This window comes from Mycolicibacterium novocastrense (assembly GCF_001570485.1).
Lineage (GTDB): Bacteria > Actinomycetota > Actinomycetes > Mycobacteriales > Mycobacteriaceae > Mycobacterium > Mycobacterium novocastrense.
This window is the reverse complement of the sequence record NZ_BCTA01000017.1, coordinates 55,005-98,518: the sequence shown is the minus strand read 5'-3', so window position 1 is coordinate 98,518 and position 43,514 is coordinate 55,005. Positions and strand designations below refer to the sequence as shown.

At 66.4% G+C, this 43,514-nt stretch carries 42 protein-coding genes, 1 pseudogene and 2 riboswitches (1 of these 45 only partly in view); of the genes and pseudogenes, 28 read left to right on the top strand and 15 right to left on the bottom strand.

Annotation, left to right across the window (positions count from 1 at the left end; translation table 11 throughout):
* Nucleotides 1-138: 138 nt before the first annotated feature.
* Together RMCN_RS05345 and RMCN_RS05340 are read left to right on the top strand one after the other, a co-directional pair.
* Nucleotides 139-984, top strand: coding sequence for a hypothetical protein (locus tag RMCN_RS05345; protein WP_067387726.1), 846 nt, complete (start codon nt 139-141; stop codon nt 982-984).
* Between the two features lie 28 nt (nt 985-1,012).
* Nucleotides 1,013-2,002, top strand: a complete 990-nt coding sequence (locus RMCN_RS05340; RefSeq protein ID WP_067387715.1) for a DUF2889 domain-containing protein — start codon at nt 1,013-1,015, stop codon at nt 2,000-2,002.
* Here the strand turns inward: RMCN_RS05340 and RMCN_RS05335 are convergent.
* Entirely contained in the window at nt 1,982-2,896 is a 915-nt protein-coding gene (locus tag RMCN_RS05335) for a crotonase/enoyl-CoA hydratase family protein (RefSeq protein WP_067387714.1), read from the bottom strand. The genes RMCN_RS05340 and RMCN_RS05335 overlap by 21 nt on opposite strands.
* A gap of 41 nt (nt 2,897-2,937) precedes the next feature.
* Between RMCN_RS05335 and RMCN_RS05330 the strand changes: the two genes are divergently transcribed.
* Entirely contained in the window at nt 2,938-4,281 is a 1,344-nt protein-coding gene (locus RMCN_RS05330; protein WP_067387713.1) for a cytochrome P450, read from the top strand.
* On the opposite strand, the gene RMCN_RS05325 is transcribed toward RMCN_RS05330, so the two are convergent.
* A complete protein-coding gene (locus RMCN_RS05325; protein WP_067387712.1) occupies nt 4,254-4,937 on the bottom strand; it encodes a hypothetical protein in 684 nt (227 codons plus the stop codon). The two genes, RMCN_RS05330 and RMCN_RS05325, sit on opposite strands and share 28 nt — an antisense overlap.
* A 262-nt stretch (nt 4,938-5,199) precedes the next feature.
* On the opposite strand from RMCN_RS05325, the gene RMCN_RS05320 reads away from it, so the two are divergent.
* Nucleotides 5,200-6,132, top strand: coding sequence for an EfeM/EfeO family lipoprotein (locus tag RMCN_RS05320; RefSeq protein ID WP_067387711.1), 933 nt, complete (start codon nt 5,200-5,202; stop codon nt 6,130-6,132).
* Nucleotides 6,129-7,385 carry a Dyp-type peroxidase gene (locus tag RMCN_RS05315; RefSeq protein ID WP_067387710.1) on the top strand — a complete coding sequence of 419 codons (1,257 nt, stop codon included), beginning with the start codon at nt 6,129-6,131 and terminating at the stop codon, nt 7,383-7,385. The genes RMCN_RS05320 and RMCN_RS05315 overlap by 4 nt, the downstream gene beginning before the upstream one ends.
* On the opposite strand, the gene RMCN_RS05310 is transcribed toward RMCN_RS05315, so the two are convergent.
* Nucleotides 7,378-9,375, bottom strand: a complete 1,998-nt coding sequence (locus RMCN_RS05310; RefSeq protein WP_084377157.1) for a prolyl oligopeptidase family serine peptidase — start codon at nt 9,373-9,375, stop codon at nt 7,378-7,380. The two genes, RMCN_RS05315 and RMCN_RS05310, sit on opposite strands and share 8 nt — an antisense overlap.
* Before the next feature lie 260 nt (nt 9,376-9,635).
* On the opposite strand from RMCN_RS05310, the gene RMCN_RS05305 reads away from it, so the two are divergent.
* The gene (locus RMCN_RS05305) at nt 9,636-10,511 is read left to right on the top strand and encodes a phytanoyl-CoA dioxygenase family protein (protein ID WP_067387709.1); all 876 of its coding nucleotides are present in this window, start codon (nt 9,636-9,638) and stop codon (nt 10,509-10,511) included.
* On the opposite strand, the gene RMCN_RS05300 is transcribed toward RMCN_RS05305, so the two are convergent.
* Nucleotides 10,501-11,988: an MFS transporter gene (locus tag RMCN_RS05300; protein ID WP_067387708.1), complete on the bottom strand. Its 1,488-nt coding sequence runs from the start codon at nt 11,986-11,988 to the stop codon at nt 10,501-10,503. The genes RMCN_RS05305 and RMCN_RS05300 overlap by 11 nt on opposite strands.
* A gap of 163 nt (nt 11,989-12,151) precedes the next feature.
* Between RMCN_RS05300 and adh the strand changes: the two genes are divergently transcribed.
* From adh to RMCN_RS05280, 4 genes are all read left to right on the top strand, one after another.
* Nucleotides 12,152-13,675 carry an aldehyde dehydrogenase gene (gene adh, locus RMCN_RS05295; protein WP_067387707.1) on the top strand — a complete coding sequence of 508 codons (1,524 nt, stop codon included), beginning with the start codon at nt 12,152-12,154 and terminating at the stop codon, nt 13,673-13,675.
* Between the two features lie 119 nt (nt 13,676-13,794).
* A complete protein-coding gene (locus RMCN_RS05290) occupies nt 13,795-14,259 on the top strand; it encodes a DUF779 domain-containing protein (RefSeq protein ID WP_067387706.1) in 465 nt (154 codons plus the stop codon).
* A gap of 36 nt (nt 14,260-14,295) precedes the next feature.
* Nucleotides 14,296-14,574 carry a putative holin gene (locus tag RMCN_RS05285; RefSeq protein ID WP_064399728.1) on the top strand — a complete coding sequence of 93 codons (279 nt, stop codon included), beginning with the start codon at nt 14,296-14,298 and terminating at the stop codon, nt 14,572-14,574.
* Nucleotides 14,567-15,052 (top strand): hypothetical protein, encoded by a 486-nt coding sequence (locus RMCN_RS05280; RefSeq protein WP_067387705.1) that lies wholly within the window; start codon nt 14,567-14,569, stop codon nt 15,050-15,052. The genes RMCN_RS05285 and RMCN_RS05280 overlap by 8 nt, the downstream gene beginning before the upstream one ends.
* Before the next feature lie 8 nt (nt 15,053-15,060).
* Here RMCN_RS05280 and RMCN_RS05275 read toward each other — a convergent pair whose 3' ends face one another.
* A complete protein-coding gene (locus RMCN_RS05275) occupies nt 15,061-15,738 on the bottom strand; it encodes a TetR/AcrR family transcriptional regulator (RefSeq protein ID WP_234787576.1) in 678 nt (225 codons plus the stop codon).
* Between the two features lie 189 nt (nt 15,739-15,927).
* On the opposite strand from RMCN_RS05275, the gene RMCN_RS05270 reads away from it, so the two are divergent.
* Genes RMCN_RS05270 through RMCN_RS05255 form a run of 4 tightly spaced genes read left to right on the top strand, consistent with a single transcriptional unit; the run spans nt 15,928 to nt 20,971 of the window.
* On the top strand, nt 15,928-16,347 hold the full coding sequence (locus RMCN_RS05270) for an MmpS family transport accessory protein (protein WP_064416526.1): 420 nt from the start codon (nt 15,928-15,930) through the stop codon (nt 16,345-16,347).
* Nucleotides 16,344-19,256 carry an MMPL/RND family transporter gene (locus RMCN_RS05265; RefSeq protein WP_067387704.1) on the top strand — a complete coding sequence of 971 codons (2,913 nt, stop codon included), beginning with the start codon at nt 16,344-16,346 and terminating at the stop codon, nt 19,254-19,256. The genes RMCN_RS05270 and RMCN_RS05265 overlap by 4 nt, the downstream gene beginning before the upstream one ends.
* A gap of 9 nt (nt 19,257-19,265) precedes the next feature.
* Nucleotides 19,266-20,660: a dihydrolipoyl dehydrogenase gene (gene lpdA / locus RMCN_RS05260; protein ID WP_067387703.1), complete on the top strand. Its 1,395-nt coding sequence runs from the start codon at nt 19,266-19,268 to the stop codon at nt 20,658-20,660.
* 20 nt (nt 20,661-20,680) lie between these two features.
* Entirely contained in the window at nt 20,681-20,971 is a 291-nt protein-coding gene (locus RMCN_RS05255; protein ID WP_082680703.1) for a hypothetical protein, read from the top strand.
* Here the strand turns inward: RMCN_RS05255 and RMCN_RS05250 are convergent.
* Together RMCN_RS05250 and ramB are read right to left on the bottom strand one after the other, a co-directional pair.
* Nucleotides 20,968-21,519 (bottom strand): carboxymuconolactone decarboxylase family protein, encoded by a 552-nt coding sequence (locus RMCN_RS05250; RefSeq protein ID WP_067387702.1) that lies wholly within the window; start codon nt 21,517-21,519, stop codon nt 20,968-20,970. The two genes, RMCN_RS05255 and RMCN_RS05250, sit on opposite strands and share 4 nt — an antisense overlap.
* Nucleotides 21,520-21,547: 28 nt before the next feature.
* Nucleotides 21,548-22,975 (bottom strand): acetate metabolism transcriptional regulator RamB, encoded by a 1,428-nt coding sequence (ramB, locus tag RMCN_RS05245; protein WP_067387701.1) that lies wholly within the window; start codon nt 22,973-22,975, stop codon nt 21,548-21,550.
* A 131-nt stretch (nt 22,976-23,106) separates the two neighbouring features.
* Between ramB and RMCN_RS05240 the strand changes: the two genes are divergently transcribed.
* The 3 genes and pseudogenes from RMCN_RS05240 to RMCN_RS05230 all read left to right on the top strand — a co-directional run.
* The gene (locus RMCN_RS05240; RefSeq protein WP_067387700.1) at nt 23,107-23,883 is read left to right on the top strand and encodes an acyl-[acyl-carrier-protein] thioesterase; all 777 of its coding nucleotides are present in this window, start codon (nt 23,107-23,109) and stop codon (nt 23,881-23,883) included.
* Between the two features lie 267 nt (nt 23,884-24,150).
* On the top strand, nt 24,151-25,437 hold the full coding sequence (aceA, locus tag RMCN_RS05235; RefSeq protein ID WP_064416531.1) for an isocitrate lyase: 1,287 nt from the start codon (nt 24,151-24,153) through the stop codon (nt 25,435-25,437).
* An 82-nt stretch (nt 25,438-25,519) separates the two neighbouring features.
* Nucleotides 25,520-26,395: pseudogene (locus RMCN_RS05230) on the top strand (3-hydroxybutyryl-CoA dehydrogenase); the annotation flags it as partial.
* Between the two features lie 17 nt (nt 26,396-26,412).
* On the opposite strand, the gene RMCN_RS05225 reads toward RMCN_RS05230, so the two are convergent.
* From RMCN_RS05225 to RMCN_RS05215, 3 genes are all read right to left on the bottom strand, one after another.
* The gene (locus RMCN_RS05225) at nt 26,413-27,252 is read right to left on the bottom strand and encodes an endonuclease domain-containing protein (protein WP_067387698.1); all 840 of its coding nucleotides are present in this window, start codon (nt 27,250-27,252) and stop codon (nt 26,413-26,415) included.
* A 95-nt stretch (nt 27,253-27,347) separates the two neighbouring features.
* On the bottom strand, nt 27,348-28,202 hold the full coding sequence (locus RMCN_RS05220) for a polyphosphate kinase 2 family protein (RefSeq protein WP_067387697.1): 855 nt from the start codon (nt 28,200-28,202) through the stop codon (nt 27,348-27,350).
* Nucleotides 28,199-28,906: a TetR/AcrR family transcriptional regulator gene (locus RMCN_RS05215; protein ID WP_067387696.1), complete on the bottom strand. Its 708-nt coding sequence runs from the start codon at nt 28,904-28,906 to the stop codon at nt 28,199-28,201. The genes RMCN_RS05220 and RMCN_RS05215 overlap by 4 nt, the downstream gene beginning before the upstream one ends.
* A gap of 103 nt (nt 28,907-29,009) precedes the next feature.
* On the opposite strand from RMCN_RS05215, the gene RMCN_RS05210 reads away from it, so the two are divergent.
* From RMCN_RS05210 to RMCN_RS05170, 9 genes are all read left to right on the top strand, one after another.
* Entirely contained in the window at nt 29,010-30,350 is a 1,341-nt protein-coding gene (locus tag RMCN_RS05210; RefSeq protein WP_067387695.1) for a DUF445 domain-containing protein, read from the top strand.
* An 89-nt stretch (nt 30,351-30,439) separates the two neighbouring features.
* On the top strand, nt 30,440-30,868 hold the full coding sequence (locus RMCN_RS05205) for a helix-turn-helix domain-containing protein (RefSeq protein ID WP_064416536.1): 429 nt from the start codon (nt 30,440-30,442) through the stop codon (nt 30,866-30,868).
* Nucleotides 30,869-30,925: 57 nt separating this feature from the next.
* Nucleotides 30,926-31,558 carry a heparin-binding hemagglutinin gene (locus tag RMCN_RS05200; RefSeq protein WP_067387694.1) on the top strand — a complete coding sequence of 211 codons (633 nt, stop codon included), beginning with the start codon at nt 30,926-30,928 and terminating at the stop codon, nt 31,556-31,558.
* Nucleotides 31,559-31,624: 66 nt separating this feature from the next.
* Nucleotides 31,625-31,909, top strand: coding sequence for a DUF2516 family protein (locus tag RMCN_RS05195; RefSeq protein ID WP_064351279.1), 285 nt, complete (start codon nt 31,625-31,627; stop codon nt 31,907-31,909).
* Nucleotides 31,909-32,343 carry a DUF2599 domain-containing protein gene (locus RMCN_RS05190; protein WP_409366033.1) on the top strand — a complete coding sequence of 145 codons (435 nt, stop codon included), beginning with the start codon at nt 31,909-31,911 and terminating at the stop codon, nt 32,341-32,343. Before RMCN_RS05195 ends, RMCN_RS05190 begins: the two co-directional genes overlap by 1 nt.
* A complete protein-coding gene (gene deoC / locus RMCN_RS05185) occupies nt 32,343-33,035 on the top strand; it encodes a deoxyribose-phosphate aldolase (RefSeq protein WP_067387693.1) in 693 nt (230 codons plus the stop codon). Before RMCN_RS05190 ends, deoC begins: the two co-directional genes overlap by 1 nt.
* A gap of 101 nt (nt 33,036-33,136) precedes the next feature.
* Nucleotides 33,137-33,433: a hypothetical protein gene (locus RMCN_RS05180; RefSeq protein ID WP_409366032.1), complete on the top strand. Its 297-nt coding sequence runs from the start codon at nt 33,137-33,139 to the stop codon at nt 33,431-33,433.
* Nucleotides 33,375-35,003 (top strand): S53 family peptidase, encoded by a 1,629-nt coding sequence (locus RMCN_RS05175; protein ID WP_064416540.1) that lies wholly within the window; start codon nt 33,375-33,377, stop codon nt 35,001-35,003. The genes RMCN_RS05180 and RMCN_RS05175 overlap by 59 nt, the downstream gene beginning before the upstream one ends.
* Before the next feature lie 65 nt (nt 35,004-35,068).
* Nucleotides 35,069-36,520 carry a zinc ribbon domain-containing protein gene (locus RMCN_RS05170; protein ID WP_234787575.1) on the top strand — a complete coding sequence of 484 codons (1,452 nt, stop codon included), beginning with the start codon at nt 35,069-35,071 and terminating at the stop codon, nt 36,518-36,520.
* 3 nt (nt 36,521-36,523) lie between these two features.
* Here RMCN_RS05170 and RMCN_RS05165 read toward each other — a convergent pair whose 3' ends face one another.
* The 3 genes from RMCN_RS05165 to RMCN_RS05155 all read right to left on the bottom strand — a co-directional run bounded on the left by RMCN_RS05165 (nt 36,524) and on the right by RMCN_RS05155 (nt 39,501).
* Nucleotides 36,524-37,450, bottom strand: a complete 927-nt coding sequence (locus RMCN_RS05165) for an LmeA family phospholipid-binding protein (RefSeq protein WP_067387692.1) — start codon at nt 37,448-37,450, stop codon at nt 36,524-36,526.
* A complete protein-coding gene (locus RMCN_RS05160; RefSeq protein ID WP_067387691.1) occupies nt 37,447-38,262 on the bottom strand; it encodes a carbon-nitrogen hydrolase family protein in 816 nt (271 codons plus the stop codon). The genes RMCN_RS05165 and RMCN_RS05160 overlap by 4 nt, the downstream gene beginning before the upstream one ends.
* 96 nt (nt 38,263-38,358) lie before the next feature.
* On the bottom strand, nt 38,359-39,501 hold the full coding sequence (locus RMCN_RS05155) for an agmatinase family protein (protein ID WP_067387690.1): 1,143 nt from the start codon (nt 39,499-39,501) through the stop codon (nt 38,359-38,361).
* A gap of 10 nt (nt 39,502-39,511) precedes the next feature.
* A riboswitch (guanidine-III (ykkC-III) riboswitch) is annotated at nt 39,512-39,575 on the bottom strand.
* Between the two features lie 117 nt (nt 39,576-39,692).
* Nucleotides 39,693-39,794, top strand: a riboswitch (guanidine-I (ykkC/yxkD leader).
* Between the two features lie 23 nt (nt 39,795-39,817).
* Here RMCN_RS05155 and RMCN_RS05150 point away from each other — a divergent pair.
* Nucleotides 39,818-41,356 (top strand): high affinity choline transporter 1, encoded by a 1,539-nt coding sequence (locus RMCN_RS05150; protein WP_067387689.1) that lies wholly within the window; start codon nt 39,818-39,820, stop codon nt 41,354-41,356.
* A 6-nt stretch (nt 41,357-41,362) separates the two neighbouring features.
* Here RMCN_RS05150 and RMCN_RS05145 read toward each other — a convergent pair whose 3' ends face one another.
* Both RMCN_RS05145 and RMCN_RS05140 read right to left on the bottom strand, forming a co-directional pair.
* On the bottom strand, nt 41,363-42,145 hold the full coding sequence (locus RMCN_RS05145; RefSeq protein ID WP_064351288.1) for a hypothetical protein: 783 nt from the start codon (nt 42,143-42,145) through the stop codon (nt 41,363-41,365).
* A 72-nt stretch (nt 42,146-42,217) separates the two neighbouring features.
* The gene (locus RMCN_RS05140; protein WP_067387688.1) at nt 42,218-42,724 is read right to left on the bottom strand and encodes a DUF2505 domain-containing protein; all 507 of its coding nucleotides are present in this window, start codon (nt 42,722-42,724) and stop codon (nt 42,218-42,220) included.
* A 26-nt stretch (nt 42,725-42,750) separates the two neighbouring features.
* Here RMCN_RS05140 and RMCN_RS05135 point away from each other — a divergent pair, with 26 nt between their 5' ends.
* On the top strand, nt 42,751-43,514 hold the 5' portion of the coding sequence (locus tag RMCN_RS05135; protein WP_067387687.1) for a UDP-N-acetylmuramate dehydrogenase. It continues 292 nt past the right edge of the window; only the first 764 of its 1,056 coding nucleotides appear in the window; the start codon lies at nt 42,751-42,753; its stop codon lies off the right edge, out of view.

Here is a 43,514-nt window from a genome sequence, read left to right as displayed (position 1 = left end):
CCCTGGGCTGGAAAACCCCGGCAGAAGCGCTCGACGAACTACTCTCGAATCCGTCCAAACCACCCGCTATTGCATCGATCGCTTGAAACCGCCTCGCGGTTCGTGTCAGAAACCGCAGTTTCGGGTAGGAGGATGCGCGTGCGCGTGGTGGTGACGGTCTTCTTGTGGCTCGTCACGACGGCGTTGCTGGCCGTCGCCGTCCCGACCATGTGGGCGCAGCGCAATGTGGTCGACGAGGGCGGATACGCAGCGCTGGCGCAATCAGCCGCCGAGGACCCGCAACTGCAGAAGGCGATGGCGGGGGTGCTGGCCACCGAAGTCACGTCGTACCTGGGCGACAACAGCTACGACGTGGACAACACCGTCATCAGCGGGGTGGCCTCGGCCTACACCGCGAACCCGACGTTCCCCGAACAGTTCGCCCTGGCCAACACCGTCGGTCACCGGTGGATGTTCACCGACGCGGCCCAGCAGGTCGAGGGCACCGACCAGTGGATCCTCGACCTCGGCCCGATGCTCGCCGACGAGTCGTTCCGAAAGACGCTGGGCAACGTCGGCGTCGCCACCCCCGAATCGCTTCCGGTCCCCGTGTCGATCTCGAAGGACTGGCGGCCCGGTCAACTCAAGCGCGCGTCGACGTGGGGACCGTGGGTCGGTATCGGCGCGAGCATCCTCACCGGGGTGTTCGCGCTGTTGACGCTCGCGGCGGCCCGCAGCCGCGGCAGAGCCCTTGCCGCCCTGGGTGTTTCGGCGCTCCTGGTGGGTGCCGCCGGGTGGGCGGGCCTGGAGGTGGCGCGTCGCTCTGTCAACGACGCGTTGAACCGACTGTCCGGGGACATCCGAGTGGTAGCCGACGTGATGGTGGCCCACGCCGAGGACAGCCTGCACCACTGGCTGAACCTGACATTGGCCGCAGGTGGAGTGCTGGTGGTGTTCGGCGTGCTCGTGGCGATGCTCGGCGGGTTGCGGCGACGCGACGTTTAGCCCACCTCGGCATTGCTACCGTCGAGCCATGCCGTTCGTCACCGACATCGTGGGCCCGCAGCGTCCCGTCACGACGTGGCCACCGTTGGAGGCGGGCGCCCTGCGGCGGACCAGCACCATTGACACGCATCCCGATGGCGCCGCTGATTCCGACGTCGACCTGAGGGCTCGTGACGTCGTCCGGCGCGGTGGGGTGGACGTGCTCGACGAGATCGCTGTGCGCGCCCACCTGGCCGACCGGACCATCGCGAAGATCGCCGCCGTTCCCGGCGACGACCGGCTCGATCACCTCGTCGGTAAGCGGGTCGGTCCGGGCTTTCGGTCCACGGTCGGTGAACTGCTGGGAGAGGAGGTCCGGCGATCGAGCCTGCTGCACCTGCTGCTCGACGACTGGGTCGGTGCGGCGCTGGTCTCGGGTTATGCGCTGCAGCACGCGGCGATCGTCGCCGGTGCCGAGGAGAAGTTGCCGCCCGGCACCGCCGATCGCATGGCCGGTATCTGTGCGGGTTTCGCGCCCGAGGCATCGCTCGTGGGCTACGGGCGACGCCTCGGCACCATCCCTTCGGTGCACGGGCCGCAGGCCCCGCCGATCGACATCGATGGCATGCACGCCGTCGAACCCCTTCGCGCACACGGGATGCGGCGGCTACGGCGACTCGACCTGCTGCCGGAGCTCCAGGGTGTGGCCCGCTTCGATGCGCACTTCCGCGACTCCCATGTCGACGGTGACGGGGTCGAGACGATCGTGCACGAATACACGCTCGCCGGCGCGGTCGACGTTGCGACGCGCACCATCGCCGCGATCAGTGCCGACGTCCGCGTCCTACCGTGGCAGGAATGCCCGGGCGCGATCGGGAGCGCGCAACGGGCGCAGGGGATGCGGCTCGTCGAGGTTCGCGACCGGGTCCGGGCAGAGTTCGTCGGCACCAGCACATGCACCCATCTCAACGACACGCTGCGCGCGGTCGGCGACCTCGAGGCACTGTTCGAGCTGCGCTCAGGGCTCGATGACGTGTGACGGGTCGGGCCGCTTGTCCGGCGGGGCTTGGCTGTAGTCGCCCCATGGGCCGTCGCGCTGCTCGACGGCAGACCGAACCCCCTGCGCCGCAGCGGTTTCGATGAAGGACAGCGCGTCGGGGGTATTGCGCATCAGCCCGTCGAGGATACCGCCGAGGGTCTGCGTGGAGGCCAGGCCCATGTTCTCGTAAGCCTGGTTGACGATCAGCTTCTGCGCCTGTAGTTGCGACAGCGGAATCGCGGCCAGCTTCAGCGCGATCTCTTTGACGCGGGCCTCGAGGTTCTCGAACGGCACCGACTCGTTGATGAGTTCGACTGCGGCGGCTTCCTTTCCGGTCAGCGGCTCACCGGTCAACGAGTGCCACTTCACCTTCGCCAGGCTCAGCCGGTACAGCCACATCCCGGTGAGGTAGGCACCCCACATGCGGGCGTAGGGAGTGCCTATGACCGCGTCGTCGCTGGCGATAACGAGGTCGGCGCACAGCGCGTAGTCGCTCGCGCCGCCCACACACCAGCCGTGCACCTGGGCGATCACCGGCTTGGATGCCCGCCAGATCGCCATGAACTTCTGGGTGGGCCCGGTTTCGCGGGCACTGACCATGGCGAAGTCCTTACCCGGATCCCAACGGCCGCCGGTGTTCATCGCTTCGCCCCAGTGCGTGAAGCCGCCGCCGAAGTCGTAGCCGCCAGAGAACGCGCGCCCAGCACCGCGCAGCACGATCACCTTGACGGCGGGATCCCGCTCGGCCACACCGATGGCCTTCTCGATCTCGTCCGGCATCGGCGGAACGATGGTGTTGAGGTGGTCGGGTCGGTTGAGGGTGATGGTGGCAACGGGTGGTTCGGCGGAATACAGCAAGGTCTCGAACTGCTGCCCCGATTCTGGCGGCGTCATGGCCTAAGTTTGGCAGAGAAGGCGCCGGGTAAACGAGGGCGGTGACGAAACGAGTGACCGGCGCTCGTGCTGCCACGACGCTGCTCGACCTCGGTGCGGCATCCATCGCCGCCGGCGTCATTTCCCGGCGCCGACCGGTCATCCGGGCCTTGGAAGCCGCGCAGGCCGACTCGCGGGCCCTGCTGCGCATGCAACGGCTACGACGCGAATTCGGGCGTGGGCCCGTGGAATTGGCGCTTCCGGGGCGGCGCATGGTGGTGATTTTGGACCCGGAGGACGTGGGAAGGGTGCTCGCGGAAGCGCCTACACCGTTTCACCCCGCGAACACCGAGAAGCGTAAGGCGCTGCAGCGGTTTCAGCCGCATGGCGTGCTGATCTCGCAGGGGCCGATCCGACAGCAGCGCCGTGAATTCAATGAGGCCGCGCTCGACAGCGGAGTCGAGGTGCACCGTCTCGCGGAGCCGTTCACGCGCGTCGTCGCCGAGGAAGCGCGCGAGCTGGTCGCAGACGCCGCCGCCCGCGGGAGCCTGGATTCAGCGCGGTTCATGACGACGTGGTGGCGCATCGTGCGCCGACTGGTGCTCGGCGACCGCGCGCGAGACGACGAGCTGATCACCGACGCGCTGATGCGATTGCGGAAGGCGGGCAACTGGTCGTTTCTGTCGCTGCCGCACTATCGCGCTCGCGCGAAATTCCTCGAGGGGCTGTATCGCTACGTCGAAGACCCCGAGCCGGGAAGCCTCGCAGCCGTCGTCGCCCAGACACCGTCGAGTGGAGCGGTGGATCCGGTCGGTCAGATGCCGCAGTGGATCTTCGCATTCGACGCCGCAGGTATGGCGTCGTTGAGGGTGATGGCGCTGTTGGCCACGCATCCGAGCGAGCGGGCGCTCGCCGTCGAGGACGCAGCAGAACCCGACCGGGTTGCGGTGCGGCCCTATCTTCGCGGCTGCGTGCTGGAGTCGGTGCGGTTGTGGCCGACCACGCCGACGATCCTGCGTGACACAACCGAAGAGACCCGGTGGGCTGACGGGTCGACCGTCGCAAAAGGTGCGGGACTAATGATCGTCACGCCGGCCTTCCACCGCGACGACGAACTGCTGCCGTTTGCGCATTCGTTCTCACCGCAGATCTGGCTCGACGGGACCGCGAAGAACCATCCGCAGCTGGTGCCATTCTCGGCGGGGCCGGCCGAGTGCCCGGGACGCAATCTCGTTCTGCTGGTGACGAGCACGCTGCTGGCGCAGATGTTCTCGGCATTGGAGCTCGACCTGACCTCGGAGCCGAAGCCCGTGCCCGAGCGACCGCTGCCGATGACGTTGAACCAGATGACGCTGGAGTTCGGCGCGCGGCGTGCGAGTCAGTCCGTGTCGTCTTCCGAGCGGTAGGTGAGCTGGAAGGATCCGCCCGCCGCCCAGTACGCCGCCAGATAGGCGAGCGGCGGTATAAGGAACATAGGAAACGACGCGATGACTAGAACGCAGAATTGAACGAATTGGCGTCGGGCGGGGGAAAAGCCCTGTCGGGCATCCATAAGCCCGATGAGAGCGCACATCACCGCCGTGAACGCTCCCAGCCCGATCGTGGCGGCGGTCAGCCCAAGCGCGATGCCGGCGTATCCGACGGCGCACGTCATCACGACTAGCGTCCACCACAGCTTCGCAGCCGTGAGGTAGTTGTTGTACGAATCGGGGGGTACGGGTGCAGCCGGTGGCTCACTCCCGTTCTCCAGAGGATCCGGCCGACTATCGGGGATGGTGTAAGCGACGATGCGGTCACCGAGCTTCACATAAGGGGTGCGAAGGTATGCGTACATCAACGCGAACGCCCCTGCCGCCACCGCGACTAGGCATGCAGAAGCCAACCCACGGTCCAACGTCGCCAGAGCCATAAGGGTGCCCGCCGCCAACCAACTGCACCAATAGAGGCGGCGTGCATGCCGAACCTTCCGAACGAAAGCCGTTGCGAGCATGCCGATAAGGCCGATGGCAACGCCGCCGAAGAACAATAACTCGTAGATCGTCAGTGCGGTGTCATTTGTCAAAGAGGCCTCCGAGGGCCGGCCTGATCGGTTCCTGGCTGAGTCGTCGGTTCCGTAGCGTCGCCGCATCCAGCTATCAGGCTGGAGGCGACGACCGCCAAGACACCGCCCACGGCGCTCGTTCGACACCACATCGCGCCGATTATCGCGTCGAGGCGTTCGGCGACCGTCGGCGCATCCGACACCGACGCCCCCGATTTAGGCTTGCCTCCCCTCTGACCAGCCAGAAGTGCTATGTTCAGCCTCTCCTAACTTCGAGGTGCTAATGAACCGGTATCTTGCCTGGGCAACCCCCATCGCCATCGTCGGCCTGATCTTGTCCGGATGCTCGAACGAGAGCTCGTCTTCCGGCAGTGGTACGACATCTGCCGCTGAAACCGCGGCCGAGACCACCAGCGCCGCTCCCGCGGTCGATCCCGCGATCCTCGACAAAGCCGCGGCCGACTACAAGGCCTACGCACAGAGCAACATCGACGAACTTCAGCGCGTGGTCAAGGTCTTCACCGATGCCGTGCGCGCCGGAGACCTCAAGGCCGCCCAGGACGCGTACGCGCCGTCCCGCCTCCCGTGGGAACGCATCGAGCCCATCGCCGGCCTTGTCGAGGAGATCGACGGCAAGATAGACGCCCGCGTGGACGACTTCGCCGGTGTCGACGACCCGAAGTTCACCGGGTGGCATCGCCTCGAGTTCCTGCTGTTCGAGAAGAACACCACCGAGGGCGGGGCACCGTTCGCCGACCAACTCGACAAGGACGTCGCCGACCTGAAGGCGCAGTTCCCGGCGGTCGAGGTGAAGCCGATCGACGTTTCCAACGGTGCGGCCGAGCTGATCGAAGAGGTGTCCGAAGGCAAGATCACCGGCGAGGAGGACCGCTACTCCAAGACCGATCTGTGGGACTTCGACGCCAACCTGCAGGGCTCGCGCGACGCCGTCAACACGTTGAGTGCTGCTCTGGTACAAGCCGATCCGGCGCTGCTGGGCAAGATCGAAGCGGGACTCAACTCGGTGTTCGACACGATGCGTCCGCTGCGTCGCGGTGACGGCTGGGTGTTGTTCTGCACCGAGAATGACCCCTACCCGTCGCCGCGCTGCCCCGAGGTCACCGTGACACCGGACGTCATCGACAAGCTCAAGGCCGAACTCGCCGGGCTGTCGGAGAACCTGTCGCAGGTGTCGGGAGTGCTGAAACTGAAGTGACGGAAGGTCACTCGGGTCTCTCGCGCCGGGGCTTCATCACCGGCGCGCTGGGCACGGGTGCCGCGGTGGGTGCCGGTGCGGCCCTCGCCGGGTGCTCGAAGCAGGACGACGCTCCGCCGCCTGCGACCGCGGGTGCGCTCGTCCCGTTCGAAGGAACCCACCAAACCGGCATCACCGCACTGCCCATCCCCGAACAGGGGCTGATCGCCTCGTTCAACGTGTTGTCGAAGGATCGCGACGGCCTCAAGCGCACCCTCCAGGAACTCACCGAAGAGATCCGCGGGCTGATGGCGGGCAGACCGCCGGAAGTGCGCGACCCGGAGTACCCGCCCGTCGACTCCGGCATCCTCGGCGAGCAGCCTCCCGCCGACAACCTGTCGGTCGTGGTCGGGGTGGGCGCGTCGCTGTTCGACGACCGGTTCGGGCTGGCCGATCGCAAGCCCAGGGAACTGGTCACGATGCCGTTTCTGGCCAACGACCGGCTGGATCCCAAACTGTCGTACGGTGATCTGTCGATCGTCATCGAGGCCGGGCACAGCGACACCGTCATCTTCGCGCTGCGCCAGCTGATGCGCCGCACCCGCAGCGATCTGGTGATGCGGTGGATGATCGACGGGTACGCCCGGGGCATCGGCGCCGGGCGGACATCGGAAGCGGCTACGCCGCGAAACCTGTTGGGCTTCAAGGATGGGACGTCCAACCTCGACGTCGACGACGGCGCCGTCATGGACCGCCACGTCTGGGTGGGCCCGCAGGACGGCGAACCGGAGTGGGCCGTCGGCGGCTCGTATCAGGCGATCCGCATCATCCGCATGTTCGTCGAGTTCTGGGACCGCACCCAGCTCGTCGAGCAGGAGGCGCTGATCGGACGCAGCAAGGTCAGCGGCGCACCACTCGGGCTCAGCGGCGAATTCACCGATCCCGACTATCCAGAAGACCCGGACGGCAAGCGAATTCCGCTCACGGCCCACATTCGGCTGGCGAACCCCCGAACACCGGAGACGGATGAGAACCTGATCCTGCGAAGAGGCTTCAACTACTCCCGCGGTTTCGACGGGGCGGGCCGGCTGGACCAGGGTTTGGCCTTCATCGCCTATCAGCGCAGCCTGGAGAAGGGCTTTTTGACCGTCCAGCGCCGCCTCGCCGGCGAACCGCTCGAGGAATACATCCTTCCGGTGGGCGGAGGTTTCTTCTTCATCCTGCCGGGAGTCACCGGACCGGACCGGTTCCTCGGCGATCAGCTGTTCAGCTGAGCATCGACCACAGGAACTCGTAGATCAACGCCGAACGGAACGCGGTCTGGGCGTTGTCGGCCGCGCCCGCGTGACCGCCCTCGATGTTCTCGTAGTAGTAGACCGGATGGCCCGCATCCTCCAGGGCCGCAGTCATCTTGCGGGCGTGTCCGGGGTGCACACGGTCGTCCCGAGTCGACGTGGTGATCAGCACGGGCGGGTACCGGCGGTCCGCCGAAATATTCTGATATGGCGAGTATTTCGAGATGAACTCCCAATCGTCGGGATCGTCGGGATCTCCGTACTCGGCCATCCAGGAGGCGCCCGCGAGCAGAAGGTGGAACCGTCGCATGTCGAGTAGCGGCACACTGCACACCAACGCGCCGAACAGTTCCGGGTACCGCGTCAGCATCACGCCCATCAACAGGCCGCCATTGCTTCCGCCTTGTGCGCCGAGTTGCTCGACGGTGGTTATACCGCGCGCGACCAGATCGCGTGCCACAGCGGCGAAATCCTCGTAGACGAGGTGCCGGTTCTCACGCATCGCCTGCGTGTGCCACGTCGGCCCGTACTCCCCTCCGCCGCGGATGTTCGCCAACACGTACGTGCCACCACGGCTCAACCACAGCCGGCCCAACACGCCGGCGTAGCTTGGCGTGTTGGCCACCTCGAAGCCGCCGTACCCACCCAGCAGTGTGGGGCCCGGTGCTTGGTTGTAGCGGTGGCCCACAACGAAATAGGGGATCATGGTGCCGTCGTCGGAGGCGACGAAGAACTGCTCCACCTGCAGGTCGGCCGCGTCGAAGAACGACGGCGCGCGTTTGACCTCCGCGACGGTGCCGCCGGCCACCCCCCACAACAGCCGCGACGGGGTGTCGAAACCGCTGGAGTCGACGAAGATCTCGTCGCCGTATTCGTCGGCGTCGACCAGCACCGTGTTGGTGTTGGGCGGTATCCCCGGAATCGCGGCTCGCTGCCAGGCTCCGGGCGTCACGACCTCGACGTGGCTGACCACATCGACGAGCGTGACGAGGATCAGGCGGTCCCGCGTCCACGCGTAGTCCTCCAGGCTGGAGTGCTCGTCGGGCTCGAACACCACCTGCAGATCCCTTGCACCGTCGAGGTATTCAAGGTACTTCGCGGCAAGCAGGGAGCCGGCGCGATACGTCGTCGAGCCCACGGTCCAATCTGTGCGTGGCCGGACCAACAGCCACTCGCGGTGTACGGAGATCCCGGCGTCGGTGGGCACGTCGATGGGCATCAGTGTTTCGCCGCGCAACTCGTAACGCTCGCGGTTGAAGAAGTCGAACGATCGTGTGATCAGCAACCGCTCGAACCCCGGCGTCGCGTCGTAGCCGCAACCGACGCTGACGTCGGCGGCCTCCCCCTCGAACAGGGTCTGAGCATCGGCGAGCGGTTGTCCGCGCCGCCAGCGTTTCACGATGCGGGGATAGCCGGAGTCGGTCAACGAGCCCGGCCCGAAGTCGGTGCCCACCAGCACGGTATCGCGGTCCTGCCAGGTGACGCTCGACTTCGCCTCGGGAAGCGCAAAGCCGTCTGTGCCGAACTGCCGTGTGTCCATGTCGAATTCGCGAACGACGGTGGCATCGGCGCCACCGCGGGACAGTTCGACGAGCGCGAGGGAGAAGTCGGGCTCGAGCACGTCGGCGCCGGCCCACACCCAGTTCTCGTCGTCTTCGTCGGCGAGCGCGTCGAGATCGATCAGGACGTCCCACTCCGGCTGCTCGGTGCGGTAGCTGTCCAGCGTCGTGCGCCGCCACAGACCTCGCGGGTGGTCCGCGTCGCGCCAGAAGTTGTACAGATGGTCACCCCGCCTGCGGACATAGGGGATGCGCGCGTCGGTGTCGAGTACCTCCAGCGCCTCGCGTCGCATCTGCTCGAAGCGCTCACCGCCGAAGCGCGCGATCGTCGGCTCGTTGTGCTTGCGCACCCAGTTCAGCGCGTCGTCACCGGTGATGTCCTCGAGCCACAGATAGGGGTCCTCATCCACGCGACCTATTGTCGCGGTCCGGTGTCCGAGCGATTCAGCCGGTGTTCCCGTGCCGGGTGTGACGGCCGTCTGGATCCCGACTTGCGGCAGAGTCAATTTTCTGTCCGAATGCGCCGCATCAGCGCCCAGCGTGAGTGATCATGACCTGGTCAACCTTTCGTCTTGCCGAAGGAGGTCGTCATGGCCGACCCGCAGATCGTCGACACCGATGAGGTTCGAGAAGAAGAGGTTCAGCAGGAAATCGACCTGCTGCCGTCCTGATGGCCGACGACTCATCGACCGCTCGACACGTCGGTGAGATCGAAGAACTCGGCTACACCGTCGTCAGGGGAGTCCTCGACGATGCCGCGGTCGACGGTTATCTGAGCGATACGCGTCGGCTCGAGCGTGAACTACCGACGGTGATCGCCAACTCGAACACCGTCGTCAAGGGCTTTCCCCGCCCGGGACAGAAGCCGCTCAACGGCGCTGATCATGACTGGGTCCGGATCGACAACCTGCTGCTGCACGGCGCCCGATACGAAGCGCTGCCCACCAACCCGCGGTTGTTGCCGATCATCGAGGGTGTCCTCGGGCGGGACTGCCTGCTGTCGTGGTTCATGACGAGCAACCAGCTGCCAGGGGCGGTCGAGCAGCGGCTGCACTGCGACGACGAGATGTATCCGATTCCGCGGCCACACCAACCGCTGCTCTGCAACGCGCTGATCGCGCTGTGCGACTTCACCGATGAGAACGGCGCGACGCGCGTCGTCCCTGGCACCCACCGGCTGGCAGCGATGCCTTCGGAGCCATATCCGCCGAGCACTCCGGTGCAGATGGCGGCCGGTGACGCCCTGGTGTGGAACGGCAGCCTGTGGCATACGGCCGGCGCCAACCGGACGAACAGCCCGCGGCCCGCTCTCACCGTCAACTACTGCGCAGGGTTTTTGCGGCAGCAGATCAATCAGCAGCTGAGCATTCCTCGGGAATTGGTGCGACGGCTGGATCCGCGACTCGGCGAACTCATCGGCTACGGGTTGTTCGCGGGCAAGATGGGTCGGATCGATTGGCGTCCGCCCGCCGATTACCTTGGTTCGGAGGAGCATCCGTTCCTCGACTCGGTTCGCGACCGTTTGGAGCGGCCGCTCACGATCTGACGGTGGGCTGTTCGGGCAGCCGAAAGGCGATGATGAGCGCGACGGCCGTGATGGCGGCTGCGACGGCGATCGTCGCCTGGGCTCCTGTCGACAGTGCCGTCGCGAGCGCAGAAGTGTCCGACGAAGGTGTGAGGCGCGAATGCGACGGCATGGCCGCGTCCAGCGCCGAGCGGCCGGCCACCCCGCTGAAGACGGCCGTCAACACACCCGCGCCCAGGGCTCCGGCCATTAGCCGCAGCGCACTCTGAACGCCGCCCGCAACCGCTGAGTCCTGTTCGGGCACTTCGTAGTACGACATGTTCACCAGGCGTGCGTAGGCGACACCCCAAGCCACTCCATAGGCGACCAGCACCGCTCCGACGGCGACCAGCGGTGTCTCTTCAGAGAGCAGCCCGATCAGCCCGATCAGCAGAAGTGGCAGCGCAGCAAGGGCGTACCTGGCCACCGTGCGGTCATCGAGTCGCTTGGCAAGCGCCGCGGCCGCCGGGCCGCTGAGTACCGCCCCTGCGCCGTAGCAGGCCAGGACGACGCCGACACCCAGTTGGCCGACCCCGAGAACGAACCCCAGGACCAGCGGCAGGGCCAGTTGGAATCCGGTGTCGCCGATGGACATGAACGCAGAACTGAACGTGGCCAACCGAAAAGACTTGTACCGGAACAACTGTGGCGGGGCGATGGTTTGCTGTCGCCGGCGAATGCGTCTGCGTTGCACTGCGGCGAAGACCGCTGCGGCAGCGATCGTGACACCGAAAAGCCCGATAGCCGTCTGCACTTGGTCGTCGTAGCCGCCTCCGAGGTCCACGGCCAATGCCAGGCTGCCCGCGCTTGCCGCCAGCAGGAACGCACCCGAGACGTCGATGTCGGCAAGGCGCTTGCGGGGGTTCTCGGCCAGGGTGGCGGCGATACCGGCGGCGGCCAGCGCGCCGAGTAGCGCCGATCCGAAAAAGGCCCAGCGCCAACTGATCGCGGTGGCTGCGGCCGCGCCGCCGACAAGAGGTCCGATCACCGCCGCCAGCCCGATCGCCGCCGCCCACAAGCCGAAGGCGCGCTCGCGCTGCGGCCCGCGTTGCGCAAACAGGGTGTTGAGCACGCCGAGACCGTTCGGCAGGGTCGCCGCCAACGCCAACCCGGACAGCACCCGGCCGCCGAAGAAGGACGGTAGATCCCATGCGATGCCGCTGAGCACGCTTCCCGCGATGAACAGAGCGGTGGAGACGAGGAGCACGAGGCGTCGTCCGAGGACGTCACCGAGCCTGCCGAACAGGACCATGAACGCCGCCGCGGCGGCGAAGTATGCCGTGAACGCCAGGCCGAGATCGGCCACGGACAAACCGAGATCCCGTACCAGCGAGGGGATGACGGCGTCGGCGATCGTGAAATCGCTGATCGCCAACGTCACCGCCAGCAACACGAATCCGTAGCCTGTCGAGGGCCGCGAACCGGACGCGCGGTGCCCGACCGTCGATGACGGATCCACGCGACCATTGTGGAGGCCGCGAGGCACGGTAGGGGCACGCTGGCGCACCGATGTGATCGCGAGCACAATCGGCCATGATGCGAGAGACCGACGGTCCGCCGCCCGTCACCGACGGCGCCCGGCTGTCACAGGTCTCGCCAGATGTCTCAACGAGGAGGACACGATGACCGTTTACGCCCGCCCGGGTGCCGCCGATGCCCTGATGTCGTTCGAGTCGCGCTACGGCAATTTCATCGGGGGAGAGTGGGTGGCGCCGGCCTCCGGTGAGTACTTCGAGAACCCGACGCCGGTGACGGGCCAGCCGTTCTGCGAGGTCGCGCGCTCCAACGAGACCGATATCGAGGCGGCGCTGGACGCCGCACACGGCGCGGCCACCGCATGGGGCAAGACAGCCGCGGGGGAGCGCGCCGTCATCCTCAACAAGATCGCCGACCGCATCGAGGCCAATCTCGAATCCCTGGCGCTCGCGGAATCATGGGACAACGGCAAACCCATCCGCGAGACACTGAACGCCGACCTGCCACTGGCCGTCGACCACTTCCGCTACTTCGCGGGAGCGATCCGGGCGCAGGAGGGTTCGCTGTCCCAGATCGACGACGACACCGTCGCCTACCACTTCCACGAACCGCTCGGCGTGGTCGGGCAGATCATTCCGTGGAACTTCCCGATCCTGATGGCGACGTGGAAGCTGGCCCCCGCGTTGGCCGCCGGCAACGCCGTCGTGCTCAAACCGGCCGAGCAGACGCCGGCGTCGATCCTGTATCTGATGAGCCTGATCGGCGACCTGCTGCCCGCAGGTGTGCTCAACGTCGTCAACGGGTTCGGGTTCGAGGCCGGCAAGCCGCTGGCGTCGAGCAATCGCATCGCCAAGATCGCGTTCACCGGCGAGACCACCACCGGCCGGCTGATCATGCAGTACGCCTCGCAGAACCTGATCCCCGTCACGCTCGAGCTCGGCGGCAAGAGCCCCAACATCTTCTTCTCCGACGTGATGGCCGCCGCTGACGACTACCAGGACAAGGCGCTCGAAGGGTTCACGATGTTCGCCCTCAACCAGGGCGAGGTGTGCACATGTCCGTCGCGCAGCCTGATCCAGGCCGACATCTACGACGAGTTCCTGGAACTGGCCGCGATCCGCACCAAGGCCGTGCGGCAGGGCGATCCGCTGGATACCGAGACCATGATCGGATCGCAGGCCTCCAACGACCAGCTCGAAAAGGTGTTGTCCTACATCGCGATCGGTAAGGACGAAGGTGCCCGCGTCGTCACCGGCGGCGAGCGCGCCGAACTCGGCGGCGACCTGTCCGGCGGTTTTTACGTCCAACCGACGATCTTCGAGGGCAACAACAAGATGCGGATCTTCCAGGAGGAGATCTTCGGGCCCGTCGTCGCGGTCACCTCGTTCACCGATTACGACGACGCGATCTCCATCGCCAACGACACCCTGTACGGGTTGGGTGCCGGCGTGTGGAGTCGCGACGGCAACACCGCCTACCGTGCCGGTCGCGACATCAAGGCGGGCCGGGTGTGGACGAATTGCTACCACGCGTATCCGGCGCACGCGGCGTTCGGCGGTTACAAGCAGTCCGGTATCGGCCGCGAGAACCACAGGATGATGCTCGACCACTACCAGCAGACGAAGAACCTGCTGGTGTCCTACAGCGACAAGGCGCAGGGTTTCTTCTGATCATGCCCCGGCGCGAACGTGGATTACCCGCACACCAAACTGAACTTTCACGTGCGGGTAACCCACGTTCGGCGCACTCGGCGCGACAGCACTCGGCGCACTCGCCGCCGCATCGGGCATTGATCACCACGGCCGCGGCCGAGTTGTTGGCCAAGTTGCAGGACAAGCACGGCGCGCTGATGTTTCACCAGTCCGGCGGCTGCTGCGACGGGTCCTCGCCGATGTGCTACCCCGACGGAGAATTCATCGTGGGCGACCGCGACGTGCTTCTGGCAATCCTCGACGTCGGCGGCGGGGTGCCGGTGTGGATCTCCGGTTCGCAGTTCGAGGCGTGGAAGCACACCCAACTCGTGATCGACGTCGTCGAAGGCCGCGGCGGGGGCTTCAGCGTCGAAGCGCCCGAAGGGGTGCGATTCCTGAGCCGAGGGCGGGCGTTCACGGAGGAAGAGATGCAGGCACTGGCCGCCACGCCGCCTGCGACCGGGGCGGAATTTGCGCGGGGTATTCGACCGCCGCCGTCTGTATCGCACATCGTCGGTAATCCAATCGATGCCTGTCCGATACCTGACGCGCCGGGCGGGTGAGCGGGCCGAAGGCGCTGTCCGCGTAGCCTTTCAGGCGTGATACCGCTTCCCCGTGCATGGGTACTGACCAGCGCGTTGCTGGTCGGTACGGCAGTGGGGCTGATCCTGGGGGTCGCCGCCACGCTGGTGATCGACGCGCCCATCCGCCCCGACGTCGTCGTCGCGCTCGTCGTTGGCGTACCTGCCGCGCTCGGCATGCTGGCGATCCTGGTGTCGGGTCGGCGGTGGGTGACGACCGCCGGTGCCTTCCTACTCGGCGTTGCGCCCGGCTGGTTCGGCGTGCTGGTGGCGATCCAGGCGGTGCACGGTGCCTGAGACCACCGAGACGCTGCCCGGCGATCCGACGGAGCCCTACACCCCGACGTTCACCACGGGTGAGTTCCAGGCAGTGTTGGGCACAACGGCCGTCGCCGAACACCCGTCCGAGCCAGTACCTGTCCCGGCGCAGCCCGTGGTGGTTCCCGGCAACTACCAGTACCTCAAACGCTGGATGTTCGTGCTCGTCGTCGCGGGGGTCTGGCTGATCGCCGCGGTGGCGGGATGGGGTCTGTACCACTGGTGGTACCACTCGATGGACAAGACGGCGCCGGTCTTCGTCGCGCTGGTCTTCGTGGTCACGTCGACGGTGGCGGGCCTGCTCCTTGCGATGGTGCCGGACAGGCCACCGGTGTCCGCGCTTGCGATCGCGGTGATGTCCGCGCCGTTCGGAGCGGTCGCGGGTGCAGCGGTCCTGCACGGTCTGTACTTCTGCGAGTGGGCCGCTCGGTGTTTTGCGGGGGTCATCCCCTACTGACCCGCGCTTCAGCGGCCGGTCGGCTCCCACGTCCGCATCGCCGCCTCGAGGCCCTGATCGTCCAGCGCGCGCACGGGCAACGGTTCGTTGTCGGCGTGGGAACGCATACCGTCCAACAGAATTCCGACGTAGCGACGCCACAGATCGGTGTTCACGTGTCCGGCGAACTCGCTGACCATACCGGCGAGCAGGCTGAGCAGAGGCAGGTCGGTATGGGAGATGTCCGACCGTAGACGGCCGTCGTTCTGCGCTCGCTCGACGACCTGCACGGCGACCGGGTGAAGACGTTCCTGTGCCGCCACCACGCGCTCACCACCGTAGGCTTTGCTGAACGCGATTTCGCGCAAGCCCCGGTCGGTAGCGGTCATGGCGCACAGCTGCTCGACGAACCACACGAAGCCGTCCCACGGATCGTCATGCTGCAGCGCGGATTCGGCCAAGGCGGTCATCTGGTCCAGACCGTCGACGAATATCGCCTCGAGCAGTTCGTCTTTGGTGGCGAACCGCCGGTACACCGTTCCCACCCCCACCCCTGCATGCCGGGCGACGTCATTGAGGTTGGGATCCAAGCCCTTTGCGGCGAACAACTCCCGGGCCGCTTGCAGAACGCGGGTGCGGTTGCGTTCAGCGTCTTTGCGCAGCGGGCGGTGGTCGAGGCCCCGCGACTCCATCTCACCCACGTCCATCGGCCGAGTGTAATGCGCTCCACAGAAAAGCGGATTGACCTTGTCCGCTTCGTTCGTTTAGCTTGGCTGAGCATCGCGCCCCTTGAGCCCGGGGTCGTCACAACGCCGGAAGGCCCGCACATTGACTCCCGTCGATCGAGTTCCCGCACTACTGGTACGCGCTGGTGCCGGCCCGTTGGCGCTGCGGTCATGAAGCTTCTCACGCGTCTCTGGCTCCCGACCATGATCGTGATCGCCGTATCCGCGGGCGTGCTCGCCGTGTCGAACTTCCGGGGTGTCTTCGGTGCCGAGCCCGCCCTGAAGACTCCGATCGGTGCCGACACCGCGGAGAAGTTCATCCCGAAGGTCGTGACCTACGAGGTGTTCGGTTCGGGCACCGCCGTGGTCAACTACCTGGACCTGGACGGCAAGCCCGTGCGCGCGGGAAGCGTGAGTCTGCCGTGGTCGCTGACGTTGCAGACCACAGCGCCGTCGGTAGCACCGAACGTCATCGCCCAGACCGACGGCCAGTCCATCGGCTGCCGGATCACCGTGGACGACGAGCTCAAGGATGAGAAGACGGCTCAGGGTGTGAACGCTCAGACGTTTTGTCTGGTGAAATCCGCATGAGCACATCGGTCGACGACGCGCCGACGAACCCCAGCCCGATCGCCCGGCCGAAACGTCCGTGGCTTCCGCGGTTGATCCGCCTTTTCGCTCTGCCGATCATCGTGGGTTGGGTCGTCATCATCGGCTTCCTCAACACTGCGGTGCCGCAGCTGGAAGTGGTCGGCAAGCAGCGCGCGGTGTCGATGAGCCCGCAGGATGCGCCGTCGATGATCGCAATGAAGCGCGTCGGCACCACGTTCGAGGAATACGACACCAGCAGCTCGGTCATGGTCGTGCTCGAGGGCGAGAAGAAGCTGGGCGTCGAGGCGCTCGAGTTCTACGAACAGATGGTGCGTGACCTGCGCGCCGACACCGCACATGTGCAGTATGTGCAGGATCTGTGGTCTGACTCGTTCACCGCGGCGGGCGCCCAAAGCGTCGACGGTAAGGCCGCCTACACCCAGGTGTACATCGCCGGCGATCAGGGCGAGAGATTGGCCAACGAGTCGGTGCGCGCCGTGCGCGACATCGTCGCAAAACACCCGACACCCCCCGGTGTCGGGGTTTACGTCACCGGGGCCGCGGCGACGACGACAGATCAGAACGCCGTCGGCGACAAGAGCATGCGGACCATCGAGTTGCTCACGTTCGGCGTCATCGTCGTCATGCTGTTGGTGATCTACCGGTCCGTCGCCACGACACTGGTGCTGCTCAGCATGCTGGCGATGGGCCTGCTGGGCGCGCGCGGGTTGATCTCATTTTTGGGCTACCACAACGTCTTTGGCCTGACGACCTTCGCCACGAACCTGGTGGTCACCTTGACCATCGCCACCGCGGTCGACTACGGAATCTTCCTGGTCGGCCGGTACCAGGAGGCACGCCGATCCGGTGAGGACCGAGAATCGGCGTACTACACGATGTTTCACGGAACCGCCCACGTCGTGGCGGCGTCCGGGTTGACCATCGCGGGAGCCACCTTCTGTCTGAACTTCACCCGACTGCCCTACTTCCAGAGCATGGGCTATCCGATGGGCGCGGCGATGGTGTTCGGCATCGTGGTGGCCTTGACGTTCGGTCCCGCGCTGATCTCGGTGGTCAGCCGGTTCGGCCGCATTCTCGAACCCAGGACCCAGTCCTCGGCCCGGGCGTGGCGGCGGATCGGCACCTCGACCGTCCGCTGGCCGGGTGCGTTCGTGGTGGTGGCTGTCGCGGCGTGCCTGGTCGGCTTGCTCGCGCTGCCCAGCTACCACACGAGCTACAACGACCGGCTGTATCTGCCCGACGACATCTCGGCCAACATCGGTTACGCGGCCGCGACCCGGCACTTCTCCGAGGCCCGGATGAACCCGGATGTGCTGATGGTCGAGACCGACCGGGACCTGCGCAACCCGGCGGGGTTCCTGATGATCGACAAGATCGCGAAGGCCCTGGCCAAGGTTGAGGGAATCGCCCAGGTGCAGGCCATCACCCGACCCGACGGCAAACCGATCGAACACACGACGATCCCCTACATGATCGGCCAGCAGGGCGTCGGCCAGCTGATGTCCAACGACTACCAACAGGGCGTCATCGACAACATCATGGCCCAGGCCGACGAGATGGCGCACACCATCGAGTCGATGGAGAAGATGAACGCGATCACCCGCGAGCTGTCCGTGGTGTCGCGAAGTATGGCCGACAAGATGACCGACACCTCGCTGACGGTGCAGGAAGTGCGCGACAACATCGCCAATTTCGATGACTTCTTCCGCCCGATGCGCAACTACTTCTACTGGGAGCCACACTGTTTCAACATCCCGGTCTGCTGGTCGCTGCGTTCCATCTTCAATAGCCTCGACGGCATCTCGACCATGTCCGACGACTTCCAGGCCATGGTTCCTGACATCAACCGGATGGCCGACCTGACGCTGGAGATGACCGCGGTGATGCCCGGGATGATTCAGTCGATGAAGAACCAGCGCCAGATGATGCTGAACCAATATCAGGTCCAGAAGGCGCAGCAGGACCAGACGATGGAACAGCAGGAGGACAGCGCGGCGATGGGGGAGGCGTTCGACGAAGCCCTCAACGACGATTCCTTCTACGTCCCGCCGGAAGCGTTCACCAACGCCGACTTCATCCGCGGTATGGACCTGATGATGTCGCCGGACGGACACGCCGTCCGGTTCACGATCATCCACCAGGGCGATCCGCTGACCGAGGAAGGCATTTCGCGGATCGAACCGCTCAAGAAGGCCGCGGCCGCGGCGATCAAGGGCACACCGCTGGAAGGGTCGTGGATCTACGTCGGCGGCGCCGCGGCGATGTTCGACGACATGCAGCAGGGCGCCGACTACGACCTGCTGATCGCGGTCACGGCGGCGCTCCTGCTGATCCTCGTCATCATGATGGTCATCACCCGAGCGCTGGTCGCCGCCCTGGTCATCGTCGGAACCGTGGCGCTCAGCCTGGGCACCGCATTCGGGATGTCAGTGGTGCTGTGGCAGCACATCATCGGCATCCCCCTGCACTGGATGGTCCTGCCGATGGCGATCATCGTGCTGGTGGCCGTCGGCGCGGACTACAACCTGCTGCTGGTGTCGAGGATGAAGGAGGAAGTGCACGCGGGGCTGCGCACCGGCACCATCCGCGCCATGGCAGGCAGCGGTCCCGTCGTCACGGCCGCCGGGCTGGTGTTCGCCTTCACCATGGCCACGATGGCGGTCAGCGACCTGATCGTCATCGGCCAGGTCGGCACCACCATCGCCCTGGGCCTGATGTTCGACACGTTCGTGATCAGGGGATTGATGACGCCGTCGGTGGCCACGCTGCTCGGACGATGGTTCTGGTGGCCGCTGCAGGTGCGTCAACGTCCGCGCCCGGCGCCGTGGCCCCAGCCGATCCAACGCGATCCCGCAGGACATGGCGGACCGTTCGCCGACGCCCATTAGTGTGGGGGCGTGACCCACTATGACGTCGTCGTTCTCGGAGCAGGTCCCGGCGGGTACGTCGCGGCCATCCGTGCCGCGCAGCTCGGACTGAACACCGCCATCGTCGAACCCAAGTACTGGGGCGGCGTCTGCCTCAACGTCGGGTGCATCCCGTCCAAGGCGCTGCTGCGCAATGCCGAGCTCGCGCACATCTTCACCAAGGAAGCCAAGCAGTTCGGCATCAACGGGGAGGCGACGTTCGACTACGGCGCCGCCTTCGACCGCAGCCGCAAGATCGCCGACGGCCGCGTCGCCGGTGTGCACTATCTGATGAAGAAGAACAAGATCACCGAGATCCACGGCTACGGCAAGTTCAAAGACGATCACACGCTCGAGGTCGACCTGAACGAAGGCGGCACCGAGACGGTCGAATTCGACAACATCATCATCGCCACCGGCAGCAGCACCCGTCTGGTTCCCGGCACGTCGCTGTCCGAAAACGTGGTCACCTACGAAGAACTCATCATGACGCGCGAGCTGCCGTCCTCGATCGTCATCGCCGGCGCCGGTGCCATCGGCATGGAGTTCGGCTACGTGATGAAGAACTACGGCGTCGACGTCACGATCGTCGAGTTCCTGCCCCGCGCGCTGCCCAACGAGGACGCCGAGGTCTCCAAGGAGATCGAGAAGCAGTTCAAGAAACTGGGCGTCAAGGTGTTGACCGGAACCAAGGTGGAGTCGATCAAAGACAGCGGTGACGACGTCACCGTGTCCGTCAGCAAGGACGGCAAGTCGGAGGACATAAAGGCCGAAAAGGTGCTCCAGGCAATCGGTTTCGCGCCCAACCTGGAGGGCTACGGGCTGGACAACACGGGCGTCGGGATCACCGAGCGCAAAGCGATCGACATCGACGACTACATGCGCACCAGCGTGCCGCACATCTACGCGATCGGCGACGTGACCGGTAAGTTGCAGTTGGCGCACGTGGCCGAGGCGCAGGGTGTCATCGCCGCCGAAACCATCGCCGGCGCAGAGACTCTGCCGCTCGGGGACTACCGGATGCTGCCGCGGGCGACGTTCTGTCAGCCGCAGGTCGCCAGCTTCGGGCTCACCGAGGAGCAGGCCCGCGAAGAGGGTTACGACGTCAAGGTCGCCAAGTTCCCGTTCACCGCCAACGCCAAGGCGCACGGCGCGGGCGATCCGAGCGGCTTCGTCAAGCTGATCGCCGACGGCAAGTACGGCGAGTTGATCGGCGGCCACCTGATCGGCCACGACGTCTCCGAACTGCTGCCCGAGCTGACGCTGGCCCAGAAGTGGGACCTCACCGCAACCGAACTCGCGCGCAACGTGCACACGCACCCGACCATGTCCGAAGCCCTGCAGGAGTGCTTCCACGGGCTGCTCGGCCACATGATCAACTTCTGAGCCGGGGTCGACACAGCAGCGTGGTCCAGACATCCAGCACGGCGAGGGCATTGTGGGTCGCCGGCATCGGCGGCTTGGTGATCGGCCATATCCTCTGGCTGGCCGGAATCTCCTTCGCCACCTCGACGTCGAACGTCAGCACCTGGGTACTGGTGGTGGCCGCGGTGTCGTTCGTCGTGGGCGGCGCGGTCGGCTGGCTGGGCTGGCGGGCGTATCAGCGCAGGAGCGAGGTGTGGGCGGCGTTCCTGTGCGCGCTGCCGGTCTCCCCGGTGCTGCTGTCGCTGATCGTGCTGGGGATCACGTACCTCTAGTCCGGGAAGTCCAGCGGCACTTTCAAAGTGGTGATCGTCGCCGCCAGCCCGTCGTACTGCGCGGCCAGCATGCAGAACTCGATCAGCTGCGGTTTGGTCAGGTGCCGCGCCAACACGGCCCACGTCTCGGGTGAGACGCCGCGGGTCACGACGAACTCGTCGGTGGCGGTGATCAGCGCGCGCTGGCGGTCGGTCAACCCGTCGGCGTCGGGGCCCTCGAAGATCTTCTTCTGGACGTCCGGGCCGATCCCGCGGGTACGGGCCAGGCGGCGGTGCTGCTGCAGTTCGTACTCGCAGTCGCGCAGATGCCCGACGCGCAGGATGACGGTCTCGGCGTCCTGCACCGACAGTTTGCTCAGCATGCCGAGCAGCACGCCGCTGTACGGCAACCACGCCAGGAACAGAAGCCGGTGTTGGCCAAGCACATTGAAGAGGCTGAACCGGGGTGCCCTGATCGCGCGGGCGCCGAGCTTGGCGATGGCCCAGTTCACCGGGCCGAGTTCCTTGAATCCACCTGGCGCGATACGTGCCGACTCGGGTGCGCTCATCACAGCGAGTCTACGTGTGGACCTGTCATCAGGGTCGACGTACCAGGTAGGGCGAGACGGTGCTGCGGTGCTCGTTGATGTCGAGCGCACGGCCGAGCGCGGGGAAGGCGCGTTGCGGGCAGTTGTCGCGTTCGCATACCCGGCAACCGGCGCCGATCGGCGTCGACACCTCCCCGGACAGGTCGAGCCCCTCCGAATACACCAGTCGATGCGCGTGGCGCAGCTCGCAGCCCAGGCCGATCGCGAACGTCTTACCGGGCTGGCCGTAGCGCTGCGCGCGCCGCTCGACGGTGCGGGCCACCCACAGGTAGTTGCGCCCGTCGGGCATCTGCGCGACCTGCACCAAGATCTTGCCGGGGTTGGCGAACGTCTCGTAGACGTTCCAGAGCGGGCAGGTTCCTCCGCTGGAGGAGAAGTGGAAACCGGTGGCGGACTGGCGCTTTGACATGTTGCCCGCGCGATCGACACGTACGAAGGACAGCGGCACACCGCGCATCGACGGCCGCTGCAGTGTCGAGAGCCGGTGGGCGATCGTCTCGTAGCTCACCGAGTAGAACCCTGAGAGCCGCTCGACGTCGTAGCGGAAGTTCTCCGCGACATCGTGAAACTGCGCGTACGGCAACACCATTGCGGCGGCGAAGTAGTTGGCGAGACCCAGTCGCGCCAGCCGCGTCGACTCGTCGCTGGTGAACTTGCCCTCGTCGACGAGCTTGTCGATGAGGCCGCCGAATTCCAGATACGCCAGTTCGACGGCCATCTTGAACACGGTCTGCCCGGACGAGAGATGGTTGTTGAGCTCGAGGGTCTTCCTCTCGGGGTCGTAGCGGTGCAAAACCGATTCCCCGAGGTCCATGCGGTGCACGATGCGCACGCCGTGCACCATCGTCAGTCGGTCCGACAGTTGACGCGCGAGCTCCGAGCGCTGCATCCGCATGCGGGTGGTGAGGTCTTCGGCCGCGGTATCGAGTTCGTGCAGATAGTTCTGGCGTTCGTAGAAGTAGTCGCGTACTTCCTCGTGCGGCATGGTGATCGCGCCCGAACCCGAACTGAAGCCGCCGCCTGCGGCGAACCTGTCCTCGGTGGCCGCCGCCAGCCGGGTGGTGGTCAGCTGGTAGCGCCGGTGCAGGTTGACCATCGCGCGGGCCAGATTGGGGTGCGCGGCCACCATATCCGCGATTTCGGCCAGATCGACGTCGATATCGAGGTCACGGTCGAGGGTGACTTCGCGAAGCTCCGCGACCAGACGGGTGTCGTCCTCGGAGGCGAAGAATGTCGCGTCGACCCCGAACACCTCGGTGATGCGCAGCAGGACGGCCACGGTCAGCGGCCGCACGTCGTGCTCGATCTGGTTGAGGTAGCTCGGCGAGATGTCGAGCATCTGGGCGAGCGCCGCCTGGCTGAACCCGCGCTCGCTGCGAAGTTGCCGAACCCGTGAGCCGACAAACGTTTTCGCCACGTCAACCAGCGTAGCAACGATGCAAAGGTAGTCTTCGCATTGTTGGCAGATCGGCCGCTGTGGCAGGATCGGCGGACGTGAGTACGAAGCGGGCATCGGGGGCGAGCTCAGCGCACGGGCTGGCCAAGACCATGATGCCCGTCCCTGATCCGCACCCCGACGTCTTCGACATCGAGTGGCCGCTGCGGGTCGCCGACGTGGACCGCGAAGGCCGGCTCAAATTCGACGCCGCGACGCGTCACATCCAGGACATCGGATCCGACCAGCTGCGCCAACTGGGTTTCCAGGAGACCCATCCGCTGTGGATCGTTCGCCGCACGATGATCGACATGATCCGCCCGATCGAGTTCCAGGACATCCTGCGGTTGCGCCGTTGGTGTTCGGGCACGTCGAACCGGTGGTGCGAGATGCGGGTACGCATCGACGGGCGAAAGGGCGGCCTGATCGAATCCGAGGCGTTCTGGATCAACATCAATCGCGAGACGCAGGGACCGGCGCGCATATCCGATGACTTCCTCGAGGGGTTGCGGCGCACGACCGACGTCGACCGGCTGCGGTGGAAGGCCTACCTGTCGGCCGGCAGCCGCGAGGACGCCGACGAGATCCGCGAGTTTCCCACACGGGTCAGCGACATCGACATCGTCGACCACATGAACAACGCGGTGTACTGGTCGGTGATCGAGGACTACCTGCACCACCATCCGGAGTTGGCTCGGTACCCGTTGCGCGCGACGATCGAACACGACGCCGCGGTGGCCCTGGGCGACAAGATGGAGATCCTCAGCCACACCTATCCGCCGGGTTCGACGGACAAATTCGGCCCGGAGCTGACGGACCGCACTGTTACAACGCTCACATATGCGGTCGGCGACGAGGCCAAGGCCGTCGCATCGATCTTCAATCTCTGATCATCGCCCGTTTAACAGTACGGGCGTACTGACCTGCGGCTATCCGCTACTCCTCAGTAACTTCTGAACCGGTCAAGCGGACGCCATTCTTCGCAAAATTTGCAAAGTCCGGGGGTGAGTTGGCGAAAGTTGGCACTCGAAACGGCTGGACCTGCGCTAATGGACTGAGGCATTCTCGTAGTAGCCAAACCGCCAAACCGTTTGGGCGTTAACAAGCCGGGTATGCCGGCCGCGCCGCAGCGATAGTGAACAGATCGAAGGAGCGCCATGTCAACCGTGGGCAAGCCGAAGAGCGCCGAAGAAATCCAGCGCGACTGGGACACCAATCCCCGCTGGAAGAACGTGACCCGCGACTACTCCGCAGCCGACGTCGTCGCGCTGCAGGGCACCGTCGTCGAGGAGTCCACGCTGGCCAAGCGCGGGGCGGAGATCCTGTGGAACCAGCTGCATGACATGGAGTTCGTCAACGCGCTCGGCGCGCTGACCGGCAACATGGCCGTCCAGCAGGTTCGCGCCGGGCTGAAGGCCATCTACCTGTCCGGCTGGCAGGTCGCCGGTGACGCGAACCTGTCCGGCCACACCTACCCCGACCAGAGCCTGTACCCGGCCAACTCGGTGCCGCAGGTGGTGCGGCGCATCAACAACGCGCTGCTGCGCGCCGACGAGATCGCCAAGGTCGAGGGCGACACCTCGGTGGAGAACTGGCTGGTGCCGATCGTCGCCGACGGTGAGGCCGGCTTCGGCGGTGCGCTCAACGTCTACGAGCTGCAGAAGGCGATGATCGCCGCCGGTGTCGCGGGTTCGCACTGGGAGGATCAGCTGGCGTCGGAGAAGAAGTGCGGCCACCTCGGTGGCAAGGTGCTGATCCCGACCCAGCAGCACATCCGCACCCTGACCTCGGCGCGCCTGGCCGCCGACGTCGCCGATGTGCCGACCGTGGTGATCGCCCGCACCGACGCCGAGGCGGCGACCTTGATCACCTCCGACGTCGACGAGCGCGACCAGCCGTTCATCACCGGTGAGCGGACCAAGGAAGGCTTCTACCGCGTGAAGAACGGCATCGAGCCGTGCATCGCGCGCGCCAAGGCGTACGCGCCGTACGCCGACCTGATCTGGATGGAGACCGGCACCCCCGATCTCGAGCTGGCCAAGAAGTTCGCCGAGGGCGTGCAGGCCGAGTTCCCGGACCAGATGCTGGCCTACAACTGCTCGCCGTCGTTCAACTGGAAAAAGCACCTCGACGACGCGACGATCGCGAAGTTCCAGAAGGAGCTGGGCGCGATGGGCTTCAAGTTCCAGTTCATCACCCTGGCCGGCTTCCACGCGCTGAACTACTCGATGTTCGACCTGGCTTACGGCTACGCCCGCAACCAGATGTCGGCCTACGTCGAGTTGCAGGAGCGCGAGTTCGCCGCCGAGGAGCGCGGTTACACGGCGACCAAGCATCAGCGTGAGGTCGGCGCCGGCTACTTCGACCGGATCGCCACGACGGTGGACCCGAACAGCTCGACCACCGCGCTGAAGGGTTCGACCGAAGAGGGTCAGTTCCACTGATCGCCGCACCAGACCAAGCCCAGTAGGCTCACGAGGCCCAACGGCTTGTCATCAGGCCCCGTCCTTATATTGGGCGGGGCCTGATGTTGTGGAGAGGACACAAGTGAGCATTGAGCGAGTCGGCGTGGTCGGCGCCGGGCAGATGGGCAGCGGTATCGCGGAGGTCGCCGCGAAAGCCGGCGCCAACGTCGTCGTCTACGAGCCGTCCGAGGAACTCGTCGAGGCGGGGCGCAAGCGGATCACCGGATCGTTGGAGCGGGCGGCCGACAAGGGCAAGCTCTCCGAGAGTGACCGCGACGCCACCTTGGCGCGGTTGTCCTACACCACCACCATGGCCGACCTGGCCGACCGTCAGCTCGTGATCGAGGCCGTCGTCGAAGACGAGACGGTCAAGGGCAAGATCTTCGCACAGCTCGACGAGATCATCACCGACCCCGATGCGGTCCTCGCGTCCAACACGTCGAGCATCCCGATCATGAAAATCGCTGCGGCAACGAAGAATCCGAGCCGGGTACTGGGCCTGCACTTCTTCAACCCGGTGCCCGTGCTGCCGCTGGTCGAACTCGTCAACACGCTGGTGACCTCGGAGGAGGCGCTCGCACGGACCGAACAGTTCGCCGGCGAGGTGCTCGGCAAGCAGGTGGTGCGGTGCAGCGACCGCTCCGGGTTCGTCGTCAATGCGCTGCTGGTGCCCTACCTGCTCTCGGCGATCCGGATGGTGGAGGCGGGCGTGGCCACCGTCGAGGACGTCGACAAGGCGATCGTGGCCGGGCTCTCGCATCCGATGGGGCCGCTGCGGCTTTCGGATCTGATCGGCCTGGACACCATGAAGCTGATCGCCGACTCGATGTTCGACGAACTCAAGGATCCGCACTACGCGCCGCCGCCGCTGCTGCTGCGGATGGTCGAGGCGGGTCAGCTCGGCAAGAAGTCAGGCCAGGGCTTCTACAGCTACTAGCGCCGAGCGCACACCCATCAAACGGGGCAGCCGTGGCTCCTGAGCGCCTCGCATACCCGGCGCACTATCTCTCCTCGTCGACACCGTAGGTGACGCGCGCTGACCCGCACGATCAGCCAGCCTTGCGCGGCCAAGAACTCCAGCCGTTCGATGTCTCCGGCGTGAACGTCGGGACTCGTCCAATGCTGCACCCCGTCGTACTCGACGCCCACTTTCGGATGGCGCCAGCCCATATCGATTCGGCGATTGCCAACGCGAATCTGCGTGGCCGGGCGAGGCAACCCGGCACCGACGAGCAGCAGGCGAAGCTCGGTCTCTCTCGGCGATTCCGCGCCGCCATCGACGAGATCCAACGTCGCGCGCAGTTCACGGATGCCCCGTGCTCCGGGATAGCGGTTCGCGATGCCCTGCACTTCGGCGATGGTGCACCCGGTCGCGTTGAGCAGGGCGTCGATTCGCATGATCCCCAGATCCCCCGGCACGCGCCGGCCTAGGTCATAAGCCGTGCGAGCGGGTGTCGTACAGTCGAAACCACCTCGCAGGCAGACCTCGTCATCGGCGAGCGTCCCACTGTAGATGACGATTCCGCGCGGAGATCGATGCCGTATACGTGCCAGTTCCGCCGGTCTGTCGGTCGGTAGCCAGCGAGTTCCGAACATCGCCGCGGCCGAATGGCCGAATAGTGTCGCTTGTCCGCGAGACCAGAGCCAAGCTGCGACGGCGCGGTCTCTCGCGTCGAGTTCCATTCCCGTCGGCGCGTATACGTTGTGGTGCACCTTGAAGTATTTGGTGCGCAGGTCGTGACGTGTCACGATGCCGGCTGCGAGTGCGTCGCTGCCCACGATGAGACGGTCCATATCCCGTTAGATGCGGCAAGCCCCCAAACGGTTCCACGAGACTGCGGTTTATGACAGGAATCGGCCGAAATTCGTCAGAAACCGCAGTCTCGGCGCTAAGACGAGAGGAGCCGCTTGCGCTCGGCGTCGACGTCGAAATCGGCAGGCGGATACGACAAGTCGAGACCCTCGAGCGCCCCGATCAGCAGTTCGGTGACAGCGAGCCGTCCGTACCATCGCCGATCGCAGGGCACCACATGCCAGGGCGCGTAGTCCGTCGACGTGCGGTCCAGGACCGCCTGGTAGGCCTCCTGATACCGGGGCCACTCGAGCCGCTCGTCGATGTCGCCCGGGTTGTACTTCCAGTATTTCGTGGGGTCGTCGAGCCGTTCCAGTAGCTGCTTTTTCTGCTCCTCGAGCGAGATGAACATCGCGACCTTCACCAGAGTCGTTCCCCCATCGACGAGTTCGCGCTCGAAGGTGTTGATCTCGTCGTAGCGCGCCCCCCACACCTCCGGCGGCACCAGGTTGTGCACTCGAACGATCAGCACATCCTCATAATGCGACCGGTCGAAGACGCCGATGTGTCCCGGCGGCGGCAATGCGCGCCTGATCCGCCACAGGAAGTGGTGCGCCAATTCCTCCGGGGTCGGCTTGCCGAACGCGGTGTAGCGCACGCCCATCGGATTGACGGCGCCGACAACATGTTTGACGATCCCACCCTTGCCCGCGGCATCCATGCCCTGTAGCACCAGCAGGACCGAGCGGGCGTCGTCACGGCCCTTGGAACTGGCGTAGAGCATCTCCTGCAGTTCGGCGAGGCGGCTGCTGCGGGCCGCTTGCACCGGTGCCGCGTCAGCCTTGGAGCCGTCGAAACCCGGTGTCGCAGAAGTGTTCAGATCGGCCACCTTGTCGCCGTGCCGATACCGCACCGCATTGGCGATGGCTGAGGTGGCCGGCTCCGAGCTCACTGGTCGTCTTGCGTCGGCGGCAGCACCGGCGACGGGTGTGGCCGGCTACGGAACGCCTCGAGTGAGCCGCCCACTTCGACGATGCCGCACAACGCATTCCACGACAGCATGGTCAGGTAGTCGATCAGCTCGTCGGAGCTCATGCGCCGATTCGACATCCACGAGTGCGTGGCCAGCTGGACACCGCCGACGGTGTGGTAAGCCCACGGCTCGACACCGCCGGTGTCCATACCGGCCTCCTGCATCCGGCGTCGCAGCATCACCGCCAGCATGCGGGCGATGATCTGCTCGGACGTTGCGACCGCGCGGCTCCTGCTCGCCGAGTTGTTGGCCATCACAAACTGATAGGGCTCGGGTTCGGCAGCCACCGTCTCGACGTAGACCCGGATGACTTCGCGGGTCAGCTCGTAGCCGTCCAGGTTCGACGACAGCGCCGCGGCCATGTTGGGGATCAGCGTGGTTTGCGCGAACCGCATCATCACCGCGGTCGTAAGGTCGTTCTTGTCGACGAAGTAGCGATACAACACGGTCTTGGAGACGCCGATCTCGGCCGCGATCTCGTCCATGCTGACGCCGCTACCGAGGCGGCGGATCGCCTCCAGGGTGCCATCCACCAGCTCGTTGCGGCGCTCCACCTTGTGCTTGTGCCAACGCCGCTTGCGGCCGTCTGTTTTGACCGCGATCGCTTCGGACTGTTGTGCCACTATCCCCGTGATCCGTTCCGTAGTTCCCCTTGATAGTACGGCTGATCTTGACACCGCGGGTTGTCGGACCGAGGTGCCGCACGTCGTAGCGGATGATGGTGGAGTGGCACACAGACCGAGCGCCGGACGAGGCGCCCCGGCGGCGACATCCGCTCCGCGGAGAAGCTTCGCCGAGTCCCTGGCCGGGGCGGATTCCGTCGGCGATGCGGAGCGCCGCCGCTCGCTGCGGCGCATGAAGGTCGTCGCGCTGAGCTTCCTCATCGGCGCCTCGGTCGTCTTCCTGGTCTGCACATGGGTCCAGTCCACCGGTGATGCGCCGGCCTGGGTGGGCTATGTGCGCGCTGCCGCCGAGGCCGGCATGGTCGGCGCGCTCGCGGACTGGTTCGCGGTCACCGCGCTGTTCAAACACCCGCTCGGCATCCCGATCCCGCACACCGCGATCATCAAGCGCAAGAAGGACCAACTCGGCGAGGGCCTCGGCACCTTCGTCCGCGAGAACTTCCTGTCTCCCGAAGTCGTGTCGGCCAAGCTGCGCAACGCCGAGGTGGCCGGGCGGCTGGGAAAGTGGCTCTCCGAACGCTCGCACGCCGAACGCGTTGCCGCCGAGACCGCCACGGTGCTGCGGGTTCTCGTGGAGATGCTGCGCGACGAGGATGTGCAGCAGGTGCTCGACCGGATGATCGTCAAGCGCATCGCCGAACCGCAGTGGGGTCCGCCGATCGGTCGCGTGCTGGCCACGCTGCTGGCCGAACACCGGCAGGAGGCCCTGTTGCAATTGCTGGCCGACCGCGCCTTCCAGTGGTCGCTGAACGCCGGGCCCGTGATCGACCGGGTGATCGAACGCGATTCGCCCACCTGGTCCCCCCGCTGGGTGGACCACCTCGTCGGCGACCGCATCCATCGCGAGTTGATGGACTTCACCGACAAGGTGCGCCGCAACCCGGACCACGAACTGCGGCGGTCGGCGACCCGGTTCCTGTTCGAGTTCGCCGACGACCTCCAGCACGATCAGGCGACCATCGATCGCGCCGAGAACGTCAAGGAACAGGTCATGGCCCGCGACGAAGTCACCCGCGCGGCGGAGACGGCCTGGACGGCGGCCAAGCGCATCCTGTTCGAGTCGATCGACGACCCCTCATCGACGCTGCGCACGCGGATCGCGGACTCCGTGATGCTCATCGGGGAGTCGTTGCGCGACGACGCCGACCTGCGCGACAAGGTGGACAACTGGATCATCCGGGCGGCCCAGCACCTGGTCGCCCAGTACGGGGTGGAGATCACCGCGATCATCACCGAAACCATCGAGCGGTGGGACGCCGACGAGGCCAGCCGCCGCATCGAACTCCACGTCGGACGCGATCTGCAATTCATCCGGATCAACGGAACCGTGGTCGGCGCGCTGGCGGGCCTGGTCATCTATTCCGTAGCCCAACTTATATTCTGACCTGCGCTAACGAGTGCTTGCAAAAGTTAGCACTCCGTCGTACGGTAGGGCTGTCGCTTATTGGATACCCGACGCGTGGAGGGCTTCGTATGTCGCAGGATGACAATCTTGCCGTCGTCGTGTCCAACGCTGCGCAGACCGCCGCCCAGGACATCGGCACCTTCATCCGGACGCAGCGCGAGGCCGCCCAGGTATCCGTACGACAGTTGGCCGAGAAGGCCGGCGTCAGCAATCCCTACCTCAGCCAGATCGAGCGGGGATTGCGCAAACCCTCCGCCGACGTGCTCAACCAGATCGCCAAGGCGTTGCGCTTGTCGGCGGAGGTGCTCTACGTGCGGGCCGGGATTCTCGAGCCCAGCGAAAAGAGCGAGGTGCGCGACGCCATCGTCAACGACACGGCGATCACCGAGCGGCAGAAGCAGGTGCTGCTCGACATCTACACCTCGTTCTGTCAGCAGAACGAGGCCGAAGTTGACGAAGCAGGTAGCGACACAGAACAGGAGTCGTCGACTGAATAGAGACTCCACCTTCTGAACAGAACGCAAGCCAACGACAAACTTTGAGAAAGGAACACCATGGCCAAGAACACCCCCGCCAAGAACCAGCCCACCCCCGACGACCTCAAGGCGCCGTTGCTCGCCGCCGTCGGTGCCGCCGACCTCGCGCTCGAGCGGGTCAACGAGATCGTCGCCGCCCTTCGTGAGCGCGCCGACGACGCCCGCACCGACTCGCGTAGCCGCGTCGAGGAGACCCGCGCCCGGATCGACCGGTTGCAGGAGGACCTGCCGACGCAGTTCGGTGAGCTGCGCGACCGTCTGAGCTCCGACGAGCTGCGCAAGTTCGCCGAGACCTACGCCGAGGCGGCGCAGACCACCTACAACAAGCTCGTCGAGCGCGGCGAGGCCGCACTCGAGCGCCTGCGCAGCCAGTCCGGCTTCAGCGAGGCCGCCGGCCGCGTCGAGGGCTACACCGACCAGGCCGTCGAGCTGACCCAGGAGGCGCTGGGCAACGTGGCCGCGCAGACCCGCGCCGTGGGTGAGCGTGCCGCCAAGCTGGTCGGCGTCGAGCTGCCGAAGAAGGCAGAAAAGGGTGCCGCGCCGGTCAAGAACACCGCCAAGAAGGCTCCGGCCAAGACCCCGGCGAAGAAGACCCCGGCCAAGAAGGCCCCCGCCAAGAAGGCTGCGGCCAAGAAGGTCACCCAGAAGTAAGGACTCGACAGCGGGTCTGAAGGCCCAAAGTCGACCGAGGGGACGTAACCCGCTTAGTCTTGAAGCGTGCAGCTCCAAGGCTTGGTGGGTTACGTCCTCTTCTTTTTGCAGATCGCCGTGCTCGCGACGACGGTGTACGCGTTCGTTCATGCGGCGATGCAACGGCCGGACGCTTATCCGGCCGCCGACAAACTGACCAAGCCGGTCTGGTTGGTCATCCTCGGGGTCGCCGGGCTGCTGGCGCTGGTCCTCGGTTCCGTGCTGGGGCCCGCCATCGCAGCCGTCGCGGCCGGCGTCTACCTGGTCGACGTCCGACCCAAGCTGCTCGAGGTCCAGGGGAAGTCCCGGTAGTGCATCGCCTCGTCGCGGTCGTCATCATGGCGGCCGGCCTCATCGTGCCCGCGCTGGCCGGTCCCGTGGCGTCGGCGAATCCGGCGCCGCCTGCCAACCCGACCATTCCTGCCCCGCCGCTCGTCGATCACGTCGAATGGGCCAAGTGGGGCGACCTGTCGAGTCTGCGGGTGTATCCGACCGCGGCCGGACGGCAGGCCTCCGGGCTGTCCGCCCCCGCTCAGGGCGAGGCGGCCTGGGCCGAGGTGTTGACGCTCGCGCCCGATGCGGACATCCCGGGCATGAAGCCGCAATTCGTCTGTCACTGGGAATTCGCCGAGTACTACCAACCCGGCAAGGTCAGTTGGAATCTCGAGCCGTGGCGTCCCGAGGTCTCCTACGAGGAGATGGTGGAGACCGGCTGCAACCCCGGCGGTACCGAAGAGCCGTTCTGATGACTCGCAGCTACCGACGCGACGAGGTCGCCGGACTGGTCGATCACACACTGCTCAAGCCCGAGGCGACCGAGGCCGACGTCGCGGCGGTCGCCGAGGAGGCTGCGGCGCTCGGGGTTTACGCGGTCTGCGTGTCGCCGTCGATGGTTTCGGTCGCCAGACGGTCCGGTTCACCGTCGCAGGTGGTGTGTGCGGTGGTCGGATTCCCCTCGGGTAAGCATCTTTCGGTGATCAAAGCCTCCGAGGCGCGGCTCGCGGTCGAAGACGGCGCCGGCGAGATCGACATGGTGATCGATGTGGGGGCGGCGCTGCACGGCGACCTCGCGGCGGTGCGCGCCGATGTCGAGGCGGTGCGTGCCGAGATCGGTGCCCGCGCAACGCTGAAAGTGATCGTCGAGTCCGCCGCGCTTCTACTGCTCGGTGACGAGCAGACCTTGCTCGGCACCTGCCGGGCCGCGGCGGACGCGGGCGCCGATTTCATCAAGACCTCCACGGGATTTCATCCCGCAGGCGGGGCGTCGGTGCGCGCAGTGGAATTGATGGCGACGGTGGGGCCACAGGTCAAGGCCAGTGGCGGTATCCGGACCGCCGACGACGCGATCGCGATGCTCAACGCCGGTGCCACCCGACTGGGACTGTCGGGAACGCGGGCGGTACTCGAGGGCTTCCCGAAAGCCGACCGCCGACAGTAATTTACGCCGCTAACCGATATTTGCCGTATAGTGACGTCCGCCCCCGACGGCTGGAACCATCGCCATCTGCGCACACGGGAAACCGTGGATAGGATCTGATCATGATGACTCAAAGCGGTTTGCTACGTCGAACGCTGGCCGGAGCGGGGGTGACCGCGGTGCTGGCGATGGGTGCATTCACCGCCGGCTGCTCCAGCGAAGAGGGACAGGCACCCGAGACGTCGACAACGACGACGACAACGACCACCACCACTACGGCGCCGCCTCCTCCCGCCACGCCGACGGAGAAGGCGCCGCGCATCGATCCCAATGAGCCGAACCCGTTCTCGCCCACCGTTCATGCGCCGCCTGCTCCCGGTCCGACGCCCGGTCGGCACCGCGGTCCTTACGGCCAGTAGGCCCGGGGTCGCGGCCGTCCTCACCGCCGCGCTGCTGATCGCGGCGTCGGGTGCGTGTGCATCGCGCACCCCGGCGGTGATCACCGGCGCCTATGCGGCATTGTTGGCGAGTTCGACAGACCTGGGCCCGTCACGTTCGGCGGACGCGCAAGTCACCGTCACGCTCGGCGCACCGGAACGCCCGGCCGCCTTGATGGGCTGGGCGGACGCCCGCGACCTCTGGGTGCGCTGGCGGCCCGGTGACGGATGGGCGATCGTCGAGGGGGCGGCCGGGGATCTCGCGCGGGCGTTCGGGATTCCGGTGCGCGACTACCGGACTCCGAAAGGCGAGGAGTTCTACGCCTCGCCCGAACAGCCGGCGATACCGGCGGCACTGCGCGACGACGTCACCGCGGTCGGACGGGTGATGAGCTACACCCCGTACCGCATGAAGCGGCCCGACATCGTTCCCCTCGACGTGCCCAAGGGCGGGCTGACACCCGACGGATTGTTGTCGGCGTACAACGCCACGCCGTTGGCCGACGCCGGTTTCACCGGTGAGGGCGCAACGATTGTCATCTTCGCGTTCGACAGCGTCGAACAGGAGGACCTCGACCTGTTCGCCGACACATCCGGGTTACCGCGGTTCACACCCGAGATCGTGGGCGGCAAACCGTCCGAGGTGCACGGTGAGACGGCGATGGATCTGCAAGTGGCGCACGCGATTGCGCCCGATGCGCGGCTTGTGGTGGTCAACGCCAGGCCGACGGTCGAGGGTGACGGCACCTACGAGAAGCTCGGACGACTGTTCGAACAGGTCGACCGTGACTACCCCGGGGCCGTGTGGAGCCTGTCGATCGGATGGGGATGCGAGGCGTTCGTCACCGCGGCCGATCTGGCTCCGGTCGAGGCGGCCCTGATGGCCGCTCAGCGGCGCGGCACCACGGCGTTCGACGCCAGCGGGGACTCCGCCGGTCTGGAGTGCAAAGGCGGCGACCGCTGGTCGGCTCCGCCGGGACCGGACGACATCGGTGTCGACGCGGTCGCCTCGCTTCCCACGATGACGTCGGTCGGAGGCACGACGCTGTCGACAGGTACGCGCGGGCAGTGGCTGGCCGAACACGCGTGGGTGGATTCCCCACTGTCGCAGGGCAGTAGCGGCGGGGTGGCGAAGTTGTTCGCCCGGCCGGCGTGGCAGCAGAAATTGGACGTCGAGCGTGACACCGAGCGCCGCCGTCTGCTCCCCGACGTCTCCGCGGTCGCCGATCCCTTCACCGGTGTGCGGTTCATCTTCGGCCAGCGCGAGGTCGTCGGCGGCGGCACGTCGCAATCGGCCCCGATCTGGGCGGCCCTCACCGTGCTGATGAACCAGTACCTGTTGGCCAACGGTGGGCGACAGGTCGGGAACCTCAATCCCGTGCTCTACCAAGTGGCCTCCGGGTCGCGTCTGCCCGGCTTCCGTGATGTGACCAAGGGCGGCAACGCCGTCGATCTGGCGTCGCCGGGGTACGACTTGGTGACGGGCCTCGGCAGCCCGAACACCGAGAACCTCGCGCGCAACATCCTCGACCTGCAGAAGACGTCGCGTTGACCGAAGCGTCACCGCGCCGCCGACGTCGGTGGCGAGATCCCCTGACGAGCTTGTTGTTTCCGCATGTGTCGGATCGTTCGAGGGCGACGTTCGGGCTCGCGCTGGCAGCACTGGCGACGATGCTCGTCGGGTTCGCGCTACTGCGTTGGCAGGCGCCGCTGATCGCGATCGGAGCGGTCGGTGTGGCGCTGGTGTTCATCGGCTATCTGCGTCAGGCAGGTCACGACCTACCGGCACGGCAGCTGATTCAGACCGCTGCGCTGGCCGCGGTGCTCGGTGTCGGGTGGGCGTTGGCGACCGGCAGCATCGTCGCCGAGTCCCACGATGTCGCACTCAGCGGCGGCGAGCTGGATCGCGAAAAGCTGTTGACAGGCATTGCGATACCGGTCGGTGGTGCGATCGCGATGCTGATTCCGGCGGCGGTGCTGCGGTTGCGCCGCGGGGTGACTCGTCTGCCGTTCGACGGTTACGCGGTCGGGGCGTTGAGCGCCGTCGTCTTCACGTCGGCAGCGACGTCAACCAGATTGGTTCCGCAGTTCGCGACCGGTTTCAGGGCCGAAGACCTGTGGGTCAGCGCGCTTCTGGTGCAGGCCGGTATTCAGGGGTTGACCCTGCCGTTGACCGCGCTGACGCTCGGCGGGCTCGTGGGCCTCGCGCTGTGGGCGGGGCGTCGGAGGATGATCGTCGCGAGTGTGATTGTGACGCTGGTGCTTTACACGATCATGGGTGTCACCGAGTACACCCCGGCGCCGCACATCGTGCATCTGATCGTGCATGCCGCCATCGCCGTGGTCGCACTGGCTGCGCTGCGCGGTGGGCAGCGTGCCGCGGGCCCATTGCCAGAGGAGCCGAACCCCGAGGGGGAGGCCGGCCGCGCGCGGGTCCTCGTGACGCTGGGTGTGGGCGCGGCCATCGCGGTCACGGCCGGTGCGGTGACGGCCGTGCTCACCACCCCCGACGTCGCGAAGATCGTGTGCCCGCCCGATTGTGGGCGGCCTCCGATCGGCGAGCCCATCGAATCCAACCCGCGGTTCTATGCCGCAGACGGGTCGTTCTCCGTCCAATACCCGGGACCCGGTAGCGCGTACGAGGCTACGCTGCTCCCCGATGGGGTCGAGCTGGAGTTCACCGGCGGGGACACCGGCATGCTCGAGCTGTTCGGTCTGCCCGCCGCAAACCGGACCGCCAAGCAGGTCGCCGAGGACCTGATCAACGAGTACTACCCGGACGCCGCAACCGAATACGAGATCCCCAACGCGATGGTCGGCTATGAACCCGGCTACGGCGTCGTCGCCGATGACTATCCCCAGGACGCCAGCGGCAGCTTCACCCGGCTCCGGCTGATCGTGATGGTCGCCGTCAAAAACGATGTCGCCCTGGTGGCCTCGGCGATCGGCCCCTACCGCGAATTCACACCCGACTTCGGCACGGGCCATCCGTCGGGTGCCAACTTGCAGCTGGCGATCGATATGGGCAAGTACGTCAACAGTTTCCGCTGGACCGGTGTCACCGACTGACGGTCACAGCTCGGCGAAGCAGGGATCCTGCTGACCCTTCGGGATATCGGCGTTACGCGTCGAGAACCGGCTCACCACACCCTCATCGGTGACCTCCACCGAATCGGCCTTGATGTTCATCGGGTAGTTCTTCGTCAGCTCGGAAGTGAACGCGTCCAACGCCGGCTGCACGGCTTCGCGGGGCAGCGTGAAACCCAGACCGGTCAGTTCGATCACCTGTAGCGAGATCCCGCCGTCGACGACCGCCGGCCGGGCCCTGATCGAGCCGAGCCCGCCTTCCAACTCGATCGTGTCGTCGGACGGGTTGGTCGTGACACCGCTGACGAACGCGCCGATGAGCGGGATCGAATCGGAGATGGTCTGCCGAATGCCCTCCGACGACCAGTTGATGTCGGCGACCAGTGAACCGATCGTTCCGCCCGAGGTGGCCGTGTCCTCGAGGCGGACGTCCTCGATGGTCAACTCGACCTTCATACCCTTGGCGTCGCGGATCTGATTGCCTGCGGTCTCGATGTGGATGTTCGTGTAGTGGCCGGACATGTGCTGGATCAGGAACGGCGGCATGACGCCGAACGATGCGCTCGCCTCGTCTTCGACCACGCATGACGTGACACCTGCGACGACGTCGTTCGCGCGCTTACGTGCGTACAGTTCGCCGGCGAGCACGCCGGCCAGCACCAGGGCCACCACGATGACGACCACCAGCACGATCGACAGCGGATCGCGCAGCAGGCTCCTGAGCTTGGACTCCGAGGGCGGTGGCTCGCTTCGGCCCGGTTCATTGGCTCCATGGGGTCCGGGCGGCGGCCCCTGCGGCGGCGGGCCCTGCGGCGGCGAGCCCTGCGGTGGCGGAGCCTGGTCCTGCTGTGGCGAGGGGACCTGGCCCTGCGGCGGCGACGGCTGGTTCGGGCGGGCCCACGGGTCAGTCACGAGCGCGATTCTGCCTTACCGCGACGAGCAAAGTCCGCGCGGTTGCGCAACACCGCGACCGTCTCGCGCACCTTGCGCCCGTCCTCCAGGTCGATGTCCGTCACCAGCAACTGCGGGTCGTCGCCCGCACTGACCAGCACGTCACCGGTCGGGGACGCGACCAGGCTGCTTCCCACGCCGGTCGGACCGAGCGCCGCGATGTCGGGTTCCGGACAGCCCTGGTCGACGGCGGCGACGAAGCCGGTCGTGTCGATCGCGCGGGCCCTCGCCAGCAACGTCCACTGGTCGAGCTTGCCCGGCCCGCTGCCCCACGACGCGTGCACGGTGATCAGCTGCGCACCCCGTTCCGCCAGCTCGACGTAGAGCTCCGGAAAGCGGACGTCGTAGCACAGCGTCAGCCCGACACTCACACCGTCGACCTCGATCAGGACCGGCTCCCGGCCGGGCGCGACCGTCTTGGACTCCTGGAACCCGAACGCGTCGTAGAGGTGGATCTTCTCGTAGTGCGCGTCAACACCGTCGCCGGCGGCGATCAGCGTGTTGAGAACCCGCCCGTCGCCCGAAGGCACGAACATGCCCGCGACGACGACGATGCCCGCCCGCTCGGCGATGGCCCGCACGCCCGAGGCCCACGGCCCGTCGAGCGGTTCGGCGACCGGGGCCAGCGGCACCCCGAACCGGCACATCGTGGCCTCGGGGAACAGCACCATCCGGGCGCCGGCGTCGGCGGCGCGGCGGGTGTAGTCCGCCACGACCGCGAGGTTCGCCGACGGGTCGGTGCCGCTGAGGATCTGCGCGAGGGCAATCCGCATGGGCCCCAGCCTACGGCGCTTCGCCGAAACTACGGTTTCTGACGGAAACAGGGCGAATCTCGTCAAATAGCGCAGTCTCGGCGAGCTCAAAGGCGGCTATGGCCCCCAGGCCGGGCGGGGCAGCGCTGCGGCCTTGTTGCCCAGCTTGCCGGAGCGCACCTGCGCGGCGAGGCTGTCGAGAATCACCCGCGAACTCAACAACGCGGTCTGCTCGGCCCAGTCGTACGGCGGTGAGCATTCGACCACCTCGATACCGGCCAGCCCCGGCTCGGACACCATCTTGACGAGGTTCAGCGCCTCGCGCGGCAACAGTCCGCCGGGCTCGGGCCAGCCGGTGCCCGGAACGAACCCGGCGTCGATCACATCGATGTCGAAGGACAGGTACACCGCCTTGGCGTCCTTCCACGCGATCTCCAGCGCCATCTCGGCGATCTTCTCGACACCGACCCGCTCGACGTCGCCGACCGTGATCACCGTCGACTGCCGCTCACGCCCGACCTTGACCCCCGCCCGCGGTGCCTGCCACCCGCCGATACCGATCTGCACCAGGTTGGTGGCGGGCGCGTTCTTGATGTTGGTCGCGTGGAACCACGGCGTGGTGTGCATGCGCTCGTCGAGGTCGGTCTCCTGGGTGTCGACGTGGCGGTCGAAATGGATGATCCCGACGTTGCCGTCCAGGTACGGGGCCATCCCGCGGATGGTGGGGAAACCGATCGAATGGTCGCCGCCCAGCACGACGGGCATCACGCCCTTGCTCACCACATGCGCCATGGCCTGGCTGATCTGGTCGAAGGACTTCTCCAGATTTCCGGGAATCGTGAACACGTCGCCGATGTCGACCATGTTGAGCTGCTCGCGCAGATCGACGCCGGACTCGTAGTTATAGGTGCCGAAGAGGTTGGTGGAGCGCCGAATTCCCTGCGGGCCGAAGCGCGTTCCGGGACGGTACGTGGCGCCGGCGTCGAGGGGCACGCCGAAGATCGCGACCTCCGCGTCGTCGACCTGGTTCACGTCCTCGACGAACGGACACTTGAGGAAGGTGCCGCGCTCGCCGGCGAAGTGCGGCAACTCGCCGCGGACGAACGTCGAGATGCGACGGTCGTTGATCGTCGGGGCAGCCTCCAGCCCGAACGTCAGGCTGCGTTCGATCTCCTCGCGTTCGCGGCGGTCGGACAAGCGGGCCTCGGCCTGCTGAGCCCAGGCGCCCTCGGCGTTGAGGGGTTGGTTGCTTTCGGTCACGGGTGCTCCTGATGTGCCGTCTTGTCGCTGACCGGGTACGGCACACTCGTCCGGGGAGCCGACACGGCTCCTGCGGGCATTGTTGATCCGAAATGGTCCACGCGCTACTCGAATCGAAACAAAGCGTTAACACCGGACGCGGTCGGCCGTAACGCCGCGACGTTTATCTGGTCGACGACTCACAGGTGACTGTGAGGCGCGCCTAGGGTTCCGCCGCAGTCATGCGGGTCTGGTCCGAGAGGTGCAGGCGGACTGCGGCGTCCGTTCCACGGCGGGAGAAAAGCCCGGGAGACTCCATCGCGCATAGGAGCTCCAGATGATTCTTCTCGGTGTGGCGGTCAGCATCGTCGTCGTCGTGGCCGTCGGTTTCTACGTGTCCAAACGCATCGAAGGCGACAGCTCGAATTTCCTTGTCGGCGGCCGAATGTTGCCCTACTGGCTGATCGGCGGGGCGTTGATGGGCTCGGCCGTCGACACCAACGCCACGCTGGGCAACACCGACCTCGCCTACGAGTTCGGCTTCTGGGCGGGTGCGAGCCTGCCGCTCGGCCTGGCACTGTGCCTGACCATCACGGGCGTGTTCTTCGCCAAACCGATGAACCGCATGGGGTTGACGTCGTTTCCCGATTACTACCGCCTGAGATTCGGCCGGTCGGTGGAGGTCGGCGCCTCCGCGCTGCTGGCGGTCGGATTCTGCATGCTGGTGGCGGGCAACCTGGTCGCGGGTGGCTTCCTGTTCAACTACTTCCTGGGCATGCCGTACTGGCTGGGTGTCGTGCTCATTGCGGGAATTGCGGTGGCCTACACCGGCACCGGTGGCCTGATCGCCGACGCCTACACCGCGATCATCCAGATGTCGCTGATCCTGATCGGTGCGATCGGGATGCTGGTGTGGATGGCTTACACGCACACCCTCGAAATCGCCGACGGCACCGGGCCGCTGGCCCTCGGGCAGTTGTCGGACCCGGACCAGGGCGCGGTGATCAACTGGGCCACGTTGCTCGCGCTCGGCATCGGCGACATCGTCGCGATCGACTTCATGCAGCGGGTGTTCGCCGCCAAGTCGCCCACGAGCGCGCGCCGCGCGTGCTTCGTCGCGGCCACCGGCACGGTCGCGATCTGTGTACCGTTCGGCCTGGTGGTGTTGGCCGCCAAGACCTTCCTGCCCGAAGACATCGACGGCCCACCACTTTTCGTGCTTCTCGGCGAATACGCTCCGACGGTGCTCACCGTGATCGTGTTGTGCGGGCTGGTCGGCGCGTCGATGAGCACCGCCAACGGGGCGATCCTGGCGATCTCGAATGTCTGCGTTCGCAACCTCGGCGGTATCCGGCGTGTCCACGTGCCCGGCCAGCGCGACCCGCTGCTGCGTGCGACCCGTATCGCGATGGTCCCGATGACGGTGTTCTCGATCGCGTTCGCGATCTACGTCAAACAGACGGGCATCCTGCTGACCCTCGCGTTCGACCTGCTGCTGGCCTGTTTGGTCGTGCCCTTCATCCTCGGGCTGGTGTGGCGGCGAGGCACCACCGCCGCGGCGATCGCCGCGATGGGTGTGGGATTGGTTGTCCGTCTCGTCCTGTTCATGCTGACGCCGACGATCTACGGCGTCGACAACACCATCCTGTACGTCCGAAACGACCTCGTGCCGGCAAGTTTCGACGGTTGGCCGACGTTCATCGCGTTCGCCGCGGCAATCGTCACCTACCTCGCCGTGTCGCTGATGACCCGACCGGCGCATCTGCGGGGGCTGGACATCCAGTTGGCCAAGGACGTCGACGACGCGCTCGATGCGACCGCAGAAGAGATCGAGCACGGCGTACCGGTGCTGGCAGGAAAGCCCGGACCGGCGTAGCCGGGCTCAGGTCGGTGCGACGGTCGGCCAGGGTACGGTCAACACCCCGTCGCGCATCCGCCGGCGCGCGGGTACGACAGGAAAACCGCTGTCGTGCAACAGTTCCAGCATCGCGCGCCACCGCACCCGCGGGCCGAACACCCCGTGCCCCGCAACGCTGGCCCACGCGCGGTCGGCGGCGCTCAGCAATGCGTGCACGGGTTGACCGTCGACGTTGTGGTGGATCAGTGCCTTCGGCAGCCGCTCGGCCAGATCGGACGGCCGTTCGATCGCGAACGGGTCGCACGCCAGCGTCAGGCTCACCGGACCGTTCTCGTCCAGCAGAATCCAACAGGCTCGGCGGCCGAGTTCGTCGCAGGTGCCGTCGACGATCAGGCCACCGGTCGCGAGCTGTCGCTGCATCGTCGACCACGCCTCGTGCACCGCTTCGACCGGGTACTGCCGCAACACGTTGAACGCCCGCACCAGGACGGGCCGCAGCCCCGCCAATTCGAAACCGCCGAGGCCGAACTGCACCACCCGGGACTCCGCCGCCTGCGCCGTCTGCACGCGGTCGGGATCGATCTCCAGGCCCACGACGCGAATGTCGTTGCGCACCACCCGCAGCCGTGCGGCGAGCTCGAGCGTCGTCACCGGCAAGGCGCCGTAACCGAGATCAATGACCAGCGGATCCTCGGCAGCGGCCAGCGCGGCCCGGACGCGCGGCGCGTGCACGAGCCAGCGGTCACTGCGGCGCAACCGGTTGTAGCCGGTGGTACCCCGTGTCAGCTGACCGATGGGCCCGCTCATGGTTCCGAGTCTATGGTCCGCCGGCGGTTCTGCGTCACCGCGCTCGGCGGCACCGCCACCTGACGTTACGCCTCAAGCGTTTTCGGCGATCCACAGCGTCGTGAAGTGCTGTTCGGCGATCAGCAGGTCGACAAGCTGACCGCCGATGAAGTTCTCGATCTTGCCGCCCACCAACGGAACCCGCACCTCCACCTCGACGGTGAACTGCAGCCGCGACCCGCCGCCCGCGGGGGCCAGCACCGCCGTGCCCGTCAAGTTCGCCGGCGCACCGGGGATCGACCCCTTGACCGTCGCGGTGGCCTTTCCGTCGAACACCGGGCTCCACGTCTCCTCGCGCACGAAGCTCAGGTCCCCGCGGTGGAACTGGGTCACCACACCAGGCAGCCGGTCGGCGCGCAACGTCTGCGTCGTGACGACGTCGATACCGCCCCTGTCGTCGAGGACCATCGAGTCCAGCGAGTACATGTCGGCGCCGGAATCCGTCAGCCGCGCGAGCCAATAACGCTCGTCGCCGAACGCCCGGTGGACCTGCTCGACGGTCCCCCCGTATTCGGCGGCCATGTCGAATGAGCGCGGCATAGCTGGTCAGGCTACCGTTACCGCCCGTGGTCGGTTCGCAGCTAGGGGGTGCCTCCGTCGAGGAGCGGGTGCCGCTTGCGCCCCTGACCACGCTGCGGATCGGACCCGTCGCGCGGCGGCTGATCACCTGCGACACCACGCAGAAGGTCATCGACGTGGTCCGCGCGCTCGGCCCCGGTGACGACGCGCTGGTTCTGGCGGGCGGCTCCAACGTGGTGTTGTCCGACGAGCTGACCGACCTGTCGGTGATCCATCTGGCCAACACCGAGATCACCGTCGACGGCGAGGTGCTGCGCGCCGAGGCCGGTGCGGTCTGGGACGACGTCGTGGTCACCTCGCTGGCCCACGGTTTGGGTGGTCTGGAGTGCCTCTCGGGGATACCGGGATCGGCCGGAGCCACACCGGTGCAGAACGTCGGAGCGTACGGCGCCGAGGTGGCCGACACCATCCGGCGGGTGCGGCTGCTGGACCGGCGTACCGGCGACGACCGCTGGGTCGAGCCGGAGGCACTGCGGTTCGGCTACCGCACCAGTGTGCTCAAACACGCGCACGACGCGATCGTGCTCGAGGTGGAGTTCGCGTTGAATCCGGCCGGCCGCAGCGCGCCGCTGCGCTACCGGGAACTGGCTGCCGCGCTGGGCGCCGAGCAGGGCACGCGCGCCGATCCGCTCGAGGTTCGCGAGGCGGTGCTGGCCTTGCGGTCGAGTAAGGGCATGGTGCTCGTCGCGGATGATCACGACACCTGGAGCGTGGGCTCGTTCTTCACCAATCCCGTCGTCACGGCCGCGGA

What these genes read in the sequence shown, in the direction of transcription:
- RMCN_RS05340 (WP_067387715.1), top strand. Translation starts at nt 1,013, where the DNA reads ATGCCGTTCGTCACCGACATCGTGGGCCCGCAGCGTCCCGTCACGACG.
- RMCN_RS05335 (WP_067387714.1), bottom strand. Translation starts at nt 2,896, where the DNA reads ATGACGCCGCCAGAATCGGGGCAGCAGTTCGAGACCTTGCTGTATTCC.
- RMCN_RS05320 (WP_067387711.1), top strand. Translation starts at nt 5,200, where the DNA reads ATGAACCGGTATCTTGCCTGGGCAACCCCCATCGCCATCGTCGGCCTG.
- RMCN_RS05305 (WP_067387709.1), top strand. Translation starts at nt 9,636, where the DNA reads ATGGCCGACGACTCATCGACCGCTCGACACGTCGGTGAGATCGAAGAA.
- adh (WP_067387707.1), top strand. Translation starts at nt 12,152, where the DNA reads ATGACCGTTTACGCCCGCCCGGGTGCCGCCGATGCCCTGATGTCGTTC.
- RMCN_RS05275 (WP_234787576.1), bottom strand. Translation starts at nt 15,738, where the DNA reads ATGGACGTGGGTGAGATGGAGTCGCGGGGCCTCGACCACCGCCCGCTG.
- RMCN_RS05270 (WP_064416526.1), top strand. Translation starts at nt 15,928, where the DNA reads ATGAAGCTTCTCACGCGTCTCTGGCTCCCGACCATGATCGTGATCGCC.
- RMCN_RS05265 (WP_067387704.1), top strand. Translation starts at nt 16,344, where the DNA reads ATGAGCACATCGGTCGACGACGCGCCGACGAACCCCAGCCCGATCGCC.
- RMCN_RS05250 (WP_067387702.1), bottom strand. Translation starts at nt 21,519, where the DNA reads ATGAGCGCACCCGAGTCGGCACGTATCGCGCCAGGTGGATTCAAGGAA.
- RMCN_RS05240 (WP_067387700.1), top strand. Translation starts at nt 23,107, where the DNA reads ATGATGCCCGTCCCTGATCCGCACCCCGACGTCTTCGACATCGAGTGG.
- aceA (WP_064416531.1), top strand. Translation starts at nt 24,151, where the DNA reads ATGTCAACCGTGGGCAAGCCGAAGAGCGCCGAAGAAATCCAGCGCGAC.
- RMCN_RS05225 (WP_067387698.1), bottom strand. Translation starts at nt 27,252, where the DNA reads ATGGACCGTCTCATCGTGGGCAGCGACGCACTCGCAGCCGGCATCGTG.
- RMCN_RS05205 (WP_064416536.1), top strand. Translation starts at nt 30,440, where the DNA reads ATGTCGCAGGATGACAATCTTGCCGTCGTCGTGTCCAACGCTGCGCAG.
- RMCN_RS05200 (WP_067387694.1), top strand. Translation starts at nt 30,926, where the DNA reads ATGGCCAAGAACACCCCCGCCAAGAACCAGCCCACCCCCGACGACCTC.
- deoC (WP_067387693.1), top strand. Translation starts at nt 32,343, where the DNA reads ATGACTCGCAGCTACCGACGCGACGAGGTCGCCGGACTGGTCGATCAC.
- RMCN_RS05180 (WP_409366032.1), top strand. Translation starts at nt 33,137, where the DNA reads ATGATGACTCAAAGCGGTTTGCTACGTCGAACGCTGGCCGGAGCGGGG.
- RMCN_RS05175 (WP_064416540.1), top strand. Translation starts at nt 33,375, where the DNA reads ATGCGCCGCCTGCTCCCGGTCCGACGCCCGGTCGGCACCGCGGTCCTT.
- RMCN_RS05160 (WP_067387691.1), bottom strand. Translation starts at nt 38,262, where the DNA reads ATGCGGATTGCCCTCGCGCAGATCCTCAGCGGCACCGACCCGTCGGCG.
- RMCN_RS05150 (WP_067387689.1), top strand. Translation starts at nt 39,818, where the DNA reads ATGATTCTTCTCGGTGTGGCGGTCAGCATCGTCGTCGTCGTGGCCGTC.
- RMCN_RS05145 (WP_064351288.1), bottom strand. Translation starts at nt 42,145, where the DNA reads ATGAGCGGGCCCATCGGTCAGCTGACACGGGGTACCACCGGCTACAAC.
- RMCN_RS05140 (WP_067387688.1), bottom strand. Translation starts at nt 42,724, where the DNA reads ATGCCGCGCTCATTCGACATGGCCGCCGAATACGGGGGGACCGTCGAG.